Genomic DNA, 56,357 nt, shown 5'->3' with positions numbered 1-56,357 from the left:
GTCGATCGCCTCAACGCCGCGAAGGGCAGCGACGAATTTCGGATCGGCGAAATTTATCTGTCCTCCACGCCCGAAAACCTGACGCAAATTCAGGCCAACGCCCGCAACATCATCGAACAGATCAAGAAGGGCGGCAGCTTCCAGGCTTATGCCCGCCAGTTTTCCGAAGCCTCCACGGCGGCGGTCGGCGGCGATCTGGGCTGGGTCCGTCCGGCACAGTTGCCCGATGCACTGGCGCAGGCCGCCAATGAAATGCAGATCGGCCAGCTTGCCGGTCCCATCGAGGTGCCCGGCGGCGTGTCGATCCTTTACGTGATGGACAAGCGCAAGGTCCTGACCGCCGATCCGCGCGATTCGCTGCTCAGCCTGAAACAGCTTTCCATCTCTTTCCCGGCAGGCACGACGAAAGAGCAGGCAAGCCAGAAGGCCGGCACTTTCGCCGAGGCCGTCAAGGGCATCAAGGGCTGTGGCCAGGCCAATGAACTGGGTGCGAAGATCGGCGCGGACGTCATCGACAATGACAATGTGAAGGTCCGTGATCTGCCGCCGCAATTGCAGGACATTCTCCTCGGCCTGCAGGTCGGCGAATCGACGCCTCCGTTCGGTTCCATCAATGACGGCGTGCGCGTGCTGATATTGTGCGGCCGTGACGATGCCGCCGCTGGCGGCGCGCCCAGCGCCGATCAGATCATGGCGCAGATGGAAGAGGAACGGGTCAACAAGCGCGCCCGCATCTACCTGCGCGATCTGCGACGCGATGCCATTATCGAATATAACTGATCCCGCCGACCTTCCGCCCTTCGCCGTTTCACTCGGCGATCCGGCGGGGATCGGGCCGGAAATCGTCGCCAAAAGCTGGGTCATGCGCGAAGCGCGCGGCCTGCCGCCCTTTTTCGCGGTAGGCGACGCGGCGTCCCTGCGCGCGGTGTGGCTCGGCCCCATCGCAACCATCAGCACGCCGCAGGAAGCGGCCGAAGCCTTCGGTTCCGCCCTGCCGTGCCTTCAGGTCGTCGAAGCGGGCGAGATCGCGCCCGGCAGTCCCAGCATCGACGGCGCGCGCACCGCGCTCCAAGCACTGGAAGTCGCCGTTGGCCTCGCCCGCAGTGGATCGGCGGCGGGCATAGTGACCGCGCCGGTGGGCAAGGAACAGCTTTACGGCGTCGGCTTCGCTCATCCGGGACAGACCGAATTTGTCGCCGAACGATGCGGCGTGGCGCCGCATAATGCCGTCATGATGCTGGCCGGACCGTCGCTGAAGGTGGTGCCCATCACCATCCACATCCCTTTGGCGGAGGTGCCTGCCGCCCTCACCATCGACCTGATCCGCGCCCGCGCGCTGACCACGGCCAAAGGGTTGCACCGCAATTTCGGCATCGCCCGCCCGCGCCTTGTGGTCGCTGGCCTCAACCCCCATGCGGGCGAAGGCGGCGCGCTTGGCCGTGAGGAAATCGACATCATCGGCCCCGCCGTCGAATCGCTGCGGGCGGAAGGGCTGGATATTCGCGGCCCCTTCGCAGCCGATGGCCTGTTTCATTCCCGCGCCCGCGAAAGCTATGACGCGGCGCTTTGCATGTATCATGATCAGGCGCTGATCCCGCTCAAGACGCTGCATTTCGATGATGGGGTCAACATGACGCTGGGCTTGCCGATCGTCCGCACATCGCCCGATCATGGCACCGCCTTTGGCATTGCGGGCACCGACAGCGCCAATCCGGGGGCGATGATGGCCGCTCTCAAAATGGCCGCTGAAGCTGCTCGCGCCCGCCTGACGCATGACGGCTGATCTCTGTCCGCCCCTCCCCCCCCTGCGCGAAGTCATCGCCGCGCACGGGCTTCAGGCGAGCAAGGCGCTCGGCCAGAATTTCCTGCTGGACGAGCAGCTTCTGGACCGCATCGCTGCCATTCCCGGCCCGCTGAAAGGACAGGCCGCGTTCGAAGTCGGCCCCGGTCCCGGCGGTCTCACCCGCGCCATCCTGCGCGCGGGCGCGCATCTGGTCGCGGTGGAACGGGACGCCCGCTGCCTTCCCGCGCTGGCCGAGTTGGAGGCGGCCTTTCCCGGACAGCTTCGCGTGATCTCCGGCGACGCCATGGAGGTCGACGCGCACGCCGAGGCGGGCAAGAACCCCCATATCATCGCCAACCTGCCCTATAATGTCGGCACCGCGCTGCTGGTCGGCTGGTTATCGGCGGGCTGGAGCCCGGCGCCCTGGTGGACATCTCTCACGCTCATGTTCCAGATGGAGGTCGCCGAACGCATCGTCGCAAAGCCGGGCGGCAATCATTATGGCCGCCTTGCCGTGCTGGCCCAGTGGCGCTCGGACGCGCGCATCGCGATGAAGGTGCACCGCAGCGCCTTCACTCCGCCGCCCAAGGTCATGTCGGCGGTGGTTCACATCACGCCCAAGGCTGCGCCGGAAGGGGTATCGCTCAAGCATCTCGAACGGCTGACCGCCGCCGCCTTCGGGCAACGCCGCAAGATGCTGCGCCAGAGCCTAAAAGGGTTACCCGGCGGGCTGGATGCGCTGGCGGCCGTCGGCATCGATCCCCAACGCCGCGCCGAAACGGTCAGTGTCGAGGAATTTGTCGAGATCGCCCGCCATCTGGGCCAGATGCAGGCATAAGCGACGGCGGCTCCTGCAAGCCGCCTCCACCGCCCATCAATGCACCGCAGACGTATCGACCACCTCACCGGTTGGCTTGGGCGCCAGCCAGACGAGGGCGGCGGCGATAAACAGCAATATCATCGCCAGGAAGAACACATAGTTCATGGAGATGACCATCGATTGCTGATCGACCAGATTGGAGATGTATTGCCGCGTCTCTTCCAGGGAAAAGCCGCTTGCGCCCAGTTGCGCCTGCACATCGCCCGCCTGGAGCGTGGACGCCATTTCATTGCGCGCCACCCGCTGCCCGTCGCCCCATATCGTCAGCACGAGAGAGGTGGAAATCGCGATCGCCATGGTCCGCAGGAAATTCTGCATGCCCGCGGCCGATGCCGTTTCCGATGGTTCCACCGAACTCAAAGTCAGCGTCGTCAGCGGGATCATGAAGAAGGGCATGGCGAACCCCTGAAAGATCTGCGGCATGGACAAAGTCCAGAAATCGGCGCCTGTGGTCCAGTGCGCGCGCCAGAACGCCGCCAAACCCAACCACGCCGCCCCACCGGATATCATGATCCGCACGTCCACGCTTCCGATCATGCGGCCCGCAATGGGCGCGGTTATCAGCGCCGTCATCGCGGTAAAGGCCGTGACGATACCCGCCGAGGTCGCGGTATAGCCCATGGAAAGCTGGAGCCATTGCGGCACCACGACGATGCTGGCGAAATAGGCGCCGAAACACAGCGCTAGCGTAAACACACCGGACGAAAAGCCGGCATGGCGGAACACGCGCAGATCGACTATGGGATGTTCCTCCGTCAGTTCCCATATGATGAAGACGAGGAAACCGACTCCCGCCATTATCGCCAGGATGACGATCAGCGGATCGCCAAACCAGTCCCGGTCCCGCCCAATGTCCAGCATGATCTGAAGGCACCCGATCCAGAAGATCAGCAAAGCCAGACCGGCAAAGTCGATCGGCAGCTTTTGTGTTTCGGTTTCCACCGGCTTCAGCAGCGCGGCGGCCGCCATGATGCACAACGCCGCGATCGGCAGGTTGATGAAGAAGATCCAGTGCCAGCTCCAATTGTCGCTGATATAACCGCCAACGATCGGACCCATGGCAGGCCCTAGCAGCGTCGTCATGGCCCATATGCTCATGATCCCGCCACGCTGTTCGGGTGGGAATATCCGCATCAGCAGCGTCTGCGACATCGGCATGATCGGTCCGCCGCACAGGCCCTGCCCGATCCGGCACATGACGATCATGCCCAGCGACATCGACAGACCGCACAGCAGGGAAAACAGGCCGAAACCCATCATGCTTACCATAAAGACGCGCACGACGCCGAAGCGCTGCGCCAGCCATCCGGTCAGCGGCACACAGATCGCTTCCGCCACGGCATAGGATGTGATGATCCACGTCCCCTGATCGGGCGTGATGCCAAGATTGCCGGCAATATGCGGCACCGACACATTGGCGATGGTCAGGTCCAGCACGACCATGAAGTTGCTCAGCGCCAGCACCAGCCCCGCCAACAGGCGTTTGCGCGGTGACAGGAGCGAGAATGTATCTTCAGAGCCGCTCACGGGCCTTCTCCTCAATCGCCCGAAATGTCGACGTCAACTTCCATGGACAGCCCTACCCGCAGGGGATGTTCAGCCAGTTCCTTGGGATCAAGGGCAATGCGGATCGGCAGGCGTTGAACCACCTTGATCCAGTTGCCGGTCGCATTCTGGGCCGGGATCAGCGACATGGACGATCCGGTCCCGCCCGCAAAACCGATGATCCGCCCGTGATAGACGACGCCGCTGCCGTAAATGTCCGCCGTCAGTTCAGCTGGCATGCCCACCTTCACATAGCGTAGCTGACGTTCCTTGAAATTGGCGTCGACATAGACCTGCGTAATCGGAACGATGGTCATGATCGGGCTGCCCTGCGTCACCCGCTGGCCGACCTGCACCTGCCGCTTTGTCACGACGCCATCGACCGGCGCGCGAATGATAGTGCGATCAAGGTCCAGTTGCGCGCTGTCGAGCTTCGCCTTGGCCGCGAGCACGGCGGGATCGGTGTCCTCCGTCGATCCTTTCACCAGCGCGTCATTGGCGGCCAGCTCTCCGGCAGCCGCTACACGAGTCGCCTGCGCCTGCGCCACACCCGCACGAGCCAGGTCGAGCGCCGCTTTCGCCGCCGCATAACCCTTGCGCGCGCTGGTCAGTTCATCGCCCGACACCGCGCCATCCGGCGCCAGCGCCTCACGCCGCTGCAAATCCACCCGCGCCTTCTCGAAATCCGCTTGCGCGGTGGCAAGCTGCGCCTGCGCCTGCGCGATGTCGGCGCCTCTCGCCGTTACCTGCGCCGACAACGCGCCGCTTGTGGCCGACGTCTGCCGGAACCGGCGGCGCGCTTCGGCCAGATCGGCCTGTGCCTGCTCCACCGCGATGCGCGCATTGGTGGGGTCCAGCTTCACCAATATGTCGCCCTTCTTCACGGCCTGCGTGTCGGTGACATTGACCTCTATCGCCTGCGCGGAGATCAGCGGCGTCACCTGTGCGACCTCGGCGTTCACATAGGCATTGTCGGTGCTGACATGATTGCGCCCAACCAGCACATACCACATGCCATAGAGCGCCCCCAGCACCAGCACGGCGATCAGCAGGCGAAGCAGCCATTTCCGGCGCGTCGCCATCCGCTTTTCCTGATCGACGTCGGGGGTCTGATCCGTCTCGGCAGTGAATTCCTGGGTGGCGTCAGCCATTGGGTCGGTCCTTGGGAATAGCGTCGCTTACGGCAAAACCGCCGCCCAGCGCACGAATAAGGGCGATGTCGAGCGAAAAGGCGCTCGCTTCCAGTTCCGCGACGGACTGGCGCGCGGACAATAACTGGTCCTCCACGTTCAGCACGTCAAGATAGGTGGAAAGCCCACCGTCATAGCGTTTGCGCGCGATGGCATAGGCTTCCTCCGATGCGATCATCGCGGCACGGGCATCTCCCAACCGCTGGTCGAGCGCCCGGCGGCTGGTGACTGCATCGGCCACCTGCTGATAGGCGGCCAGCACCGTCTTGTCATAGGCTGCAACGGCCTCGTCATAGGCGCCCCGCGCCCCGCGATACTGCCCCTGCAACGCGCCGCCGTGGAATATCGGCAAGCTGATGGCGGGGCCGACATTGCCGAACAGGGAATCCTTGTCGAACAAGGTGTTGGCAAAGGGTTTTGCATTGCCAGACGGCTGCGTGCCGCTGAATATCGTCTCATATCCCAGCGATTGCACGCCCACCAGCGCGCTCAGCCGGATCGCGGGGAAGAAGTCGGCCCGCGCTACCTTGATCCGCTTGGCGGCGGCCTCCGTGCGGGCGAGCGCAGCGGCAATGTCGGGACGGCGCGCCACCAGATTGGTCGTGACATCGGCGGGAAGGCCCAACGGCTCCAGGCCGTCCACCTGCGGCCGGACAATCTCCAGCCCGCGATCCGGTCCCGCGCCGATCAGCGCCGCAATTTGATGCTGGCGCAATTCTATCGCCATTTTCGCGGCGGCCAGTTGCGCCTTGGCCGTCGATACTGTCGCGTCGGCCTGCCGCGCGCTGCCCCGGGTTTCCAGACCATTGCTCAGGCGGTCGGCCACCAGCTTGCGGCTCGCCAGCCGGATGTCCAGCGCCCGCTGTTGAATATCGGCTTCATCATAGAGCCGGGCGAGATCGGCATAGGCGTCCGCAATGCCCGTCGTCAGCGCCAGCCGGGCCTGCTGCGCGTCGATTTCCGCTGCCCGCGCTTCCGACGTCGCGGCGGCCAGCGCAGCGCGATTCCTGCCCCACAGATCGAGGTCCAGCCCGAAATTCAGCCCGACCTGCCCTGTACTTAGCCAACCCCTGGGCACAAATTCCTTGGGCATGCCCATATTATAACTTTGCTTGGTCGCGCCCGCCTTTGCATCCAGATCGATTGAAGGCAGCAGCGGCGCGCCCGCCTGCTGCGCCATGGCCTGCGCCTGCCGGAAACGCGCGGCGGCGGCCGCCATGTCGGGTGCGTTACGCAACCCTTCTTCGATCAGGGCGGTTAGTTGCGGGTCGCCATAAGCCGTCCACCAACCCTCGCCCGGCCATGCGCGCGCATCGGCTGCCAGACTGCGTGTAGCGGCCACGCTTTGCGCCGAACGAACTTCCGGTTTCTGCCCCAGATCGGGCACCGCCGCACACGCCGTCAGCGCGGCCGCCACAAATGTGGCCAGCGCGCCGCGAACCGGGAAAGGACGACGACTCATGGGCATATCAAACCGTACCATCTAGTATGAAAATGGCCCTTGCCCCCGCTGCATGCCCTTGTCAACGAAAATATCATACTCTATGGTACGGTTATGTCGACCGGTTCGCTGTCATCCGTACTGACCCGCCGAGAGGCCCGCCGCCGGGACCGGCGCGACGCCATTTTGAACGTGGCCGCGCAATATTTTCTGGAAAATGGTTATGCCGGCACCACAATGTCGGGGATAGCGGCCACGCTGGGAGGGTCAAAGGGGACGCTCTGGAATCACTTCCCTTCCAAGGAAGAACTGTTCGCCTCCGTGCTGGAACAGGTAACGACGGCCTATCGCGCTCATCTTTCCAAAATCCTCGATGCATGCGGCGATCTGGAAACGACGTTGCGCCGGGTGTCCCTCAGCCTGCTGGAAAAGGTAACATCGCCCCAGGCCATTGCGCTGCACAGGCTGGTTTCGTCCGAAGCAGGGCGTTTCCCCGAAATGGGCAGGATCTTCTATGAACGCGCACCGCGCCTGAGCCGGGCATTGATCGCCGACTTTCTGTCGGGCGCCATGGAACGAGGACATTTGCGGAAAGCCGATCCGCAGGCCGCTGCGCGCGCCCTTACGGCGCTGGTGATGTGCAGATGCCATCAGGAATTGCTGGTGGGTCAGATTGCGACCGCAACGCCGGAAATGATAGCGGCCGATGCCGATTTCGCGGTCGACATCTTCCTGCGCGCCTATGCACCCGTTAAACCGAAGTCGGACTGATCGCGCACGCCGCTGCATTAACCATTTCTTTGCGCGCCGCTCCTATCCTTCCTTCAGGCTAAGGATGGGATGCCATGCAGATTTTCAGACGCAGTCAGCGCAACGGCACGCGCAATCCGATGGATGAAGGCGCTCCGCGTATCGACCGGCGGCTGCGTATCCTCATCGTTGACGAAAATCCCATGGCGCGCGCGGTCATAGCCCGTCGTCTTTCCCATCTGGGCTATGATGTGGGACTGGCGGAGAATGGACTGACAGCGCTCAGCCTGCTCATCACGCGGCCGGTCGACATCATTCTGCTCGACATGGGTTTGACGATGCTGCCCGCCGTCGCGACGATGGACAAGATTCGCGCGTCGGCGCTGTCCCCCCATGCCTGTTTCGTGACCATGGCAGGTCGCCTCGAACGACCGCTGGCGGTAGAGGCATTGGCAGCCGGAGCGGACGACCATATCGCCAAACCGCTGGATTTTGACCTCCTCGACGCCCGCCTGCGGCATCTATGCGTCCGGGCGGAAGAGGTGGGCGCGCTTAACCGCCACAATGCGGAACTCGATGCCCGCATCGCCCGCCGCGCGGTGGAACTGGGGGAAACGCGCGAAGCCCTGAATGAATTGCAGGCCGACCGCGCTCGCCTCGTCTCCTCGATACAGGCTCTGCATGACGAGATCGCAAGGCTGAACGCGGCGCGCCACTAACAACGCCGCTCTGCCATCTCCAGCCAGAGAGTCAGCCCTTGCTCCTGCCCATGGGGCTTCGCATCCGCGATGATCCGCGCTGCGTCAGCGCGGGCGCGATCCAATATCGCTACCGGGACATCCGGCTTATGGTAGATTCGGTCCGCCGCGCCCAGCAGCCGCGCCGTCCGCAGCGTCAGATCATCGGGATCGGTGGAAGCAAGGCGGATCGCCACCAGCCCGCGTGCGTCCCGGTCAATGTCTCCCGCCAGCCAGGTCGCCACGCTCTTGTCCGCATCGCCCTGCAACGGGTCGATCGGCCCGCCCTCGGCCAGGCCAGCATCAATGGCGTGCCGCCGCGCCGCCGCATCGGGCCATCGCATCCGAATCGCTTCCCGCGCTTCAAATAATGCCGTCGCCAAAGCCCCCAGCCGCGCGGGCAGCAGCGTCTCGATCCGTTGCCGCAAGGCTTTCGCCAGCCCTGCCGAAGCGCCACCCGTCCCGACGGCGATCAGCACCGGGTCGCGATCCACAATGGCAGGCAAGGTGAAGTCGCACAGTTCCGGCCGATCAGTCGCGTTCACCAGCACGCCCCGTCCCTTGAGCCGCGCCACGGCCGCTTCATCCCCATTCGCGACGATGGCAAGGGCAGCCTCCGCCTCTTCCCCCACGACACGCGCCCCGGCCCGCTCCAGCAGCCGTCTCTTGGCGTCCGCCGCCTCGCCGTCGCCGATCAGGATCACGGCCCGTCCGCGTAATCGCAGAAAGACGGGCAGGCTGTGCATCAGTCTCTGACCCAATCGGGGATGCTGTCCCCGGCAATCAACGTCTCGATCGGCGGACGCGCGCGCACCACGGCCCATTTGTCGCCCGACACCAGCACTTCGGGCGTCAGCGCGCGGCTGTTATAGGTGCTCGCCATGGTCGCGCCATAGGCCCCCGCCGTCATGAAGGCGACCAGATCGTCCGCCTGCACCACATCCATGTCGCGATGCATCGCAAAGGTATCGCCCGTCTCGCACACCGGCCCCACCACATTGGCAGCCCCCCTGCTGCCGGCGGGCTGCACGGCGCGAATATCATGCCATGCATCATAGAGGCTGGGCCGCAACAGGTCGTTCATCGCCGCATCGACGATCACGAAAGGCGCTTGCGCGCCCTGCTTCACCCGCACCACGCGCGACAGCAGAGCACCCGCATTGCCGACGATCACGCGTCCCGGCTCGAACATCAGGCGGACGTTCCATCCCTGCGTCACCTCAGTCACCATCGCGCCATAGTCGGCGGGGCTGGGCGGCACGGGCTTGGACGGATCATAGGGCACGCCAAGCCCGCCGCCCAGATCGGCGGTGCGAATGTCATGCCCTGCCTCCCGCAGCTTGCCGATCAGCGCGCCGACCTTGACGAAGGCCGCCTCCAACGGCGCGAGATCGGTCAGTTGGCTGCCGATGTGCACCGCCACGCCCTGCACGTCCAAACCGGGCAGATCACGCGCCGCCGCATAGGAATCCAGCGCCCGGTCATAGGGGATGCCGAACTTGTTCTCCGACTTGCCGGTCGAAATCTTGGCATGGGTGCCTGCATCCACGTCCGGGTTGATGCGATAGGCCACCGGCGCGCGCTTGCCCATGGAAAGGGCCACGTCGGAGAGCATCTCCGCTTCCGGTTCGCTTTCCAGATTGAACTGGAAAATACCATGCTCCAGCGCCAGCCGCATTTCATCGGCCGTCTTGCCCACGCCCGAAAAGACGATGCGGTCGGCGGGTATCCCCGCCGCGATGGCGCGCAGCAATTCTCCGCCCGAAACCACGTCCGCGCCCAGCCCCAATTTCGCGAGCGTCGCCAGCACCGCCGCATTGGGATTGGCCTTCACCGCAAAGGCGATCAACGGATTGTCGAGCGCGCTCAGCGCATCGCGAAACACGCCGACATGGCGCGTCAGCGTCGCGGTCGAATAGACATAGACCGGCGTGCCCACGGCATCGGCAATCGCGGCCATGGGCACCTGCTCCACATGCATGGCGCCGTCCAGATAATCGAAATGGTCCAAGGTGTCTTTGTCCTGTCGGGGCTTATTGCGGGTCGCGTTCGGGCGGCAGGTCGAACTCGTCGTCGCTGCGCTGGCGCGATTGCGTCAGCAGTTCGACATTGCGTTCGGGCCGCGCCTGTGTCGAAGGTGTGGTCAGATCCTGCGCGGTCGGGGCCGTCGCCGCGCCCACCGGCACGGCGGGCAGCCTCTGCCCCTCAATGGGCTTGAGCGGCTGACGTCCGCCGCAGGACGCCAGCACCAGAGCCAGAGCCGCCAGAGCCAGCCCTCTGTGCAACCTGATCGTCATGCTTCCTTCTCCCGCCTGGCTTGCGCGATCCGCGCCCGCACCTGATCCGGCGCGGTGCCGCCGTGGCTTTTCCGGCTGGCGACCGATGCGTCGACCGTCAGCACCGCATAAATGCGCTCATCTATGCGCGGATCAATGGCTTTCAGCGTCTCGATGGGCAGGTCGGCCAATGACGCCCCCGCATCCTCCGCCGCCGCCACAGCGCGCCCGGTAATATGATGCGCCTCACGGAAGGGCACGTCCGCCTCCCGCACCAGCCAGTCGGCCAAGTCCGTCGCCGTCGCAAAACCGCTTTCCGCCAGTGCGCGCATCCGATCCGTGCGGAACGTGACGGTTTCGATCATCCCGGTCATCGCCGCGATGGAAAGGCCCAGCAGGTCATGCGCCTCGAACACCGGCGGCTTGTCGTCCTGCATATCCTTGGAATAGGCGAGCGGCAGACCCTTCATCGTGACGCAGAGCGCATTCATGCAGCCCATGATCCGCCCCGCATGGCCGCGCACCAGTTCGGCTGCGTCGGGATTGCGCTTCTGCGGCATGATGGAGCTGCCCGTCGAATAGGCGTCAGGCAGCTTCACGAAACCAAAGGGCTGGCTCGCCCAGATGATGAACTCCTCGGCCAGGCGCGAAAGATGCAACGCTACTTGCGTCGCCGCCATCAGATAGTCGAGCGCAAAGTCCCGATCCGAAACGCTGTCGAGGCTGTTGTCGGTCGGCTTAGCGAAACCCAGCGCCGCCGCCGTCGCATGGCGGTCGATGGGAAAGCCCGTCCCGGCAAGCGCCGCCGCACCCAGCGGACATTCGTTCATTCGCGCGCGCGCATCGGCAAAACGGCTGCGGTCGCGGCGGATCATTTCATGATAGGCCATCAGATGATGCCCCAGCGTCACTGGCTGCGCGGATTGCAGATGCGTGAAACCCGGCATCACCGCACCGGCATACTCCTCGGCCCGCGCCAGCAAGACAAGCTGAAGCGCCGCCAGCCCCGCGCCCACCTCATCCATCGCATCGCGCACCCACAGGCGGAAATCGGTCGCCACCTGATCATTGCGCGACCGCGCCGTGTGCAGCCGTCCCGCCACCGGGCCGATCAATTCGGCCAACCGCGACTCCGTGACCATGTGAATGTCTTCCAGGTCGAGGTCGACCGGCACGCCGTTCGCTTCATATTCCGCCGCGATGCGGTTCAGTCCCTCAGTGATCGCTTGCGCGTCATCGCCATCGACGATGCCCTGCTTCGCCAGCATCGCGACATGCGCTTTGGACCCGGCGATGTCCTGCTTCCACAATCGCTTGTCGAATGGGATGGAGGCATTTATCTCCCGCATGATCGAAGCCGGACCCGCCGCGAAGCGTCCGCCCCACATGCTGTTGGAGCCTTCTCCCGTGCGAACTTCCTTACCCTGCGTAATGACACTGCTCCTGCTGGCCAGCCTTGCCGCGTGCGATAGGCAATCACCGCCCGCGGGGCAAGCGGCAGCGAACGGCGAAGCGCCCGCGCCGATCACCAGCGGCGAAGCAACCGGCTCCTCGGCAAGCGGCAAGGGCGAATTCAGCTATACACTGGATCGCTCCAAGGCCGGAACCCCCGCGCCGGACCTGACTTTCCAGACGCTGGACGGCAATGACACGACCTTGCCGGATTTCGCCGGAAAACCGTTGCTGGTCAATCTCTGGGCAACATGGTGCGCGCCCTGCGTCGCGGAAATGCCGACGCTGGATGCGGTCGCCGCCGCCTATGGGCCCAAGGGGCTGAGCGTCGTTGCCGTTTCGCAAGACAGCCAGGGCGGAAAAATCGTGCAGCCCTTCTTCGCGAAACAAGGCTTCAAGCACCTGAAAAGCTGGATAGACCCTGAAAACCAGCTTGGCTTCCACTATGCCACCGGCATGTTGCCCACCACCATCCTCTACGACGCGCAGGGCAAGGAGGTCGCCCGCGTCATCGGCGCAATGGACTGGAACGGCAAGGAAGCCCACGCCCTGATCGCCGAGGCCATGCAATCCTGACCTGATCCGCCGCGAGGCATATGCGGCGTCAAGCCCACCTCTGCAACTTTCGCATGGCGAGCCTCGCAGCGACTCGCGGACGAAGCTTCACCGCCGTGAATGGATGCCTCGCACGTCCCGATCCGTCCCCAGTGCGATGGTCAGGTCGGCCCGGTCCGGCATTTCGGTCAGGATATGCCGGGTCAGCCGCTCATAATGCTGGATGAAGCGCGCGATCCCGGCATCGTCCATCACGCCCGCGATGCCAGACCCTGCCCGCGCGCGCAATTCCTCTTCCTGCTGCGCCCGCCACCGCCGCACGACCCCGAACCCCGGCGCGGCGAGCAGCACCAGCCGGTCGAGCCGGGCGAACAATGGTTGATACGTCCCCGCCAGCGCGTCATTGGCGAAGCGCCGCCAGACGCCGCCCGCATCCTCCACCCGCTCCAGCGCGTTAACAGGCTCCGCGAGCGCCGCATCCGTCTCCGGCCGCGCACCCACGCACCAGCCCTCCAGCACAAGCAACCGCGTCCCCGCCGCCGCCCGTTCCCAATCGGCCTCGTCCGCCCTGTCGTCCGTCGCCTTGTCGAAGCGCGGCAAAGCCACCGCCTCGCCCCGCTCCAGCGCAGCGATCACCTCCAGCCCCAGCGCGACGTCATGCGTCCCCGGCACCCCCCGCGTCCGCAGTAGCGGATGAACCGTCTGCGCCAGTTCCTCCCGTTCCGCCCGGCGCAGATAGAGGTCGTCGATGGACAAGATCGCGCTCGCCACGCCCGCTTTCTCCATCCGTGCCTTGAGCGCCCCGGCCAACGTGGATTTGCCGCTTCCCTGCGCGCCGCAGATGCCCAACACGAACAGACGATCCGGCGCCTGGGCCATATCGCGCGCCAGCATACCCGCCACGGCATCCAGCGCGCGATCGCCGCCTTGCGTCATCGCTCCGCTATGAGCAGCTTGTCGATCTTGCGCCCGTCCATATCGACGATTTCGAAGCGCCAGCCCTGATCGTCGACATAATCGCCCACCTCGGGCAGCCGCTTGAGCAGCCACAACGCATGGCCCGCGACCGTCGCATAGTCGCGGTCCTCCGGCAGGTCGATGCCGATCCGCTCCGCCAGCTGGTCCACCGGCATCTGCCCCGATACCAGCAGGCTGCCGTCCTCGCGCTCGACCAGATCCGGCTCCTCGTCCGTGTCCCGGTCCGACGCGAAATGCCCGGCAATGGCGGACAGCAGATCGGCGGGCGTCACGATTCCCTCGAAATGCCCATATTCGTCATGCACCATCACCATCGGGACATCGGACCGGCGCAGCACTTCCAGCGCGTCCATCGCATCGACCTGATCCGGCACGACCTCCGCCTTACGAATGAGCGTGCCCAGATCCAGCGCCTCGCCCCGGAACAGCGCCGCCATGATGTCGCGCGCCTGCACGATGCCGACCAGATCCTCGACCGACCCGCGCCCCACCGGCAGGCGCGTATGCGGCGTTTCCAGCAAGCGCGCGCGAATCGTCGCTTCGTCCGCGCCGATGTCGATCCAGTCGACATCCATGCGCTGCGTCATCACCTCGCGCACTGGACGGTCGGCAAGCCGCACCACGCCGGAGATGATCGCCCGCTCGCTTTCCTCGATCACGCCCGACCGGCTGGCTTCCGCGACGATCAGATGCAGTTCCTCCGCCGTCACATGATCCTCGGACTCGCGGGTCATGCCCAGCAGACGGAAGATCAGCGCGCTCGACCCGTCCAGCACCCACACCACCGGCGCGGTCAGCTTCGCCAGCCACATCATCGGCGTGGCGACCAGCGCGGCGATGACTTCAGGGCGGCGCAGCGCGAACTGCTTGGGCACCAGTTCCCCCACGATCAGCGAAGCATAGGTGGTCAGGCCGATCACCAACGCAAAGCCCAGCTTCTCCGCCACATTGGAAGACAGTCCCAGCGCCTGCAACCGCTCGCCCACCGGCCCGCCCAGGCTCGCCCCCGAATAGGCGCCCGCGATGATACCGATCAGGGTGATGCCGATCTGCACGGTGGACAGGAACTTGCCCGGATCGGCCGCCAGCGCCAGCGCCGATCGCGCGCCGCGACGCCCGGCCTTCTCCATCGCCTGCAAGCGCGGCTTGCGCGCCGACACGATGGCCAGTTCCGACATGGCGAACACGCCATTAAGCGCCACCAGCGCCAGGATGATGAAAAGATCGACCCAGGGAAAGGGCGACAGTGAATGAGGGGAAAGCGTGGCCATGGCGGTCGATATCCACCCTATAACGCCTATTCTTTCAATTTCACAACAGTCCCATCATCGTCGGTTCAGTTCGATAGTGGAACAAAGTTCACCGCTCGACCATTTCAAGCGGCATCGTCACCAGAGACGCATAAGACAAGGGACCAGGACCGATGAAACTTTCCTATCGTATCATGAGCGCGGCGGGCCTTGCCGCCATGCTGGCGACCACGGCATGCACGACCGACCCGCAAACCGGAAACCGCCAGATTTCAAAGGCCGCGATCGGCGGCATCGGCGGCGCGCTCGGCGGCTATCTGCTGGGCGATCTGGTCGGTGGACGCCATGATCGCACGGAAAAGATCCTGGGCGCCGGCATCGGCGCCATCGCGGGCGCGGGCATTGGCAGCTATATGGACGCGCAGGAACGCAAGCTGCGGGAAGAAACCGCCGGCACCGGCGTGGACGTGATCCGCGATGGCGACAATCTGCTGTTGCGGATGCCGTCAGGCATCACCTTCGGCTTCGACAGCGCCGCCGTGCAGCCGCAGTTCCAGCCGACGCTGAACGATGTGTCATCGGTGCTGGCGCAATATCCCAAAACCTATATCGACGTGTACGGCCACACCGACAGTGACGGCAGCGACAGCTATAATCAGGGCCTGTCCGAACGGCGCGCCCAGTCGGTCGCCGATTATCTGACATCCCACGGCGTCCAATCCGCCCGCATCGCAACGCGCGGCTTCGGCGAGACGCAGCCCATTGCGTCGAACACGACCGAGGAAGGCAAGGCCGCCAACCGCCGCGTGGAAATCAAGATCGCGCCCGTCACCGAAGCCGACGTGCGGTCCTGATCCTGTCAAAGGCCCCTCCATGGAGCGAGGGGCCTTTTTCCCCACATGCTTATGGAATGGGGATCCATGGCCTCAAAGACATTCGATCATAATCATGTTGCCCGGGATTTCATGGCAGCCGTCAATATGAGCGCCAAAGAGCTGGAAGAATGGCTCGACACGCCGGAAAGCAAGGCGGTCGGGTGGAAAGGCGCAGACGGCAAAGCGCGGGAAAGCATTGGTCACGCCAGCGGCCGTCGCATCGTGGCCTTGCTGGACACACCCTTTGAGGAACTGACCAACGACGACTTCGCGCATATGCGAAAGGTTATAAATTACGTGAAGCGCCACACGGCGCAGCAGCCGACGAACATCTTCACGTCACGCTGGCGCTATTCCCTCATGAACTGGGGGCATGATCCGCTAAAAAGTCTTTGACGCTTCAAAAACTCGACTTCAGCCCATCGATCACGAACTGCGCCGCCAGCGCCGCCAGCAGCACGCCCAGCAGGCGGGTAATCACCGCCTCGATCTTCTGCCCCAGCAGCGCCATGATCGGCCCCGCCGCCAGCAGCGATCCCAGCATCAACGCCAGCGTCAGCCCGACCGCGCCCAGAACCACCAGCCGCTCCGTCATGCCCTCGGCGCGCGACATCATCAGCATCACCGTCGCGATGGAACCCGGCCCCGCGATCATCGGCATCGCCATGGGAAAGACGGAAACATCCTCCACCTGCGGCGTTTCGGCGACCTTCTGTGCCCGGCTTTCCCGCCGTTCGGTCCGCTTTTCGAACACCATGTCCATGGCGATCATGAACAGCATGATCCCGCCCGCAATGCGGAAGCTGTCCAGTTCGATGCCAAGGATATGGAGCAACTGCTTGCCCCACAGGGCGAAGATCAACAGGATCGCCGCGGCGATGCCCACCGCGCGAATCGCCATACTCCGCCGCTGCGCCGCGCTCGCGCCGGTGGTGAGGCTCGCATAGATCGGCGCGCAACCCGGCGGGTCGATCACCACGAACAGCGTCACGAAGGCGGAAAGGAAAAGCTCGCTCATGATGCAGGCGCTCCCACTCTGTCATCGATCACCGTCTCATAATCGGCCCCGGTCCACATTCGCACGGTGACATGGCGGCTGCCATCGCCCGCCACATCGGCGGACCAGAGCAGGCTTTCGTCCTTCGGCGCGGGAGGCGCTTCGCCCTTGCGCCCCGGTGGCGGAGCGGCAGTAACGGCCGGCCCCTCACCTGGCCCGCGCCGCTTGCAGGTCGCGACCTTGCCGGTCAGATATTCCGGCGCTTCGCGCGGACTGGCCAGCGTGTCGCCATGATCCATGATCCACTTCCACGCGCCCTTCTTGTCGCGCTGCCAGATGGTCGTGAAATAGCCGACCGATCCGTCCGGGCGCTTCCAGTTACCTGTGCTCGCCGCCAGCCGCCCGTCGCACGACACATAGACGATAGACGGCGACCATTGCACCGAAGCGGGCGGATCGGCCTGTTTCTTCAGCCACTCCTTCGCCAGCACGCGCTGCGGCACGAACAACACCGCCTCCTCCGCTGAGGTTTCGCGAAAGGCAGTCCATTGCCCTTTCGCCTGCGCCAGCCGGTTGAAGGCGATCTCCGCTGCGATCACGGAACTCGGATCGGGCTGGAATCGCATTGGCGGGCTCGCGCCGACCAGCGCGAACGCACTGACCAGCAGGAGCGCCGCGGGTGCTTTCACAGCCCCTCCGGCTTGGGCAACCCCGCCCGCGCATGAGCCGCGACCAGCGTGTTTCGCAGCAGCACCGCGATCGTCATCGGCCCTACCCCGCCAGGCACCGGCGTTATGGCGCGCACATGGGCCAGTGCTTCGGCAGTGGCGACGTCGCCCACGATCCGGCTCTTGCCGTCTTCGGTATCGACGATCCGGTTGATGCCCACGTCGATCACGGTCGCGCCGGGCTTGATCCATTCGCCCTTCACCATCTCCGCGCGCCCGACAGCCGCGACCACGATGTCGGCGCGATGCACCACGCTCGCGATGTCGCGGGTGCGGCTGTGTGCGACGGTGACGGTGCAGTTTTCCGCGAGCAGCAACTGCGCCATCGGCTTGCCCACGATATTGGAGCGCCCGACCACCACGGCCTCCAGTCCGCTGAGGTCGCCCAGCTCGTCCTTCAGCAACATGATGCAACCCAGCGGCGTACACGGCACCAGCGCCTCCTGCCCGGTCGCGAGCCGCCCCGCATTGACGACATGGAAGCCGTCCACATCCTTGTCCGGGCTGATCGCGGCGATCACGGCGGCCTCGTCGATATGCTTCGGCAGCGGCAACTGGCACAATATGCCGTCGACCCGTTCGTCCGCGTTCAGTTCCTCGATCAGGTCGAGCAGTTCTTCCTCGCCAATGGTCGCGGGCAGCTTGAACTCGAAGCTCTCCATGCCCGTCGCGACCGTCATCTTGCCCTTGTTGCGGACGTAGACGGAACTGGCCGGATCCTCGCCCACCAGCACCACAGCCAGCCCGGGCTTGCGACCGGTCTGCTCCGCAAAGGCAGCCACGCCGTCCGCCACCTGCGCCCGCAGCGTGGCAGCAAAGGCCTTACCGTCGATGATCTTGCCGATGGTCATGCTTGTCCCTGTTCCTCGATCATGGCGGAAAGACGCTGGAGCGCCGCCCCTTCGCCGCCACCCTTCATCCGCAGCCGCTTTAGCCGGTTGGTGTCACCCGATTCCACTAAAATCGCGCTTTTGGGCCAATCCAGTCGCTTGCCCAGCAAAGCGATCAACGCGGCATTGGCCTTGCCCTTTTCCGGCACGGCCCGCACGCGGGCGCTGAGCCAAAGCGCGCCCTTTTCATCCGCCCAGACGCCGCCAATCTCTTCCCGCGCCGCGCCCGGCGTCAACCTGACGCGCAGCAGCAGGTCATCACCGTCGCGACTCCAGGCGGTCACACCAGCCCGAACAGGGGCGGCAATATCGCCTGCCGGATGATGAGAATCGCCAACAGCACGACCATCGGCGACAGATCGAGCGCGCCCAGATCCGGCATCACCTTTCGGATTGGATTATAGATCGGCGCGGTGATCCGGTCGAGCGCGACCATGATGGTGCGGACCACGTCGCTATAGGTGTTGATGACGTTGAAGGCGATCAACCAGCTCATTATGGCCTGGATGATGATGACCCACCACAACACGTCGAGCAGGATGACGATGATCTGATAGAGCGCGTAGGCCATGAAGTCTCCAATATGCTGGATGTTTCCTCTAGCCGAGGCAGGCGCCCCGTCACAAGCCGCCAGCACGGCCTATTCCACCAACGGTCGGCAATTTTCGCCGGAAAACCTGCCTTAGCGCCGGACCAGCGTGCCCGCGCCCCGATCCGTGAATATTTCGAGCAGCATCGCGTGCGGCACCCGCCCGTCCAGAATGACGGCGGCGTCCACGCCCCCTTCGACCGCCTTCACGCAGGTTTCCAGCTTCGGGATCATCCCGCCTGTAATCGTGCCGTCCTGCTGCAATCCCTTGATCGCCTGCGGATCGAGGTCGGTGAGAAGATGCCCCTCTTTATCCAGCACCCCAGCCACATCGGTCAGCAGGAAAAAGCGCGATGCGCCCAGCTCGGCCGCGATCGCGCCCGCCATGGTGTCGGCGTTGACATTATAGGTGTGGCCGTCCGCACCGATGCCCACAGGCGCCACCACCGGAATGATGCCGTCCCCCGACAGCGTGTCGAGGATACGCCGGTCCACCCGCACGGGATCGCCGACGAAGCCCAGGTCCACATGCCGCTCGATCCCGCTATTGGGATCGGGCGCACGGCTGCCACCCACCTTCTCGCACAGCACCAGCCCGCCATCCTTGCCGGAAATGCCGACCGCACGGCCCCCCGCGCCGGAAATCCAGCCGACGATTTCCTTGTTGATCGACCCCGCCAGCACCATTTCGGCAATCTGCGCCGTTTCCGCATCGGTCACGCGCAGACCGTTGACGAAATGCGATTCGACGCCCAGCTTCTTGAGCATCGCGCCGATCTGCGGCCCGCCGCCATGAACGACCACGACATTGATGCCGACGGCCTTCATCAGCACCACATCTTCCGCGAAATCGCGCGCCGCTTCAGGATCGCCCATGGCATGACCGCCATATTTCACGACAAAGGTCTTGCCCGCATAACGCTGCATATAGGGCAGCGCTTCGACGAGGGTTTCGGCCTTCGCGAGGATCGCGGGTTCGGGAGCATGCTTATTGGTCATGCGCGCGCGCATAAGGCCAATGACCCGCCGCCGCAAGTTTGCGCGGTCTTTCCTCCATTTCATCAGGCGCCCGGATTTTCATCTGGCGATCATACAATGTGCCAAATCCAGGGCCGATATGGCTGTTGAGCTTCATGTCCAAACGATACTGATCCGCCTAGGATCTCAGTCGATCGTTGGCAGCAGGCAGCTCTGCCACCAAATCGCGCGCCAGGCCGTTGAGCATTGCCCTGACATCCTCATGCTCATCAGGCGACCACCGGTCGAGAATTTGGGCCAGCCTGTCACGATAGCTCGTTATGATCCGCTCAAACGTCCGGCGGCCAGATTCAGACACAATAAAATCGCCTTCTCCATGACGCAGCAACAAGCCTGCATTCTCCAGGCGACTGGCGATCGGCCGCAACTCCGGTTCCGTGATGTGCCCGGACAACCGGCCCTCTTCCCGACTGAGTTGCACCAGCAGCCACATTTCGTCCGGCTTGAGCGAGACACCGGACCGTTCGGCAATACCACGATAGGTTTCCCAGCGATGTTCGCGCTGGCCCAGACGAGTCACGATCAGTTGGAGCTCCTCCAGCGACGTCGCATCATGCGGCATCGCGAAGCTCTCGCCGATTGTTTCCGACCGCTCGCCGTCCTGCAACGGCACCTCCTTGAGAAACCAGGTCAGCAGAAAGGCAAACGCCCCGATGACCGCCGCTGACAGGAAGACCGGATGCAGGGCGGCCGTGAACACTTCCAGATAGATGTTGCGGACGCCAAGCGGGAGCGCAGCGATTCCTGCCGCGTCGCTCGCGGTTGGAAGCGCCATCCCTACCGGCATTCGGCTGGCTAGGCCGCTGGCAAGATTCGCGGCGAAGATTGCGCCGAACAGCGACACCCCGATGGAACCGCCTATCGAACGGAACAAGGTTGTGCCCGAGGTAGCCACGCCAAGATTGCGGTAGTCGACAGCATTCTGAACGGCAAGCACCAGCACCTGCATGACCATGCCCAGGCCAAGTCCCAGCACCAACATGTACGCCGGCGCCGCCCAGATACTGCTCGCTATGCCGAGAGTAGAAAGCAAGGCAAGGCCGATCGTCATCACTGCGGTGCCAATGATGGGAAACAACCGGTAGCGCCCGATCCGGCTGATGATCTGTCCGCTGACGATCGAGGTGACGAGTACACCGCCCATCATCGGCGTCAATTGCAACCCGGCGGTGGATGGGCTCACACCCTGCACCACCTGCAGATAGATCGGCATATATGTCACCGAACCGAACATCGCGAGGCCAACGATGAACCCGACCGCGCAGGCGACGAGGAAGGTCGGATTGCGGAAAAGCGGCAACGGCAGGATCGGTTCGGCGGTGCGGGACTCAACCATGATGAAACCAGCGAGCGTGATCAGTGTCAGCGCGGCCAGACCCAGGATCGTAGGTGAACTCCAGGGATTGATATTGCCGCCAAAGCTGGTGAAAAGGACAAGTGACGTCAACATGACCGCCATCAGCGCGGCGCCGGCGACATCGATCGCGGGCCGCTGCCGCTTGGCTGGCGAGGTGAATGCGATGGCTATCACGCCCAAAGCGGCAAGACCCAGCGGCAGGTTGATATAGAAAATCCAGCGCCAGTTCAGATGCTCGACGAAGAACCCGCCAATCAATGGCCCAAGCACGGTCGACAGCCCAAAGACGCCGCCAAAGAAGCCCTGATAACGACCCCGATCCCGGGGCGGAATAATGTCGCCGATTGCCGCCATGCTCGTCACCATCAGCCCGCCGCCGCCCAGACCTTGCAGCGCCCGGAACGCAATCAGTGCGCCCATTGAACGGCTTAAGCCACACAGCGCCGATCCGAGAAGAAACAGCAGGATCGCACCCTGCAGCACGATTTTGCGTCCGAAGAGATCGCCAAGCTTGCCGTAGAGCGGCGTGACGATGGTCGTCGCCAGCATGTAGGCGGTGACGATCCACGAAAGGTGCGCCAACCCGCCAAACTCACCCACAATCGTTGGCAGCGCCGTGGAAACGATCGTCTGGTCGAGCGATGCCAGCAGCATCACCAACATAAGCGCCCAAAAAATCAGTTGGACCGATTGCGGTGGGGGAGTCGCGGACGCCGGCATGATTGATGTGCTTTGTGGCATGGGGGGCGTTTCCTTCTCCGTCTTGCTTCGCTCATCCTATGTCTGGCGCCTGATCCACAAGCACTAATTCATGGACTGTCGAACATTGGGGGGCCTGCCGTTGCGGTAGCGAAAGCGGGCATTACCCAGTTGGAGACGGATGCACTGGCACCGCGCAAAAGTTCGGTGTCGGTCACGATCTTGCTTCGATCACCATATTTGCCGCGAGTTACCAGAAACGCGATGTGGGGCTTGCCTCCGGAGAACATGGTGATCGCCGCGAAGTAAATTTCCGTATCACCCGATTTCAGCACCGAGTAAAAGGCCAGATCCTCCCACGAGGTTGGATCGACATTCATCCGGTCACTCTCGTGCGAAACCTCGTCCTGGAGGAATATTCCAAATGGCCCGCTCTCCTTCCAGACTTCATCTGACAGGCGATCAAGTTCCCCCAAGTCGAAGATGTTGCTAGGCCGCGTTGATGGGGGCGCCGTCCCTGCGGCCTCGGTTGGACCGGCGCCCACCGACGCGCCTCAGAGCATCGCAGCGATAATGACAGCCGCCGGACTTCGTACCATCCAATTTGCTGAAATCGGCATGTTCGACTTCTCATATGTCGTGTCCCCGCTTGTGATATCGCGGGTTGCCTCGGTTTAGCGCTGGAGCGCTGCCAATCGAATGCAATGTGGTCACCAAGTCGTGGTACTTTTACATGGACGCTGAAGGATTGCTTCCCGGTCGATGTCTTGCGCTCCCGTCCTCAACGAGGCGGATGTGGCGCTGGTGGTTGGGCCTGGCTAAAAGACCGTAACGGCCAGACAAACCAGGGCCGCAGAAGAAGAAAGATCATCATGATGCTGAAAGACATGCTCGCGCCTACCTACGTCCAGATGCTGGGAGCGCTTGCGGCTTGGCTCCGCAAAGTCGACGAGAAGGGGCAGGAAGTGGCGCAGACGCTGCTCACGGCTCGCCTTGCGCCCGACATGTTCCCACTTTCAACCCAGATCTGCTTCGCTTGCGTGCAAGCACAGGAGGGCGTGTTTCGGCTGCGGCAAGAAGCTTTCCCGCCATCAATCGAAGTATTGCTGGATGAGGGACGCAACGCAGCCGAGCACCCCGGCTCCATCGCCGACGCGCTTGCAAGGATCGCCGCAACCATCAGCATCGTGGAGGTGGCGGCAGCAGATGCGCCCGAGATCGATCCAGCGACGCCCATTGCTCATACGCTGCCGCAGGGCATGGTGTTCGATCTCACTGCCGAGCAATATGTCCGCGACTGGGCGCTACCGCAATTCTATTTCCACGTCATGACCGCTTACGCGATCCTGCGCGCCCGAGGCGTTGACCTAGGGAAGGCCGACTATGTCGCGCACATGTTCGCATATCTGCGCCCAGGCACCTTGCCCGAGCAATAGAGAGCGAGCGAGCTGATCGTGGTTTCTAAGTTGCCGATCGCTTCGCCGCATGATCACCACGTTGAAGTAAAATCGCTCATGTTCGCTCCATTCTCGCGAGGTCGAGCGTGGAACCAGACTGCTATCAAACAATTGCGTGAATCCAGCGATGACAGCAATGACGCAGCACGGGACATTGCCGAAACTTTGTAATGGCAGGAAGCAGCCGTTGACCGAAATCGGTCGGTCAACCCAAATTGCTACTCCTCCCCGATGTCCAACGGGCACATCTCGATCCGGACAGAGCCAATTCCACACGTTCGTGATCTGGCCATCAAATCGCGTTTCCGAACCAGAGCCAATGTACCGAGATATGCATATGCGATTCGGAGGAGAAGCGTGTTTTTGCACTCCCTGCTCCACTCGCGACGTTGGGCATCAGCAATGGCACCCCACGCATAATCGTGCATGATATACCATTTGTGCATAATTTCCTTGCATTTCCCGAAAAAAGGGTAAAACGTCCCTCTCGAAATGACATCAGGAGAGGCAGATGAAGCTATCATATCTTTGCATGACCGGATATGATGGGCCGGCGCCCGGGATAGAGATTTGGCCCGCATCTCCGGAGTTCTGCAGGCCGGATGTGGCGCAGAGATCCTATGCACGATATCTCGACATGGTCGAACTTGCTGAACGTCTCGGCTTCGATTGGATCAGCGTCTCTGAGCATCATTACGCGCCTTACCAGATGACGCCGAATCCGATGATCATGGCATCTGCGATCATTCAGCGCACCAAGCATGCGCGTGTCGCCCTGCTTGGCCCGCTCGTGCCGCTGAACAATCCGATCCGGCTCGCTGAAGAAGTCGCCATGCTCGACGCCTTGAGTGGTGGGCGCATGGAAGTCCTGTTCCTGCGGGGCACACCGAACGAGCATAAAACCTACGATACGCCGGCCGAACTGACCAAGAAGATGACGCAGGAAGGCATTGATCTCATTTTGAAGGCCTGGACTTCCGAAAAGCCATTTTCCTGGAAGGGCGATCAGTATAAATTCGATACCGTGTCGATCTGGCCGCGTATTACGCAGCAGCCGCATCCTCCAGTATTCGGATCGGGGAATAGTGAGGATTCGGTAGTATTTGCTGCAAAGCGCCGGATCGGTATCGGTTTTTCCTTCGCGCCGCCAGAAGTCGTGAAGAAGTGGATCGACCTCTATCGCGCCGAATGCGCCAAGGAAGGTTGGGAGCCTACGCCCAATCACGTAATCTATCGCGGAATCATTTATTGCGCGCCCAGCGATCAGCAGGCCTATGCCGATCTGGAGAGCTTCTTCGGCCAGCAGGCCGAGGAGCAGGGCAAATTGCAGTCGGCCACGCTGGGCGGTCCTCCGGTCCTCGATCTCGTTGCCAAGCCCTATTTCGTGGGATCGCCCGACACGCTCATCGAAAAGTTCCAGACCTTGCGCGACATTGGCGTCGGCGTCTGCGATTTGCCGTTCGTGGTCGGCTCACCCGAACAACAGCGCGCATCCCTCGAGTTGTTCGGCAAGGAAGTGCTGCCGAAGGTTCAGGCATGGGACACCGGGAGCTTTGCAAAGAGGCTTACGGAAGCTGCCGAGTGAGGACAGCTCCGGTGGCCCTGATACACAACCTCAACAGCAATCGCCTCGCATCTCCTCCGGCGCTCAGATCAGCCGGCCGAGCGACGTCGCGGTCGGAGGAGCGGCAAGTGCAGCCATGATAGGCGCGAACGCCTCCTTGCCGAGGACCTTGCCGGCAGCCTCCTGTGCCTCAGGCGAGGTCCAGCGCTCCAGGAAAGTCAGGTGCTCGGGATGATCGAGGTCCTGATACAATTCGGTTCCTTCAGTGCCATCGCAGGCCGATATCTTCGCCGCAAGTTCTCGCAAGGCTTGCTCGAGAATGTCAATCTGCCCTGGTGCGGCGATCATTACATAGGAACGCATCATGGCCATATTCTTCTCCTGAGAACGGCTCACCGGAAACCTCCCCTTTCAAGCTGAGGAAGGCGTATCCAATGCCTAATGAGCCACGGCATTTGCAGCCGCAACGACATATTGTTGACGATACGTTACATGCGATAACTCCTGGAGGCGAAATGAACCAGTCAGGATCAGAGACGAGTAAGGGCGCCCGCTGCTTAAGCGGGATCGACATATGCTGTGTGGCGGCTCAATTTCTTATCGTTGAAACCTTATGAATGACATCGCCATACAAGCATTTCACGCAAGCTTGTCAGAGAACGAGGTTGCGGATTTGCGTAACCGCCTGGCGCAGACACGCTGGCCGGACTGGCTACCGGGTTCGGACTGGAGTTATGGCGTCGACGGGGCATATCTCAAAAAACTGTGCGACTATTGGCAGCATGATTTCGACTTCGACGGCCATGTCACCCGCCTTAATGCCTGGCCACAATATGTGTCTGAAATAGAGGGCGAGCGCCTCCATTTCTATCATGTGCCATCCAGGGTGCCGACAGCGCGGCCACTGATACTCGTTCACGGCTGGCCGGGTTCAGTGGTCGAATTTCTCGATCTGATCGGGCCGCTGTCGGACCCGGAGGCGCATGGCGGCGATCCGGCCGACGCCTTCCACGTCGTGGTGCCTTCGCTGCCGGGATATGGTTTCTCGGGGCCTACGCGCAATCATGGTGTGAACATCGCCAAGGCAGCCTCCATGATGAACGCCATCATGCGCGCGCTCGGGTATGAACGCTATTTCGCGCAAGGTGGGGACTGGGGATCTCTGACAACCAGTCGCATGGCGCAGGATTTCCCGCAAAATGTCGCGGCTTTGCATATAAACATGGCGCCAGGCGGCAATGCCAATCCCATGCTCCCGGTCGAGGGGTTGAGTATAGCGGATCAGGACGAATTGGATCAATTGCGTCATCACCTGATGATCGATGGCGCCTATGCACAGATCCAGACAACCCGCCCACAAACGCTCGCCGTCGCCATGAACGATTCCCCTGCCGGGCTGGCTGGTTGGATCATCGACAAATTCTGGTCGTGGACCGATCATGGCGGGAATCTAGAGGATGCGTTCGACATCGACCATCTTCTCGACAATTTAAGCGTCTATTGGTTTACCGGCACCGCAGGGTCCAGTTTCCGGCTCTATCACGAGAATAATTATCGCACCCAATATACCCATTCCCGCGTCGAGATCCCCACCGGGGTTGCACGATTTGCAGGCGAACCATTCCGCTGGCCGCGGGCGCTGGTCGAATGGAACTACCCCAATATCCACCTATGGGAGGACTTGCCCGCAGGGGGCCATTTCGCAGCTTTTCAGCGTAAGGAAGATTTTCTGCGCGTGGTGCGCGCTTTCTTTCGCAATCAATCGACCCGGGGCGCCAAAACCAGACTGACCGAGGAACTGCCCAAACCAACGCGCGACCGCTGTGGATCAATCCGCTGAAAGGTATGAGACAATGGCCAATATAGTTTTTCTTCATGGCGGCGGCATGGGCGGATGGGTGTGGAATGAGATCGCCACCACACTGCGCGGCGAAGGTCACCATATATTGACGCCAACCTTCACCGGTTTCGGCGAACGTTCACACCTGATCAGCCGTGACGTGACCCATGAGGTGCACGTGACGGATATAGTGAACATGCTGACCTTTGAAGACGTCCGCGATGTCGTGCTTGTCCCCTTCAGCTATGGCGGGTCCGTAGCTCCGGGCGTGATCGCTCGCGCCGGCGATCGCATCCGCCGCGTCGTATATTTTGACGGGATCGTACCCGAAGCGGGCAAGAGCGTTGGCGAGGCCATGGGCTATATGTCGAACGAAGAGGCCATGGGGCTCAACGCCTTGCTTGCATCAGGCAAAGGCGCCATCGGAACCGGCGTTGCGGAGATGCAGCGGACGGCCGCTCAAGACAAGCCGATGAAAATGACAACCGAGCGGCAAGAATGGATGTTGGCCCACCTGAGCGACATGCCCTTGCGCTGTATGGTCAGCCCAGTGACCAGCGGTGGTGACGCTATTGACAAGCCTGTCGATTATCTGGGTATTGTCGGCGATGTTATGGAACCGCAGCATGAAAAAGCCCGCAAGCTTGGCTGGAATGTCGAAACGATGGGGCCGGAAATCGACCACGCCTTCATCGTCGGCGCACCCGAACGTGCGGTGGAATTTCTGCGACCGAGGCTCTGATTGAATGTACGAAAATTCGGTAGCGCACAGTTCTGCGGGTGATGCGGCGGTGGATCGAAGCGTCACGCATCGCGCCTATGTCGAGATGCGCGCGGCGTTGATATCGTGCCAGTTGCCGCCGGGTTCACGACTCAACATCTCGCAACTGCAACGCGATCTGGGTGTCAGCCAAGCCGCGGTGCGGGAAGGATTGTCGCGGCTGGCCGCCGAGGAACTGGTTACGATAGAACGCAATAGCGGCTTCCGCGCCGCCCCCGTTTCGGCGGAGGGCTATCGCGAGTTAGCGAATGCATGCCTGACGATCGAGCTGACATTGCTCGATTCTTCGGTGAAAAATGGCGATTATGCGTGGGAAGGTGCCCTGCTGTCCTCTTATCACATCGCTTCCCGCATACTGAGCGAGGCATGCGACGTACCGGCCAGCATGAATTCCTATGTCCAGCATCGCGAGCAGTTCCACCGCACTCTATTCTCCTGCTGCGACAACAAATGGCTGCTCTGGTCGTGGTCGCTGCTTTACGCCCAACAACTCCGCTACCGGCAGACATTTCTCCAGCTCGCGATGTTCGAACGTGGCCTGCATGAAGACTACCGGAAATTCATCGATGCCATCATTGAACGCGATGTCGTCAAAGCCGCCACGCTCTGGAGCGAAACCCATCACAAAGTGGTGGATTTCATTGAATCGAACCTTGAAGCGCCCCTTCCCGGCAAGGATGGCGCAGCCCCGCGGCGGCGACGGCGACGAACAACGTAGCTGTCGGAAAGAAACGTCGTTGGAGCCTGAACGCTCGCGCAAGCCGCTGGAATTTCGCTGGACGATGCAACATATCGTGCATAATGTGATGGCAATACTGGAATGATGCTCCTCCGGCGGTGATCTGGAAGTCGCAATGTCAGCGTGCTGGCCACGAACGCGAATGAATAGCGATAACCTGCCGGGACAAGCAGGCAACGCAGAGCATGAGGACCAGAACGAGGGTGTCAACATGGCATTCGACGCCAGGTTGCTCGCCGCCGGAGAGGAGAAGGAATGAACACGCTTGTGGATAAAGCCGACGCGACAGCCGCGGTAGAGGGGTTCACCTCATCATGGTTGGCGCATGACATTGATCGCAAGGCCACTTTTCTGACCGGCGACTTCGTCTTGTGGAACAATTGCGACCATATCGAAGTCCCCCATGCAGCAGCGATCAAATCTTTCCATTGGTTGACGACAGTAACGCGTAACAACCAATATTATGATGTGCGCCGAAATCTGACATCTTTTGGCGTGGTTCAGCAGCATCTGGCATCATTCGATACGGATCAGGGCAATTTCCGCGGCATTCCGATGCTGCTCGTCTTTCACACGCGCGGTCGTCGGGTTTCGCGATGCGAGACATATCTCGACAGCACCGGCTTGCCGAAGCTGGAATGGCCGAAAGGGGTCCGCTTCTTCTAAACTCGTTCCATAATATTAGTTTGAAGGATCTTCTTCATGAACGACGCATCAGGCAGGTCCGAAGCGATTGCAGCCGTAGAAAAGTGGAATCATTATTGGGGAGAGCGCGACCTCGACGGCATGAAGTCGGTCGCGGCGGACGACTTCATCCAATGGCATGCCACAGTGCGGAAGGAACTGAACAAGGACGAAGAATTCGACATGCTCGTCGAAGCACTCAAGGTCATGCGGATACGCTTCAAGGATATCGAGCTTACGCCCATGAACGATAACAGGGTGTTACAGCGGTGCAAGGCGGACATCACAGTTAACGGAGTCACCCGCAACGACGTACCCTTTGCCATGGTCTTCCACACAAGAGGCCAGCAGATCACGCGATGTGACGAATATATGGATGGCCTGTCGCTTCCACCGATTGATTTCACTCCTTCCTGAACGCCAATCTTTCAGTTTTATCCGGCGGACGATAGTTCAACTCCGGCTGTCAATCGCTCGGCGCGCCTCGATTTCAGAACGGATTTCTGCATGGCGCTGCGGCGTCAGCCGCATCATCCGCGCGGTCAACCCCGCCAGCAGATAGAGACACATGGGGACGAAGCCATAGAGGATCGTCACGCCGGAAAGCGCGGCCGTACTATTGTCCGCACTGCCGGGCCTGAAGCCGATCAAATCCAGCGCGAAATAGACGATGCCGATCGACAGCGCCTGCCCGAACTTGTGCGTTACGGTGAGCAGGGCAAAGAGGAGACCTGTTCGGTCCTGACCGCTTACCAACTGATCTTCGTCGGAGACATCCGCCATGATCGAGCGGGGCAACATGTCCGCAGCGCAGGCGGCCGCTCCACCGAGGATTGCCATGCCGCCAAAATACCACAGATTGCCGGGCGGCATCGCAGTCATGAGCACCATATATGCAGCAAATCCTACCGATCCCACCATAAGCGCACGGTGCTTGCCAATGCGGTTGGCGAGCATCGACCAACCTGGGGCCGCGACAATGCTGACCAGATAGAACCCTACGAATTGCAGTCCGACATATTCGAAAGGCACCTTCTTCAGCATGGTGAAGAAGAAGAGGAAAACCGAAGCACTGATGCCCAGCCCCAGGCCAAGAAGAAGTTGCGTCGTGAGTATGAGGCGAGCAGACCCCAAAGTGAACAGGCCAGTATAATCGCGCAGCTTCGCAGCATGGGCCAGCGGCGGAGCCTTCTCCTCGCGCACATAAAACAGCGTGACGCCTATGGTGACGGGAACGGCGCCCAACACGAACCAGCCCATCGTACGAACGGTAAAGCTGCTGTCATCAGAGATCCGTTCCGCAAAGAGGATGGGCATCAGCATGACGAGGATAAGCCCGAGGGTGTTGAAGATCTGCCACCATGCGAACACGCGCGACCGCTCCCGATAATCCGGCGTGATGGCCGCCCCCATCCCCATCTGCGCGAGAATGACGATCGAATATCCTGCATAGGCCAGGACGAGACCCAACGACAGATAGAGCGGCCCCACGCCCTCGTCCGCCATGAACAGCACCCAAGCGCCCAGCATCACCAGCGGGCCACCCAGAAGCAGCCATGGCCGGAATCGCCCGAAGCGGGTCCGCGTCCTGTCCATCAGATTACCGGCAAATGGATCGAAAAGCAGGTCTGCCAGACGTACAACGGTAAAGATCAGGCCGACTATCGACAGGTTCAACCCGAGCCGATGGGCGTAATATTCGGGAAGGTAGATGATCAGCGGCAAGGTGAGTGCGGCCATTGGAAGCGCCGGAGCCGCCAAGGCGGCAAGAGTGCCGTTAGAAAGATGTCTGGCCATTCACGCATCCACTATTCTGTTTGTTCGGGAAATCTATCCGGTATCGTACGCCCTCCTCCTGTCATTCGACGGGGTCAGCTACTCATGGATCAATCATGGTTGATCTGCCCCTCGCGACTGGATGGTCAAAGGATATGGGTGATCGGCTTTTTCAATGACCATCATGAATGCCCTTGATCCGCCTTCCCCGATATTCCAGAATAGTACATGGATTATGCTATCATATAATGATTTTGGAAGCGATGACGGGGGCGTCCGCCGTCCGTTGCCAGCCTGAGCACGAAAACCCGGAGGAGGTCTCATGAAGAGAATGGAGGGCAAGGTCGCCATCATCAGCGGCAGCAATGGCGGCATCGGAGCGGCGGCCGCGCAACGGCTTGCAGGCGAAGGCGGCAAGATCGTCCTCGCCGATATCGATGTCGATGGCGCCGAGCGCACGGCCGAGCAGGTGCGCGCCACAGGTGGCATATGCTTTGCGCTCCATCTTGACCTTAACGAAGAGAGCAGCATCGAACACGCCATCGAACACACCGCTAATGTATACGGACGTATCGACGTGCTGCTCAACAACGCCGCCGATACACGCGGCGAAATCATGTCGCAGGACGCTGCCATGGAGTTTATGGACGCGAACATTTGGGACAGCGTCTTCCGGGTCAACGCGCGCGGCACAATGTTGATGATCAAGCATGTGCTGCCGCATATGGTGAAGCAGGGTGCTGGGTCCATCATCAACACGAGTTCAGGCGCCTCACTGCGTGCCGATTTGTTCCGCCCGGCCTATGCGGCCTCCAAGGCCGCGATCAACATGCTGACCGAGTATGTCGCGGCGCAATATGGGAAAAAGGGTGTCCGCTGCAACGCCGTGTCGCCTGGACTCGTGGTGACGGAAACTACGCGCCAGAACCAAGGCCACAATATGGATCTTTATCTTGCCCACCACCTTACCGAACGCCTGGGCGATCCGGACGATATCGCGGCTATGATTGCATTGCTGGCATCGGACGACGGCCGGTTTATTACCGGACAGATTATCCCAGTCGATGGCGGCATTTCCGCGCATTTCCCCCATGTCGCGGATACGCGCGGCGGGATCGACGCCTACAAGAACTGAGGAGTAGCGAGATGGGTAGACTGACGGACAGAACCGCCATCGTCACAGGCGCCGGGGTCGGCATCGGCGCCGCCACCGCGCGGCGGCTCGCCTCGGAAGGCGCGCAGGTCGTGCTGGCGGACATCGATCTTGCCGGTGCGGACAAAGTCGCGGCGGATATCCGGGAACAAGGCGGAGACGCCATCGCGCTACCGTTCGATCTGGCCGACGAGGTCAGCATAAAGAAGCTGATCGACGATACGCTGGCGCATTATGGCAAGGTAGAGGTGCTGTTCAACAACGCCGCCGACACCCGCCCCGCTGTGCTGGAGAATGACGGCCCCGCTATGGACCTTCCCATAGAGATTTGGGACCGCACTTTCCTGTGCAACGCGCGGGGAACGTTTCTGGCGATCAAATATGCTCTGCCGGCGCTGATAGCATCAGGCCGCGGAGCGATCATCAATACAAGTTCGGGCGCAGCGCTTCTCGGCGATGTCGCCCGCACCGCCTACGCTTCGGCCAAGGCAGCGGTCAACACGCTGACGCTCTATGTCGCTACCCAATATGGCAAACAGGGGATCACCTGCAACGTCGTCTCGCCAGGCATGGTTCCGACCGAAAACAGCCGGGCCAACCAGCCGGAGATGATCAAGGCCGTGGTGCGCCATCACCTGACGCCGGAACTTGGATATTCCGAGGATATAGCCGCCATGGTCGCGCTTCTGGCATCGGACGAAGGGCGTTTCGTAACGGGCCAGATCCTGCGGATCGACGGCGGCGTGACCAAGGCCTTTGCCCATGTTGCAGACAATCGCGAACAGTTCGAGGCGCATTGTAGCGCGAATTGGGGGACCATATAAGGGCAGGCGACGGCGACGCGCCGCCTGCTTTCCCGTCAGCAGATCATGGCCCCGTCGATCAGGAATTCGGCACCCGAAACATAGCTGGCATCGTCCGACGCCATGAACACGACGACGCGGGCGAACTCATCAGCCCCACCTACCCGGCCAAGCGGGATTATCGATTTGGCGTTTTCCCGCACGGAGGGCACCAAAGATGGCGTTTCGACCGCACCCGGTGTCAGCGTCACGACGCGGATATTGTCGGGCGCCAGTTCCTTGGCTCCCAGCCGGGTCATGCCGCGCACGCCCCATTTGGACACGCCATAGGCAAAGTAGCCAGGGAGGCTGGTGAAGGCGAGACCCGACGCGATGTTGATGATCGCGCCACCACCATTGGTCTTCATCGGGCCGCGCACGGCCTTCATGCCGAGGAAGGAGCCGACGATATTGACGTCCAGCATCCTGCGGAGAAACGCGGCGTCGGTGTTGTCGAAGGTGTCAGCCTTTGTGATGCCGGCATTGTTCACCAAAATGTCGATCTTGCCGAACGTGTCGAGGGTGCTTGCGACCACTCCCGCCCACCCCTCTTCGTCCGCGACGTCATGCTCTATCGCGATGGCGCTTTCTCCAATTTGCCCGGCGATCTCGCGCGACGCATCGCCGACGATGTCGGTGATCACGACCTTCGCGCCTTCGGCTGCAAACATTCGCGCTTCTTCGGCGCCCATGCCGCTGCCAGCGCCCGTAATGATCGCTACCTTGCCCTCAAGTCTCATTCCACTCTCCCCTATGTCCAGACGCTCGACCGCCGACTTGCCATCAGTTCAGCGTGGCGTGCGAACCGCCGTCGATCCGATAGTTAGTGCCGGTGATGTATGATGAATGGACACTCGCAACAAAACAGATGAGCGCGGCAATCTCATCGACCCGCCCTGTCCGGTTGACCAGGCTGCGCCATTGCCGGGCGAACCGCCGCTCTAGGCCATCGAGGTCCTTCTCCTCCCAGCCGTTCGCCTCTCCAATAGCCGGCAGATAACCCTTCAGGGTTTCGGTCAGTACATTGCCGGGGCTGATCGTATTTACCGTAATGCCGGTGTTCGCCAATGCCTTCGCGAGTCCCACCGACATGTTGACGAGAGCCGCTTTAGACGGGCCATAGGTCGGGAAATCCGGTGGTGGTTCGGTATAGGCGCCACTCGCAATATTGATGATGCGCCCCCAACCCTCCGCCTTCATCCCACCGACGCAGGCGCGCACCGTCCGGACCGCTGCAATGACATTCGATTGGTAGGTTTCGGCCCATTGATCAGGTGTCGCGTCCGTCCAGGTATGCGCGAACGGCTCATAATGGCCCAGATTGTTAACAAGAATATCGATGCCGCCATAGGCCGATAGCGCCATCCGCATCACCATTTCGGCTGATCGATCGTTACTGAGATCGCCCAAGGCAATCGCCACATCGCCGCCATTTCCTTCGATTTCGAAGCGAATGGCCTCCGCCCGCTCGGCGTTACGACCATGGATGACGACCTTTACCCCTTCGCTTGCAAGCATCCTGACTGTCGCCGCGCCGATGCCGGACGTACTGCCAGTCACCAACGCCCTTTTTCCTGCGATTCCGAGATCCATGTTCGCCCTTTGGTAGGAGTGCACCGCATAAGAACAGCCGCCACATTTCCAGCAGACGCGGAATCCGATCTGTACCGGTGCAGTCGAAAAGCAGCGCACTCGCTTGACGACGCGGCTTTTTTCGATAGCCAGTCTATTCCGCTGCGATCCTCGCGGCTGCAATATCGTTCGCGGCAGCTTCCGAAACTGCGGCCAGATGCTTGCAGAGGCCCTCTTGCTCACCGAACTGCACGATTTTCTTCGCGCCGCTTTCCATCACCATCTGCTGTTGCACAAGTGCGAGATTGTCTTCCATCAACGTATCGCGATTCAGCGCCAGTGAATATTGCACAGCGAACTGGTTCCGCAGGCTCTGGGGCCGTTCAAAGTGATAGACCGCCTCCCAGTAGCACTTGTTCGGAGCAATCGGCCAGAAACGATGCAGCCACCAGCCGCCAAGTGAGAGGTGAAAGATAAAGTGAGGGTAAAGCACGAATTGATCGTTACCCCAGAAGTTAGAGCGCGTGGGGTTTATATCCTCATGACCGGCAAATGTTTCCTCCGGCTTATCCTGAGCGCCGGTGTCGGCGATCACCATTTGCTGCGCGTTCATGAAGGAAAATGCCTGTACGAGCTTGGCTGGTGATAATTCGAAGTCGGGATTGCGCGGTACGGAATTCATCCGATGCGCGCCGAGATATTCGACGTGGAGCGGATGAACAAAGGGGTTGTCCGTCGACGACAGCATCTTGCTGACGGTACGGGCGTGGAGTGCCCGGACGTGATAAGCCTCGCATTGCGCCTCAATCGCGAGCTTCCAATTGGCGTCAATCATCGAGCCGACACGAGCCGTGTAAGGATAGCTGGCAAAGGGGACGTTCTTGAGCCGTTCGGTCAGCGGCCCCAGATAGTCGGCCAGCGACTGCGTACCTTCCAGGTCAAGGTTGATAAAGATCAGACCTTCCCAAGTCTCGCAGCGGATGGGGGTGAGGCCGCTCTCTTTCTTGTCGACATAGCTGAAGCAGGCTTCGTCAGGGATATTGATGAGATCCCCTGCCCAGTCGAACATCCAGGCGTGATAGGGACAGGAAAACTTGCCCCCGCGGCCTTTCTCGTCCCAGACGAGCTTCATCCCGCGATGCGAACATATATTGTGAAAGGCGCGGATCTCACCATCCTTGCCACGCACGATGATCACCGAAACCGACCGCACCTTGACCTCGCGGACAATCCAATCGCCGGGATTGACCAGTTCGGCCGTCTCCGCGACGTTCAACCAAACGCGGCCGAAAATTTCCTTTTCCGCCTCGAACCGCTCCTGCTTGTAGTACACGCCGAGATCGACCTTGCCGGTTTCCATGATGAAGGGGTCAGGCCGCAGTTCACCAGTACCCAGGTCAAAAGGCGTCAAGACTGGCTGCTGCATACCCATATCAGGTCTCCTCCACGCAGTCGCCAATTGAGTGGCGCGCGATTCCTATGATGAGCGGTCGGCGCCGCTCATCTTGTTCGAGAGCGATATAGCAGAGACGCGAGGGACATCCAAAGTTCACCGCTTTACACACCGTCAACATTCGGCCCGGCGCCAGCCCCCTTCAGACCATGCCTTCTCCCGGTCGGCCCGCCTTTTTGGTGAGTTGCGCCGTGTCGAAATATTCCTCCCCCCGATAAACCTTGCCTTCGCGAACCTCGGCGACGAAACAATAGGGTGAGGAGATGTTCTCTCCGGCCAGAACGCCGGTCATCGTCGCCTGCAAGATGAAGCCTCGCTCGGTTATCGTGATCTTGAGGTCTTCGTTCTTCTGATTCTCGAACATCGCATGCGCCGCCTTCAACGTCTCGACGAATTCCGCGCGCGAGCGATATTGCGGATCGAAGTTATACCACATGGTGAAATCATCATGCAGAACAGTCTGGAACTTGTCCGTATTATGCTCTTCCGAAACACTTGCCCAAAACTGGGCCAGGCGCATCGCTTCATCGCGATCAATCGTCACCGACATCCTCCATCCGAAAACTTGTTATCGACTATGGCTATCCATAAGCATCGACTAGTCGACACCTGTCTGTGGGCAGGCCGATATTACGCAACGATCGCTCGCGATGCCAACTTGGCCAACTGCTGCCCTCTGCACGAATGAGAAGTCGGCTGATTCCGCCTTATGCCCTCAACGCGCGCAGGATGAATTCAACTGAGTGGGCACGCCAATAATTTGCATCGGTTTCTGCGGATCGACCCACAAACCGCTCGAACATTCCGCGTGAAGACACGCACCCCGAAACGATGATCGTCGTCATGAATTCCAGCATGTCCGACCCGATGAAATCACTGAAAATGCCATCTGCCTGGCCTCTTTTCAGCACGCGATCGATGCGCTGGTAGAGGTCGAGTTGCATGCGCCGCGTCTCGCCTCCCGGCAATCTGATGTGAGCGCCCCCATGCAGGCTCTGGTCGACCGTGAGCAATCCGATGGCCGGATCGTCAAGAAAGTGGTCATAGACCCCTTCTATATAGGCGCGAATTGCCACCTGCGGTTCCATGGCGTCGAAGTCGATGACAAGCAGCCGCCTGTACGCCTCCCGCGAAATCTCCTTGGAGAGTTCGGCATAGAGTTCCTCCTTCCCGTTGAAGTAGGAATAAACGAGCTGCTTGCTGACCTGGGCCCGACGCGCGATATGCTCCATTTTGGTGCCATCGAAGCCATTCGTGATGAATTCCTGTCGCGCAGCGGCAAGAATTTGCCCGATCGTGCGGGAAGAATCGCGCGCAACGCGTGCCTTGCCTGTCAGGTCAGGGTCGGTCATACACATGGACGCCCGGACAGCGGGCAGCAAAAAAGGGTCCCGATCATGGCGCCAATATAATGCGCCACGGGAGAAATCACATCCCTGCCGCAAGCCAAGAGCAGTTTTCCCAATGGGGAGGGTCAAGATCTGACATGAAGGGCCTGTCGGGTTTCGCAGCAGAAAGAGCGGAGCGAAGCGCTTCGCCTTATGTCGCCATGGGCACATCGCTCGTCGCAAAAGCAACCGCCCCGAGCGGGGCTCTGCATATGAGAGGAAGATGAAATGCGCGCTGCAGTTTTCCGCACCGACAGGCGACGACTCGGAATCGAACTGGTAGCCGATCCGACGCCTGCGGCCGGGCAAGTAGTTGTAAAAGTGCATCGTTGCGGCATCTGCGGCAGCGACTTGCACATGGCGGAAGGGCACAGCTACGCTTTCGACGATGGCGCGGTTCCCGGTCATGAGGTTGCGGGCGAAGTGGTGGCGACGGGCACCGGTGTCGAGAACCTTGCCATTGGCGATCATGTCGCGGTCTTGCCTTTCCTGACCTGTGGCGAATGCGTGGCCTGCAAGACGGGCGACGCTGTCGGTTGCACGGCATTCGGCATGTTCGGCGCATTTGGAGTGACGGGCGGCTATGCCGAATATTTACTGACTAACGCGCTCTGGTGCGTGAACCTGCCACGTTCGCTGAGTTTCGACGATGGAGCGTTGGTGGAGCCGCTGGCAGTGTCATTGCGTGCCGTGCGCGCTTCGGGAATCCAGAGCGGCGATCGCGTGCTCGTCATGGGCGCAGGGGCGATCGGGCTGGCCGCCGCTTATTGGGCGCGACTTTCCGGCGCTGAACGAGTCGTGATGTCCGCCACCTCTGACCGCCGAGAGGAGATCGCGCGGGCAATTGGCGTCGACGCATTCATCCTGCCCGAGGAAGGGCGCACCTTTGCGGAACAAAGCGCGGAAGCGCTCGGGAGGCCCGCCGACATTGTATTCGAATGTGCTGGCGTCGCCGGTTCGCTCGATCAGGCGGTCTCCGCGGTTCGTCGCCGGGGCATGATCGCCGCACCCGGCTTCTGCTGGATGCCAGACACCTTCTCGGCCATGCCAGCCATGATGAAAGAGGCGACGATCCGCTATACCAACATGTACGACACACGCGAGTTCGAGATCGCCATCGGCGCGCTCGACAACGGGCATGTGGAACCGCGAGCCATGATTACCGACACCGTCCCGCTCGACAATGCGCCTGCCATGTTCGAGGAACTGCGCGGCCGCAACAATCACTGCAAGGTGATGATCAAGCCTTGGTGACCTGATGTTCCGGGCTGTCGATGCGCCGCAACCCGATATACCGATCGCTCGCGCACCTCTCTTTGGATGCAGTGGACGCGGCGTCAATATCGAAGCCTCGCCAATACAGACCGGATTGTGCATAGTCTCAGTATCACATGGCGCCGGCACCCAGACCAGCGACCGGGGCTGCTCGGAAAGAACGATTTCAGCGCCAGCCATAGAGAATGGCGCGAAATTGGGGAGAGATGATTTATGATTGAGGCAGTTTCCCTTCCAGCAGGGTTCGAAGCGCTTGCGCCCTATGCCGGAACGTGGGGCAAGCTTGAGGATCAGGCGGAACGCTACCTCTTCCGCCAGCAGAGCAGCATGAAGGACCTGAAGGCTTTCTACGACGCCACTGCGCCGCGCCTGAAAGAGATTTTCGACCATCTGGACAAGTTCCCGATGGACCGCCTGCCAGCTTCAGAGGCTCTCCTCTACCGTACCGCCTTGGGCCTGACCGAGGCAGCGATGGCGATCGAGGTGTTCGATCAACCGGGCGTGCCCTATGCCCCCTTCCCGCATCACATGGCCATCGAATGGAACGAGTATAAATAGGTTTGCAGCGTCCGGGGGCATCCCTCAAAGTTCGCCGCCAGCCATCTTATTCCAGACCTGATCGAGCATCATCATGACGACATTGCAGCTTCCAGAGCAATTTGCCTTCCTACAGCCTTTCGTGGCTACCTGGGGCAATCTGCACACGCAGGATGAACGGTACAGGAAACGGCAGGAACTGGCCTATTCCGATTTGAAAGCGTTCCACGCCGCGCTCGCTCCTCGTCTGGAGGAGATATTTTCCTATCTCGATGGGTTCGATCCGATTGCGCTGCCGGAGCAGGAGGCATTGCTGCTGCGCGTGATATTGGGCCTGACTGAGACCGCGCAGGCGGTGGAAATCTTCGAACAGCCGCATGTGCCCTATGCTCCATTCCCGCACAGCGTCAAAATGGAATGGGTAGGCTACCGGCCACATTGAAGCGGCAAACCGCTTGGCGGAAGAGGATAACATATGGTCGACATCAGCCAATATATGACCAAGGCCCACGACATGGGCCTCGTCGATGGCACAGTGCCGGTGGAATATTATACCTCGCCGGAATATTTCCAGCGCGAGCAGGCGATGATCTTTCGACGCGCATGGCTCATGGTCGGACGGGTCGAGGAGGTTGGAAATCCCGGCGATTTCGTGGTGCGTAAAATACCGACCCTCAGCGCGAATGTCATCATCGCACACGGAAAGGACGGGCAGGTCCGCGCCTTCCACAACAGTTGCTCGCATCGGGGAGTGGCGCTTGTCTGCGAGGAGCGGGGCAATGCGCTGACGTTCCGCTGTCCCTATCACGCATGGCTGTATCGCATCGACGGCTCCCTAAACGCGGTGCCATCTGCACAGGACTTCCCACATGTGGACAAGGCCAAGAACGGACTTGCGCCGATCCATCTCGACACATGGAACGGGTTTATCTTCCTGAATTTCGCCGACACGCCGGAAGTTTCGCTCCGCGAATTCCTCGCAGGCCTGGACGTGATGCTGGATGGAGCGCCGTTCGACCAGTTCCCCTTCTACGTGCAAGTGACCGATGAGATCGACTGCAATTGGAAGAACCTCGTCAATGCCTTCAACGAGGGTTACCATGTCGCCATATTGCATCAAAAGACGCTGCGTCCGGCTGTGGTTCCTCAAGAGAACCCACATCTCAACTATCTCGACATCAAACAGTTCGGGCCGCACAGCGCGGGAACGGTGCAGCGCAATTTCGACTATAACCCGGACGCGCCGGTCCTGAGCTGGGTCTATTCCCAGATGCTGCCGACATCCGCCCCCGACCAACAGGCCATCGCCGAGGGCCGGGCGGGCTTCTACGAGCATCCGGGGATCAATCGGCTCAATATCCCGAACTTCGGAACCGAGACCATCACGATCTTTCCAAATATTTCGCTTCAGCCGTTGGCAAACGGATATCTATTCTATCAGTTCTGGCCGCTGAGCCACAACCGCATGCGGATGGAAGTACGAATCTATAGCCGTCATGCGCCGAAGAACCTGCGCGAGGAATTCGCGATGGCCCACACGCTGGCGGCGACGCGCGATGTCGTTGTCGAGGATATGGCGATGTCACGCCTCCAGCAGATCGGGCTGGAAACCGGCGGCAAAAAGGTACAGAATTTCGGCGAGAACGAACCATTGCTCCGCATGTTCACGCGTGACTACGAAGCCTATCTGGCGGGCGGCGGGATGCTTCCCGGACAAGATAGCGCGGAAGCTGCGGAATAAAGCAGGCTCGAGGGTATATTCGGCGTCTTGCGATGGCTCCCAGGGTGCATAAAGGCAATAAGATGAAAGTCAGGTTCCCCAAGTTCGACTTCTCGAACATTCGCGCGCGTTGGGCTCCCAATGGGGAGTTTGCACAGCGTGCCAACGCGGCCTCGCTGATTCCCGCCTATATCGAACCCTATCTCTTGAAGGTGATGATAAAGGCGAAGCCCCTTATCGAGCCCTCCAAGACGCGCCTGGTAGAAGAGCTGGATATCTTCATCAAGCAGGAGATGCAGCATTGCAAGCAACACATCGCCTTCAACAGGCGTATGCACGAACTGGGCTATGCCTGGCTGAAGCCGATTGAGAGAGACTATGAGGCGACATATAAGCGATTTCTTGAAACGAAATCACTGCGCTTCAATCTCGCCTATTGCGAAGGCTTCGAGTCGCTGAGCGCGACGGCCTGCCAGCTCTATTTCGAGGATTATAATGAACTGCTGGAGGGCGCCGATGCGGAGCCCACGGACATGTGGCGATGGCATTTGGCCGAAGAGTTCGAGCATCGTACCGTATGCTCGGATGTCTATCATGAACTCAGCGGCCTAAATCCGATCTTCGCCTATTTCTATCGAATATATGGTTACTTCTATGCGTTGGTCCATCTCGGTCGATTTCAGATGATGGTTTCAAAGAAACTGCTGGAGCATGATCGCGCGAAGATGACGCCAGCCGAATTGAAAGAATCACTCGTGCGCGACAAATATGCCCGGAAAGTGATGGGCCGCCACTTCGTGAGTTTCTTCTTCCAGATTTGCTCACCCTTCTACGACCCCGCCAAGCGACGGGAACCTCAAGGCTATCGTGCCTATCTGGAGCAGTTCGAAAAGAAATATGACGCCGATAGGGAAGTCGTCGCAGCCTGAATTTCGTCCCTGCCATCCTGACCTGCATCTTTTGCAAACGGGCGTCCAATTTTCAGAGGGATACACAGAAACGTGAAAAGGCTCGACGGTAAAGTCATCCTCATCAACGGCGCGGGATCAGGAATCGGTAAAGCCTGTGCCGAGGCATATGCCCGGGAAGGCGCCAAAGTCATTGTCGCAAGCCAGAGCAAATCATCGGAGAAGGTTGCGGCCGATATCGTTGCCGCGGGTGGCAATGCACATCCCTTTGCAGCCGATATTTCGGATGAAACCGCCGTAAAGGGCCTGGTCGATTATGCGATCCAGACCTATAGTCGAATCGACGTCTTGCACAACAATGCTGCGATGACTGGCGACATCATGATGCAGGATCGTGATGTGGTAAACATGGACGTCGATCTATGGGACCGCACCATGGCCGTGAATCTTCGCGGCCCCATGCTTTGCGCCAAGCATGTGATCCCCCATATGCTGAGACAGGGTGGTGGCAACGTCATCACGACTGGTTCCACCAAAGCGCTGCAAGGCGATATCGGCCAGACCGCTTATGGCGCATCCAAAGCCGGTGTGCACAACCTCACCTACAATATTGCGGCGCAATATGGAAAATTCGGCATTCGCGCCAATGTGTTGATGGTAGGTTTGGTGCTCTCAGGCGCATTGGAGGACAATATGCCCGAACCGATCCGCCAGCTCATGCTGCGTCACAAGCTGACGCCATTCATCGGCGCGCCGGAAGACTGCGCGAAGGCTGCCATATTTCTGGCGTCGGATGAGTCCCGCTATACGACCGGTCAGAATTTGCATGTCGATGGAGGCTATTCCAATCACGCCCCTTCACTGGCGGAGTTCCGCGATCTGTTTGCCCATATGGCAGCACAGGATGGAGATGGTAAGAACTGATCGCCTTCCTCATCGATACGCGCTTGCCACGCAAATATCATGCGTCGGTCATGCCGCCTTTCGCACATGGACGCTACCGGCACAGCGCCATGGATCAGCAGGAACTGTTCGACCGCCACCCCGCTGAGCGTTGAGCATGATCTATATAGATGATGCCCCGGGAAATTGGTGCGGGATACAGAAATAATGACCGCCCGGCCAAAGCCAGAGCGATCCCGGACTGCGAACTAAAGCTTCACCGTCACACGCCTTATTCAATGTATTTCTGGATAGCTAATTTGCTCCCCTTCCGGTTCCAGCCGGACTGCTTGATAGCAACGCAGTCTACAGGTTGACGAGCGACCTTCACGGCAGCGTCGACATCGCCCTGTTGGGCGGCCATCTGCGGCCCCGAATGACAATCCGCCACGTCGTGCATTATTCGACACGCCATATATGATATGCCCAACCCATTCGATGCAAGGCGTTGCCGCAGTGATGAAGCCAGATCGCATCGAGCCTTTTAGCCCATATATATCTTTACGCATTAGGAGCGACACGCCCTCCTCTGCGCCGTGCAATGCCTGCCGCCATAATCCTAGAAAAGGGAAGATCAAAGCCTTGATTTCCGCTCCACCTTGACTTCTCAATCAAACTTTGAATTTTCGTGCATGATTTTTACGTTGCATTACGCCGCGCGGTTGTGCAGGATTGATAACAATCAAGAAGATCAGACCGGCTGCCCTTCCACTCACATTGCAGGCGCGGCGACAAGTCACGAGAAATGATTCGATCATGGGGAGGACGATGATGAGGGAAATTCCCAAAAAGGCTCTGCTTGCCGGTATCAGTGCAATATTCGCAGCGTCTCCGGGTGCTTATGCACAAAGCAATACCTCCACTCAATCTGTAAGCGATAACGAAATATCGGATATCGTCGTCACCGCGCGCCGGCGGGCTGAAAGCCTTCAGTCCGTTCCTGTAGCGATCACTGCGATTACGGCCGATGTCCTGCGTGAAAAGGCGATTACCACGCCATATGATCTCGGCAATTCGACGCCCGGCATTGTCGCCGCCACCGGCAGTTCGCAACGTAACGACGTGCTTTACTTCATCCGTGGCCAGGGCGCGACCTTCGGGAGCTCGCCATCGGTGGTCACTTATTTCGCCGATGTGCCGCAGCAAACCAACTCCGCCTCCGGGGGGTCCAACATCACTTTCTACGATCTGGAGTCAGTCCAGGTTCTGAAGGGCCCGCAGGGTACTCTGTTCGGCCGCTCAACGACTGGCGGCGCGGTGTTGCTGACCCCCAAGGCGCCTTCGGGCGAGTTTGATGGGTTCTTCGAGGCAGCCTTGGGCAACTACAGTTCCCGGGAGTTTACCGGCGCGGTGAACGTGCCGATCTTTGAGGACCGGCTCGCGATCCGCGTGGCCGGCAACTACAGCTATCATGACGGCTTCTCGAAAAGTCTTACAACCGGACAGGATCTGGATGACCGCGACCGTTCGTCCTACCGGATCAGCGTGCTGGCGCGACCGACCGACTGGCTGACGAGCACCACCATCTTCTCGGATGTGAACATCAAGGAGAATGGAACGGCGAGCGTTCTTGGCACCTACGAACCCAATGGCGTGGCACGCCGCGTTGTGGATCCGCGCCTGCCCGGCGGATCGGTCATAACCGGATCGCTGCTCGACACGCGGGTGGGAGCCGGCATCCTGGGCGTTACGCCTGGAGTAACCGAGGCGACCGCCAGCGGTTATGGTTATATATCGGTGGCTGGCCTTTGCACCAATCCCGGCATCACGGCGCTCTATGCAGCCAGCGGCAAGTCGGTCGCGAACTGCATTAACGAGCGAATTGCCCTCATCAACGGTGTCCGCGCCAGCCTTGACGGAGAAGCAGCGCGCATCGCGGCGGGCGGAAGCGTCCGGCGGCTTGCGACCACAAGGCCGAACTTTCTTCGTTCACAGGTCCAACAGCTGATCAACACTACCGAGCTGAATTTCGGCGAGCTTGGATTCCTGGGCGACACCAGCTTCAAGAACATCTTTTCCACGACACGCAATCTTCACTCCGAAGTTGTCCGGGAGATTCAGGGCGGCGTCGGCTCAGGCGTGGTCTATAACGACCTCGATGTCAGCAACCCGAACTGCACGCCCACGCTTTGCACCGGACAGGTCAATGTCAGGGATTATGGCGCCGGCAAGAATGACTGGTTCGACGTATGGTCGGAAGAAGCACAGGTGTCCGGCCAGATCGGCGGCAGCCATGACTGGATGATCGGCTACTTCACGGAACATTCCAACGTGAACGCCTATCTCAACTATCCGGCCATCTTCCAGACGCTGAACGGCGCCTTCACGGTTCCGGCGGGACTTCCGGGCATATCGACTGGCTACAATCGCGACTATAAATCTTCGCAAACCGGTTATTTCGGGCAGGCGACCATCGATTTTGCCGCCTTCGGCTTCGAAGGCCTGCGTTTGACCGGCGGCTATCGGTACAGCGTTGTCAAACAATCGCTTCTGGCGGTGAACGCGCTTCTCCCCTCCACGGGCGTGATCGTCGCACCGGACAACCCGGCCATCACGACGGACGATCCGATCCCCGCTTCCCTCAAGCAAACGGCGGACAGCTATACCTTTTCGCTCGACTATAAATTCTCGCCGGATGTCATGGTTTATGGCACCACGCGCAAGGGCTTCAAGCAGGGAGGCATCAACATCCAGTCGATCCTGCCGGCCCAGAACGGGGTGGCGGCGGCTTTGCCGACGTTCAAGCCTGAAACAGTCACTGACTATGAATTGGGCATCAAGGCAGATTATAATCTGGGCGGCATCCGCATGCGGACCAATCTGGCGCTGTTCCAGGCCGATTTCTCCGGCCTGCATCGCGCCACTTCCTTCTTCAACGGCCAGACCGCATCGAACCAGATCGAGAATGCCGCAAAATTGCGATCGCGCGGCCTTGAACTCGAACAAGTCATCCGTTTCACCCCCGCCTTCACGGTCAATGTCAATTACGCCTATCTCGATGCCAAGTTCAGGAGTTTTCCGGGCGTGATCGTCCGTCCGTCAGACGGAGCGATCATAGAACGATCTCGCACCCCCATAACGGGTGCGCCAAAGCACAAGTTGGACGTCGCGGCGCGATATCAATATGATGCAGGTGACACGGGTGACTTCATATTGGCTGGCAATGTGTCGTATCAGTCTCGTACGAGCGTCTCGGACGATGCTCTTTTCTCGCTCACGCCAGAGGAGCAATCTCCCTACGCCATCGTCAATCTGCGTCTCGACTGGAACAATATCATGGACAATGCAGTCGACCTCAGCATTTTCGTGAAGAACTTGTTCAACGAGACATACAGGACTGGCGCGGGCAACCTCGTCAGCTCCCAACTCGGTACGACACCTTATGTCTATGGCGATCCGCGCGTGTACGGTGTGCAGCTTCGGGCACGGTTCGGTCGCTCGGCGGAACGCTGAAGTCTTTCGTCAGCGATGGCGAGGGAAGGACGCCGTTGCCGCGCCCTTCCCTCGCAACTCAAGCCACGCATGATTATTCAAGACGAACAATCGCGATAGCTCGTCCAGCGCCACGCAAGACGGACGGTGCGTCAATCTTCGGCGCTGTTACCCTATCGCCCCCACTGGTAAGGTGCCGGAAAGCACGCAGGGATAGCGCCGTTGAATTCGGGAGTGGAGTGACATGGACAGCCAAGCGGCCGCAACGCTTATTGAGCGCGTCGAACGGGAAGCAAAGCGCATCACTTATCCGGCGGATTTCCCCGCGCTGCCCGATCTGCCAACCGCCCGCTACTGCGATCCGGCCTTCTTTGCTCTGGAAATGCAGTATGTTTTCAACAAGACATGGCTCTATGCCGGTCATGAAAGCGAATTGCTTGAGCCCGGCGCTTATAAGCTGTTCACCGAGATGGATCGCTCTGTCATTCTCAGCCGAGGCAAGGACCGGACCATCCGCGCATTCAAGAACACCTGTCGCCATCGCGGCGCGGCGTTGGTGACTGAACCGGCGGGCATCGCAAAGCGCTTCATCTGCCCCTATCATGCCTGGGGTTATGCCAGCGACGGCGAACTCAGGTCCGTACCGGAAGCACATAACTTCACCTGTTTGAACAAGGCGGAAAAGCCGCTGCTCCAGGTGCGCTGCGAGCTATGGCGCGGTTTCATCTTCATCAATTTCGACGAAGCGGCGGAGCCTTTGGCCGACTTCATCGCCCCGCTCGCCGCACAAGCGGAGAGCTTCCCGTTCGAGCGCATGGTGGTCAAGCGCACATTGCGGACGGAGATCGCGTGCAACTGGAAGACAGCTTATGACAATTTTCTGGAAATCTATCATGTCGCGACTGTCCATCAGAAAACCATAGCGCCGTTCCTCGATTCAAAGAGCTTCGTCGTCACACCGCTGGAAAACGGGCACGCCCGTTTCACAACCCGTAAACGCATAGAAAATCTCTACGGCGCCAGCGACATCAAGGGATTGGATGAGAGGTTCAGAAGCCTGACCGTCGCCCTGCCCCGCTTTCCTAACGGCTTCACGGCACTGGACCCATCAGGCTTCAACTGGATGAACTTCTGGCCGATAGGACATGACCGGATGGCTGTCGTTTCCACTATATTCGGCGAGACATTGAAAGATTCCGATGCCGACCGCGCATATTGGGATGAATTCAGCGCCTATCAAGTAAAGATCCTTGACGAAGATCTTGGCCTGTTCACCACAATTCAGCGCTCCATGCGTGAAGGTGATCTTTCCACTCTGACCCTGAGCTATCAAGAGCAGTATTTGCAGTGGTATAATGAGCATATCGACCAGAAAATCGGACGCGATAACATACCCTCTCACTTGCGTGTAGTGCCGGTAATGACGGCAGCATTCGGCGATGAAGATCACCCGGCGGAGTGAGCGATGCTGGAGTGGGGCATTTCTGCCCCAGCTCATCCGTAAATGACAGAAATCTTGCCGCAATCACCCATATAGTCTCATTATCGCTAGTCCGCCGATAGCAACGATCGATCCGCAACGACGAGCAGAATCAACCCTTGATGCGGGCGCGCAGGCTAAGCGGGCTACGGACAAGATTCGAAAAGGCGTAGGTCGGCGGCCCGAGAATCTCGATGTCGAGATCGCGTATAAGGGCCTCCTCCCAAAGGATACGCAATTGCATCTCGGCAAGCCGCGCGCCGAGACAGCGATGAGGCCCCATTCCGAAGGCGGTATGCTGCCGGGCATTGGGGCGATCGACCTGGAGTCTGTCGGCGTCTTTAAAGACGCTCTCATCGCGATTGCCGGAAATGTACCACATCACGACCTTGTCACCTGCGGCAATCGTCTGATCACCCAATTCAACATCGCATGTCGCCGTGCGACGCTGATAGATGACCGGGGTCTGGTAACGGATTATTTCCGCTGCAGCATTTCCGGCCAACCCTGGATTGGCCTTCAATTTCCGCCATTCATCAGGAAACTCGCTGAAGCCCCATGCTCCGCCTGACATCGAGTTGCGGGTTGTGTCATTTCCTCCCACGAGAAACAAACCGAACAACGCGCAGATTTCGTCGAAGGAGGCGGAGCGCACACCCTCATCATGTGCGAGAAGCGAAATGATATCGTAGCTCTGTTCCTCTTTCTGGCGCTGCTGCCAAAGCTCCATCATCGTCATGTAGAAGTCCTGGAGGCCAGCCTGGCGCTCCGCCTCGGTCCGGATGGGGCTTTCGGGATCGTCAAGATCGGCGGTCAGCACATCGGACCAGTGCACCAACTTGTGCCGCTGTTCGACGGGATAGGCGAACAACGTAGCCAACATCATCGATGTCAACTCGATCGAAACCCGCTGAACCCAATCAAACTCTTCGTTGCGCGGCAACGCATCCAGCACCCTGCCGGCGCGCTCACGGATCAGACTCTCCATTTGCGCGAGGCTCCTGGGCGCAACCACCGCCGTTACATTCTTTCGCTTTTCCGTATGTACTGGTGGGTCCATTTGCATGAATGAAGCTGCGACGCGATCTTCTATCGTGACCCCCCCATGAAGATAAGAAGAAGAAAATGACAGTGGATCGGTATCGACGCGAACAATATCGGCAAAACGCGTGATCGACCAATAGGGCCCACTACGGCTCCGTGGGCAGTAATATACCGGATGCTCCGCGCGAAGCTGAGCGAATAGCGGGCGCCAGCTATCGTCGCGATAAATCTGCGGATGACTGACATCCAGCGCATCTGCGGCTTCCATGATCTGTTGCAAGATACCCTCCTCGTCGTTTTTTTATAATTTTGTCTATTGGCCTTCCGGGATTTCCACAATCAACCCGTCGTGAATTGCAATCAGATTAACCTGGCATGCGAGCCGCGAGTTCGGGCGGGCATCGACAGGCGCTCCAAAGATCATGGTTTCCTCCGTCGAGCCGGGTTCGACGCGGCCAACTCGCTCAACCCATGCCGGATCTACATAGACATGGCATGTGCCGCAGGCGCATTGGCCGCCGCAGTCTCCTGGGATACCGATTATATCGTTGGCCAGCGCGACATGCATCAGCGTGTCGCCCTCACTCGCCATTACAATGCGCTCGCCGGCTTCGGCGTTTCGAAAGATGATCTGCATTCCTCTCCCGCTCTATTCGTATCGAACTTTAACGACCAGCCGCCTATTTCATTGTCGACAGCTGGGGGATAACTATCTTACCACAGAATACCGCTGACAAAAGCGGGAAAGGATGAGGATAGCCGATGAATCAGGACATTGAGAAGAATCGCGACGTCGCGCTCCGGCTGGTGAAAGCTGTTGGATCTGGCGACATGGCAACCGTAAAAAAACTGATCCACCCAGATCTCGACTGGTGGCTGAACGGCATGGGCCATCTCGATCATGATGCATTCCTTGCCTCGTTGCACATGTTGCACAGTGCAAAAACGGGCGGGTTCACCGTCATCACCTCGACTGCCGATGCGGATCGCGTCGCCGTCGAGATGGTGGGACATTTCGAATATGAAGATGGGCGCATCTATGACAATAATTATTGCGAATTGATGACGCTGAAAGACGGGCTGGTCTATAAAGTTCATGCCTTTTTCGACACTGGAGCGGCAGAAAAGGCGTTCGGAGCGACGCCTAGTTAGAAGTCCTCCGCACAATTCGCGTCCGCCTTTATTAAAGAGAGAAGATCAAACAAGGAGAGCCTAGGTGAATATGGCAATATCATCCGACGTTCCCGTTTTCGCCGAGCTGGACCCGCTCGATCCTGATCAGGTCGCTGATCCTCATTTCTTGCTGGCGCAGGCACGCCGTAACCATCCCGTTTTCTTCATGCCTAAATATGGCTGGTATGTCGTGACCCGACTGGATGACATTACGCGTATCGCGAATGATCCAGAAACCTTCTCGAACCGGATGTTCGTTACCGTTCCCGAAGTCCCTGCGGGATTCCGCACGCGTCTGCCGCTGGGGTTTCCGATGAAGGTTCAGCTCGCAGCCGCCGATCCGCCGGCCCACGGGCGATTGAAGCGCTACATGCAAGCCGCCCTTTCGCCCCGCATCATAGCTGCACACGCCGATCAGATTCGCCAGATTGCGCGTCAACTCGTCGATGAGATGCTACGCAGTCCAGATCGCCAGGCAAATCTCGTGACCAGCTACGCCGATCGCATTCCGATGATGGCGATTGCCGCGTTGCTCGACGCTCCTGTAGAAGATTATGATCGCTATCGGCTATGGGTCGATGCCTCGCTCGAACTCATCACCACCAACCCCTCGCCAGAACGGCTAGAGTGCCTTGCCGAGACGCTTCAGGATTTCGACAGCTTCATCCGCAAGCTGATCCATGACCGGCGCGAACGGCCCGGCGAGGATGCGATCTCGAAGATGCTGGCCGCAGCCGATGAAGGGGATGCGCTGGGCGAGGAAGAGATTCTCGGCCTTGTCAGCTCGATGCTTCTCGGCGGGACGGATACAACCAGCACGGCCATAGGCAATATGGTGTGGAATCTTCTCCACCATCGTGATCAGTGGGAGGCCGTTCGAGCCGACCGTAGCCTGCTCGCCAAAGCTTTCGAAGAAAGCGTACGCTTCAGGGATCCCGGACGCGGGCCGATCAGGGTTGCGACACAGGATGTAGAAATCCGGGGAATACCAATCCCTAAGGGGTCATTAATTCAGCTCTGCACGATGGCGGCAGATCATGACGAAACCGTGTTTGATCACGCCGACAGATTTGATATTTTTCGTAACGACCTGAAAATTGCACCGGCCTGGGGGCGAGGTATTCATATGTGCGTCGGTCGCCTGCTTGCCCATCTTGAAGGGGAGATCGCCCTCGACATACTGCTGGATCATGTTCCAGACCTCGAACTCGTCGGCGACGGCGGCCGTTTGTACACGCCGCAGTTAATGATGCCCACGCTACGCTGCCTGAATGTCAGCTGGTGACCGACATCCTTAGCGGGCCAATCTAGGGTCTGTACTCAATAAGGTTGCGCGAGACCGTTTCGGCGGGTTCAATGCTTTCTGTGAGAAGCAGGAGGCATTGATGGCGCGGCAGTTGAGGTGGTTGAGCGATACGGAGTGGGCTAAGATCGAGCCTTTGCTGACGCAGGGGCGCAAGGGTGCGCGGCGTGTCGATGACCGGCGGGTGATCTCGGACATCATTCACATGCTCAAGATCGGTGCGCGGTGGCGCGGGACACGGACCTTGCACAATGATCTACAACCGCTTCCACCGCTGGAGCGGGCAAGGCGTCTGGTTCACCGTCTTCGAGGCGTTGACCGGATATAGCGGGATGTGGGGCTCGGCCGCGATCGATTCCACCAGCATCAAGGTTCATCGTTCGGCGGCCGGCGCAAAAGGGGAGATTCGCTCAAGGCATCGGAACCTCGCGCGGCGGACGCACCAGTAAAATCCACGGACTGACCGATGCTGCCGGACGGCCACGTGTCCTGCTGATCTCGCCCGGCAGCTTCTCCGACATGACCATCGCGCCCGCCCTGATCGAAGCTGCACATGGCCGCTTCGACCGGCTCATTGCCGACCGTGGCTATGACAGCAATACCATCCGCACCTCTATCCAGGCCCAGGGTGCCGAGGTCGTCATCCCCGCTACCCGCAGCCGCAAAGAACCGATCCCCTATGATCGTGACGCCTATCGAACCCGCAACCTCGTCGAACGCCTCTGGTGCCGCCTGAAGGACTGGCGATGCATCGCCGCCCGCTACGACAAGCTCGCAGCCAACTATATGGCAGGCGTCTTCCTCGCTGCCATACTTACTTTCTGGTGACGCCAGCATCATCAGGATGAAGGCGCCCAGGAAAGATTGGCTACCGTAGACGGGTGTCAACGGCGGAGCAAAAGTCGGCCATGGGGCGGCGTAAAACCAGGCCATCGTGTTACACGCCGGGGGGAGTGGCGTGAGGGCGTAGCCCGAGGGCCACTCCCCCCGGCATTGGCTTGCTTTTCAGGGTCTGATTTTGGCCTTGCGGGCCCGGCTGTGAGCGAGGCGATAGCTTTCGCCGTTCATCTCGAGGATGCTGACGTGATGGGTCAGGCGATCGAGGAGCGCGCCTGTGAGACGCTCGGATCCGAAGGTTTCGGTCCATTCGTCGAAGGGCAGGTTGCTGGTGATCAAGGTGGAGCCGCGTTCGTAACGCTGGGAGATCAGCTCGAACAGCAGTTCGGCGCCGGTCTTGGAGAGCGGTACGAAGCCCAGTTCGTCGATGATGAGCAGTTTGTATCCGACCATCTGCTTCTGGAAGCGCAGGAGACGCCGCTCGTCGCGCGCCTCCATCATTTCGCTGACCAGCGCCGCCGCAGTGGTGAAGCCCACCGACAGCCCTTTCTGGCATGCTGCCAGTCCGAGCCCCAACGCTACGTGCGTCTTTCCGGTGCCCGATGGCCCCAGAGCGATGGCGTTCTCACGCCGCTCGATCCACTCGCAGCGCGCCATCTCGAGCACCTGCATCTTGTTGAGCCTGGGGATGACGGTGAAGTCGAAGCTGTCGAGGCTTTTGACGGCGGGGAAGCGCGCGGCCTTGATGCGCCGCTCGACCATACGACGCTCCCTGTCGATCATCTCCATCTCGACAAGGCGGGCGAGGAAGCGGATATGATCGACGCCTTCAGCGGCACATTGCCGGGCGAGCTTGTGGTGCTCTCGCAGGCACGTAGGCAGCTTGAGTGCCTTGAGATTGTGAGCGAGAAGAAGCTCCGGGGTCTGATCGCTCATGCGGCCTCCTGCTGGTCGGAGAGCAGGCTCAGATAGGCTCTGGCAAAGGTCTTCTCGACCGTTGTGCGTGGCAGGAAGGGATAGACGTCCAGGTCCAGCCTGGGCGGTACGCGTTCGACCCGGCACAGGGCGAGGTGCTTGACGGCATCGAAGCCGATGGCGCCAAGATCAATGGCCTGTTCCACCGCCGCCTGGAGATCGGCGAGGGTGAACGTTTCCAACAGGCGCAGCACCTGTACATATTCACGCCTGCCATGCTTGTGCATGCGGCCTTCCATCAACCGCTGCAGTGTCGTGAACGCTTCGGGCAAATCCCAGCCCTGCAAAGGCGCGGCCTGGTCGAATGCGTTGATCTTCTGCTCGATCAGCGGGAGATAGTGGAGCGGGGCGAAGATAACCTCCTCGCGGGCATAGCAACGAGAATGACGGGCGATAACTTCGCTGCGGCATCCGATCACCACTTCATCGACATAGGCCCTGATCCAGACCTCCTGATGGCCCCAGACTACCGGAACCGAATAATCGTTGGTCCTGTAGCGCACCAGAGATTGCGAGGAGACCCGCCCGCTCGTCTGATCGCAGGCCTCGAAGGGTGTAGCGGGCAGAGGCTGCATGGCCGCCAGATCGCGCTGCAAGCGCTCATCGATCGTCTCGCTCTCCCCGCGCACCTTCTCCTGCTGGCGCTTGCGACATTGCTCCTCCAGCCATAGGTTGAAGGCCTCCCAGGTCGGGAACTTCGGGATCGGCACCATGAAATTGCGGCGGCAGTAACCTACCAGCCCTTCCACATTGCCTTTCTCGTTCCCCTTGCCCGGACGGGCATAGCGGTCGCGGATCACATAATGCGACAGGAAAGCGCTGAACAGCGTGGCACGCTTGCGCGTGCCGTCTGGCAGGATTTTCGCCACAAGGCAGCGATCGTTGTCGTAAACGATGGAACGCGGCACCGCGCCGAAGAACGCGAAGGCATGAACGTGTCCGTCAACCCAAGCCTCCGCCACCGCCGCCGGATAGGCCCGCACATAGCAGGCATCACTGTGCGGCAGATCGAGTGCGAAGAAGTAGGCCTTCTGCTGCACCCCGCCGATCTCCACCAGCGCTTCCCCGAAATCGGCCTGCGCATCCCCCGCCGGGTGGGCCAGCGGCACGAACATCTCCCGGCTGCGTTGCTCACGCTCGCGGATGTAATCCTTGATGATCGTATAGCCGCCGGTGAAACCATGCTCGGCGCGCAAGCGGTCGAATACCCGCTTCGCCGTATGGCGCTGTTTGCGCGGGACGCAGCGGTCCCCTTCAAGCCATCCATCAATGATCGCCACAAACCCGTCCAGCTTCGGGCGCTGCGGGACAGATTGACGCCGGTAACCCGGTGGCGATGAAAACGACAGCATCTTGCGCACCGTGTCGCGCGACACATTGAAACGCTTCGCCGCCGCCCGCTGGCTCATGCCATCCGCGCAAGCCAAACGGACCTGAAGATAAAGTTCCACGCTGTAGATCCCCACACCTCCCTGACTTGGCAGAAAGGCTTCAAGGTGGACGACTTTTACGCCGCCCGCAGCAGGACTATCCCGCCGCTAGCGTGGTCGAATATTGCTCCGCCGTTCTCAGACGGGTACTGCTGCCTTTGTATCCGATCATGGGATTGATCGGCGGGATAGCTGGTGGGATGCGGGGGGGGTGTAGGCGAAGCGGGATGTCGCGCTCGCGCAATTCTTGTTTCAGGCGGGGCCAGGCACGGCTTTGCGGGGTTTTGTCGAGGCGATGGTGCTGGTGCTGGGTGGCGCACGGGAGATCGACGTGCGCGGCGATCTGGCTGGCATTCTGTCGATGGCCTTGGCCTTTGAACGCAAAAAGCCCGCCTTGCGGGCGGGTTTGGGGGTGATGGTTTTTATGTGGTTGCGGGAGTAGGATTTGAACCTACGACCTTCAGGTTATGAGCCTGACGAGCTACCGGGCTGCTCCATCCCGCGTCAACCATGGTGTTGGATCAGGTAGCGGTGTCCTTTTCCTGTGCGAGGCCGATGGACCGCTGAGGCCAACGAACATGTGAATGGGTTTTAAGTTCGAAGCGCGTGCTGCAATGCCTGGCGACGCCCTACTCTTCCGGGGCTTGAGCCACAGTACCATCGGCGCAGTCAGGTTTCACGTCCGAGTTCGGGATGGGATCGGGTGGGTCACTGACGCTATGGTCACCAAGCAATGAAGCAGGCGCTTCGGGTTATAATCGATACCGTGCACAGGGGCATTTTTTGTAAAAATGCGTTTACGAACAAATTTATATATCTGGCTGGTCATCACCACGGATCGATGAAGCGCTGTTGCCAGTGCTGTCATTGATGGTGGGACTCTCAGGCGCGAACAGAGCAATTAGGACCGGTTAGCTCCATATGTTACCACACTTCTACATCCGGCCTATCAACGTCGTGGTCTACGACGGCTCGATGAAATCTTATCTTGAGGGAGGCTTCCCGCTTAGATGCTTTCAGCGGTTATCCCGTCCATACATAGCTACCCTGCTGCGCTCCTGGCGGAACGACAGGTACACCAGAGGTATGTTCAACCCGGTCCTCTCGTACTAGGGTCAACTCCTCTCAAATTTCGACGCCCACGGCAGATAGGGACCAAACTGTCTCGCGACGTTCTGAACCCAGCTCACGTACCACTTTAATTGGCGAACAGCCAAACCCTTGGGACCTGCTCCAGCCCCAGGATGTGATGAGCCGACATCGAGGTGCCAAACGATTCCGTCGATATGAGCTCTTGGGAATCATCAGCCTGTTATCCCCGGCGTACCTTTTATCCGTTGAGCGATGGCCCTTCCACGAGGGACCACCGGATCACTATGACCGACTTTCGTCTCTGCTCGACTTGTCAGTCTCGCAGTCAGGCGGGCTTATGCCATTGCACTCTAACAGACGGTTTCCAACCGTCCTGAGCCCACCATCGCGCGCCTCCGTTACTCTTTAGGAGGCGACCGCCCCAGTCAAACTACCCGCCACAGAGGGTCCCTGCACCGGATAACGGTGCGAGGTTAGACATCAGAAAACAACAGGGTGGTATTTCACCTATGGCTCCACATCAACTGGCGTCAATGCTTCAAAGCCTCCCACCTATGCTACACAGTTCTTTCCTAATGCCACTCTGAAGCTGCAGTAAAGGTGCACGGGGTCTTTCCGTCTAACCGCGGGTACTCCGCATCTTCACGGAGAATTCAATTTCGCTGAGCATATCCTGGAGACAGTGGGGAAGTCGTTACGCCATTCGTGCAGGTCGGAACTTACCCGACAAGGAATTTCGCTACCTTAGGACCGTTATAGTTACGGCCGCCGTTTACCTGGGCTTCAATTCAGTGCTTGCACACCTCCTCTTAACCTTCAGGCACCGGGCAGGCGTCAGGCCCTATACGTCGTCTTGAAGCCGACTTAGCAGAGCCCTGTGTTTTTGCTAAACAGTCGCTACCCCCTGGCCTGTGCCCCCCACAAAAAGTTGCCTTAATGTGGGGCCTCCT

The 56,357-nt window shown here is 60.2% G+C and carries 56 protein-coding genes, 1 tRNA gene, 2 rRNA genes and 1 pseudogene (2 of these 60 cut by a window edge); 29 read left to right on the top strand and 31 right to left on the bottom strand.

The window, feature by feature from the left end; translation table 11 throughout:
- The 3 genes in view from LDB26_RS02515 to rsmA are tightly spaced (each overlapping or abutting the next) and all read left to right on the top strand, a layout consistent with a single transcriptional unit that may run on beyond the window.
- Positions 1-780, top strand: partial view of a peptidylprolyl isomerase gene (locus tag LDB26_RS02515; RefSeq protein WP_062063789.1) — the 3' portion only. The gene continues 606 nt to the left of window position 1, outside the view; the window shows 780 of its 1,386 coding nt (coding positions 607-1,386); its start codon lies off the left edge, out of view; its stop codon occupies positions 778-780.
- Positions 758-1,783, top strand: a complete 1,026-nt coding sequence (pdxA, locus tag LDB26_RS02510) for a 4-hydroxythreonine-4-phosphate dehydrogenase PdxA (RefSeq protein WP_257540170.1) — start codon at positions 758-760, stop codon at positions 1,781-1,783. Before LDB26_RS02515 ends, pdxA begins: the two co-directional genes overlap by 23 nt.
- Entirely contained in the window at positions 1,773-2,621 is an 849-nt protein-coding gene (rsmA, locus tag LDB26_RS02505) for a 16S rRNA (adenine(1518)-N(6)/adenine(1519)-N(6))-dimethyltransferase RsmA (protein WP_257540167.1), read from the top strand. The genes pdxA and rsmA overlap by 11 nt, the downstream gene beginning before the upstream one ends.
- A gap of 36 nt (positions 2,622-2,657) precedes the next feature.
- Here the strand turns inward: rsmA and LDB26_RS02500 are convergent, their stop codons facing one another.
- From LDB26_RS02500 to LDB26_RS02490, 3 genes are read right to left on the bottom strand one after another with little or no spacing between them, the layout of a single operon-like run.
- Positions 2,658-4,190: a DHA2 family efflux MFS transporter permease subunit gene (locus LDB26_RS02500; RefSeq protein WP_062063783.1), complete on the bottom strand. Its 1,533-nt coding sequence runs from the start codon at positions 4,188-4,190 to the stop codon at positions 2,658-2,660.
- Positions 4,191-4,201: 11 nt separating this feature from the next.
- Positions 4,202-5,359, bottom strand: a complete 1,158-nt coding sequence (locus tag LDB26_RS02495) for an EmrA/EmrK family multidrug efflux transporter periplasmic adaptor subunit (RefSeq protein WP_062063781.1) — start codon at positions 5,357-5,359, stop codon at positions 4,202-4,204.
- Positions 5,352-6,866, bottom strand: a complete 1,515-nt coding sequence (locus tag LDB26_RS02490) for an efflux transporter outer membrane subunit (protein WP_257540165.1) — start codon at positions 6,864-6,866, stop codon at positions 5,352-5,354. Before LDB26_RS02490 ends, LDB26_RS02495 begins: the two co-directional genes overlap by 8 nt.
- 87 nt (positions 6,867-6,953) lie before the next feature.
- Between LDB26_RS02490 and LDB26_RS02485 the strand changes: the two genes are divergently transcribed.
- Positions 6,954-7,610: a TetR/AcrR family transcriptional regulator gene (locus LDB26_RS02485; RefSeq protein ID WP_257540163.1), complete on the top strand. Its 657-nt coding sequence runs from the start codon at positions 6,954-6,956 to the stop codon at positions 7,608-7,610.
- Positions 7,611-7,684: 74 nt separating this feature from the next.
- A complete protein-coding gene (locus LDB26_RS02480) occupies positions 7,685-8,308 on the top strand; it encodes a response regulator (protein WP_373886157.1) in 624 nt (207 codons plus the stop codon).
- Here LDB26_RS02480 and LDB26_RS02475 read toward each other — a convergent pair.
- Genes LDB26_RS02475 through argH form a run of 4 tightly spaced genes read right to left on the bottom strand, consistent with a single transcriptional unit; the run spans position 8,305 to position 11,990 of the window.
- Complete coding sequence (locus LDB26_RS02475) at positions 8,305-9,072, bottom strand: bifunctional precorrin-2 dehydrogenase/sirohydrochlorin ferrochelatase (RefSeq protein WP_257541949.1); 768 nt, start codon at positions 9,070-9,072, stop codon at positions 8,305-8,307. The two genes, LDB26_RS02480 and LDB26_RS02475, sit on opposite strands and share 4 nt — an antisense overlap.
- Positions 9,072-10,337 carry a diaminopimelate decarboxylase gene (lysA, locus tag LDB26_RS02470; RefSeq protein ID WP_062063774.1) on the bottom strand — a complete coding sequence of 422 codons (1,266 nt, stop codon included), beginning with the start codon at positions 10,335-10,337 and terminating at the stop codon, positions 9,072-9,074. Before lysA ends, LDB26_RS02475 begins: the two co-directional genes overlap by 1 nt.
- 22 nt (positions 10,338-10,359) lie before the next feature.
- Positions 10,360-10,623, bottom strand: a complete 264-nt coding sequence (locus tag LDB26_RS02465) for a hypothetical protein (protein ID WP_062063772.1) — start codon at positions 10,621-10,623, stop codon at positions 10,360-10,362.
- Positions 10,620-11,990, bottom strand: a complete 1,371-nt coding sequence (gene argH / locus LDB26_RS02460; protein WP_257540161.1) for an argininosuccinate lyase — start codon at positions 11,988-11,990, stop codon at positions 10,620-10,622. The genes LDB26_RS02465 and argH overlap by 4 nt, the downstream gene beginning before the upstream one ends.
- Before the next feature lie 43 nt (positions 11,991-12,033).
- On the opposite strand from argH, the gene LDB26_RS02455 reads away from it, so the two are divergent.
- The gene (locus LDB26_RS02455) at positions 12,034-12,630 is read left to right on the top strand and encodes a TlpA disulfide reductase family protein (RefSeq protein WP_257540159.1); all 597 of its coding nucleotides are present in this window, start codon (positions 12,034-12,036) and stop codon (positions 12,628-12,630) included.
- A gap of 87 nt (positions 12,631-12,717) precedes the next feature.
- On the opposite strand, the gene LDB26_RS02450 is transcribed toward LDB26_RS02455, so the two are convergent.
- Positions 12,718-13,545, bottom strand: coding sequence for a kinase (locus tag LDB26_RS02450; protein WP_257540157.1), 828 nt, complete (start codon positions 13,543-13,545; stop codon positions 12,718-12,720).
- A complete protein-coding gene (locus tag LDB26_RS02445; protein WP_062063765.1) occupies positions 13,542-14,858 on the bottom strand; it encodes a hemolysin family protein in 1,317 nt (438 codons plus the stop codon). Before LDB26_RS02445 ends, LDB26_RS02450 begins: the two co-directional genes overlap by 4 nt.
- 152 nt (positions 14,859-15,010) lie before the next feature.
- Between LDB26_RS02445 and LDB26_RS02440 the strand changes: the two genes are divergently transcribed.
- Entirely contained in the window at positions 15,011-15,691 is a 681-nt protein-coding gene (locus LDB26_RS02440; protein ID WP_257540155.1) for an OmpA family protein, read from the top strand.
- A 66-nt stretch (positions 15,692-15,757) separates the two neighbouring features.
- Positions 15,758-16,108, top strand: a complete 351-nt coding sequence (locus LDB26_RS02435; protein WP_062068542.1) for a DUF3140 domain-containing protein — start codon at positions 15,758-15,760, stop codon at positions 16,106-16,108.
- Positions 16,109-16,112: 4 nt separating this feature from the next.
- On the opposite strand, the gene LDB26_RS02430 is transcribed toward LDB26_RS02435, so the two are convergent.
- The 8 genes from LDB26_RS02430 to LDB26_RS02395 all read right to left on the bottom strand — a co-directional run bounded on the left by LDB26_RS02430 (position 16,113) and on the right by LDB26_RS02395 (position 22,486).
- Positions 16,113-16,730 (bottom strand): MarC family protein, encoded by a 618-nt coding sequence (locus LDB26_RS02430; RefSeq protein WP_062063761.1) that lies wholly within the window; start codon positions 16,728-16,730, stop codon positions 16,113-16,115.
- Positions 16,727-17,398, bottom strand: coding sequence for a hypothetical protein (locus tag LDB26_RS02425; protein ID WP_062063759.1), 672 nt, complete (start codon positions 17,396-17,398; stop codon positions 16,727-16,729). The genes LDB26_RS02430 and LDB26_RS02425 overlap by 4 nt, the downstream gene beginning before the upstream one ends.
- Entirely contained in the window at positions 17,395-18,288 is an 894-nt protein-coding gene (gene folD, locus LDB26_RS02420) for a bifunctional methylenetetrahydrofolate dehydrogenase/methenyltetrahydrofolate cyclohydrolase FolD (RefSeq protein WP_257540152.1), read from the bottom strand. The genes LDB26_RS02425 and folD overlap by 4 nt, the downstream gene beginning before the upstream one ends.
- The gene (locus LDB26_RS02415; protein WP_257540150.1) at positions 18,285-18,611 is read right to left on the bottom strand and encodes a DUF167 domain-containing protein; all 327 of its coding nucleotides are present in this window, start codon (positions 18,609-18,611) and stop codon (positions 18,285-18,287) included. The genes folD and LDB26_RS02415 overlap by 4 nt, the downstream gene beginning before the upstream one ends.
- A complete protein-coding gene (locus LDB26_RS02410) occupies positions 18,608-18,898 on the bottom strand; it encodes a YggT family protein (RefSeq protein ID WP_062063749.1) in 291 nt (96 codons plus the stop codon). Before LDB26_RS02410 ends, LDB26_RS02415 begins: the two co-directional genes overlap by 4 nt.
- Positions 18,899-19,009: 111 nt before the next feature.
- Entirely contained in the window at positions 19,010-19,927 is a 918-nt protein-coding gene (gene argB / locus LDB26_RS02405) for an acetylglutamate kinase (protein ID WP_062063747.1), read from the bottom strand.
- 145 nt (positions 19,928-20,072) lie between these two features.
- The gene (locus LDB26_RS02400; RefSeq protein WP_257540148.1) at positions 20,073-22,052 is read right to left on the bottom strand and encodes an MDR family MFS transporter; all 1,980 of its coding nucleotides are present in this window, start codon (positions 22,050-22,052) and stop codon (positions 20,073-20,075) included.
- 68 nt (positions 22,053-22,120) lie between these two features.
- Positions 22,121-22,486, bottom strand: coding sequence for a hypothetical protein (locus LDB26_RS02395; protein WP_257540146.1), 366 nt, complete (start codon positions 22,484-22,486; stop codon positions 22,121-22,123).
- A 396-nt stretch (positions 22,487-22,882) separates the two neighbouring features.
- On the opposite strand from LDB26_RS02395, the gene LDB26_RS02390 reads away from it, so the two are divergent.
- Together LDB26_RS02390 and LDB26_RS02385 are read left to right on the top strand one after the other, a co-directional pair.
- Complete coding sequence (locus LDB26_RS02390) at positions 22,883-23,446, top strand: DUF1993 family protein (RefSeq protein WP_257540144.1); 564 nt, start codon at positions 22,883-22,885, stop codon at positions 23,444-23,446.
- A gap of 532 nt (positions 23,447-23,978) precedes the next feature.
- The gene (locus LDB26_RS02385) at positions 23,979-25,052 is read left to right on the top strand and encodes an LLM class flavin-dependent oxidoreductase (RefSeq protein ID WP_306812047.1); all 1,074 of its coding nucleotides are present in this window, start codon (positions 23,979-23,981) and stop codon (positions 25,050-25,052) included.
- Between the two features lie 63 nt (positions 25,053-25,115).
- Here LDB26_RS02385 and LDB26_RS02380 read toward each other — a convergent pair whose 3' ends face one another.
- The gene (locus LDB26_RS02380; protein ID WP_257540142.1) at positions 25,116-25,403 is read right to left on the bottom strand and encodes a putative quinol monooxygenase; all 288 of its coding nucleotides are present in this window, start codon (positions 25,401-25,403) and stop codon (positions 25,116-25,118) included.
- Positions 25,404-25,644: 241 nt separating this feature from the next.
- On the opposite strand from LDB26_RS02380, the gene LDB26_RS02375 reads away from it, so the two are divergent.
- The 5 genes from LDB26_RS02375 (at position 25,645) to LDB26_RS02355 (ending at position 29,492) form a co-directional block, all read left to right on the top strand.
- On the top strand, positions 25,645-26,871 hold the full coding sequence (locus LDB26_RS02375; protein ID WP_257540140.1) for an epoxide hydrolase family protein: 1,227 nt from the start codon (positions 25,645-25,647) through the stop codon (positions 26,869-26,871).
- A 13-nt stretch (positions 26,872-26,884) separates the two neighbouring features.
- Positions 26,885-27,613 (top strand): alpha/beta fold hydrolase, encoded by a 729-nt coding sequence (locus LDB26_RS02370; protein WP_062063736.1) that lies wholly within the window; start codon positions 26,885-26,887, stop codon positions 27,611-27,613.
- A gap of 4 nt (positions 27,614-27,617) precedes the next feature.
- Complete coding sequence (locus LDB26_RS02365; protein ID WP_062063734.1) at positions 27,618-28,370, top strand: GntR family transcriptional regulator; 753 nt, start codon at positions 27,618-27,620, stop codon at positions 28,368-28,370.
- Between the two features lie 276 nt (positions 28,371-28,646).
- On the top strand, positions 28,647-29,057 hold the full coding sequence (locus LDB26_RS02360; protein WP_062063732.1) for a hypothetical protein: 411 nt from the start codon (positions 28,647-28,649) through the stop codon (positions 29,055-29,057).
- Positions 29,058-29,093: 36 nt separating this feature from the next.
- A complete protein-coding gene (locus LDB26_RS02355) occupies positions 29,094-29,492 on the top strand; it encodes a DUF4440 domain-containing protein (RefSeq protein WP_062063731.1) in 399 nt (132 codons plus the stop codon).
- Between the two features lie 36 nt (positions 29,493-29,528).
- Here LDB26_RS02355 and LDB26_RS02350 read toward each other — a convergent pair whose 3' ends face one another.
- Positions 29,529-30,872 carry an MFS transporter gene (locus LDB26_RS02350; RefSeq protein ID WP_082635131.1) on the bottom strand — a complete coding sequence of 448 codons (1,344 nt, stop codon included), beginning with the start codon at positions 30,870-30,872 and terminating at the stop codon, positions 29,529-29,531.
- Positions 30,873-31,173: 301 nt separating this feature from the next.
- Here LDB26_RS02350 and LDB26_RS02345 point away from each other — a divergent pair, with 301 nt between their 5' ends.
- Positions 31,174-31,986, top strand: coding sequence for an SDR family NAD(P)-dependent oxidoreductase (locus LDB26_RS02345; RefSeq protein ID WP_257540138.1), 813 nt, complete (start codon positions 31,174-31,176; stop codon positions 31,984-31,986).
- Positions 31,987-31,997: 11 nt separating this feature from the next.
- Complete coding sequence (locus LDB26_RS02340; protein WP_257540136.1) at positions 31,998-32,828, top strand: SDR family NAD(P)-dependent oxidoreductase; 831 nt, start codon at positions 31,998-32,000, stop codon at positions 32,826-32,828.
- Positions 32,829-32,863: 35 nt separating this feature from the next.
- Here the strand turns inward: LDB26_RS02340 and LDB26_RS02335 are convergent, their stop codons facing one another.
- From LDB26_RS02335 to LDB26_RS02315, 5 genes are all read right to left on the bottom strand, one after another.
- Positions 32,864-33,586 carry an SDR family NAD(P)-dependent oxidoreductase gene (locus tag LDB26_RS02335; RefSeq protein ID WP_257540133.1) on the bottom strand — a complete coding sequence of 241 codons (723 nt, stop codon included), beginning with the start codon at positions 33,584-33,586 and terminating at the stop codon, positions 32,864-32,866.
- Between the two features lie 43 nt (positions 33,587-33,629).
- Positions 33,630-34,406 (bottom strand): SDR family NAD(P)-dependent oxidoreductase, encoded by a 777-nt coding sequence (locus tag LDB26_RS02330; RefSeq protein WP_257540131.1) that lies wholly within the window; start codon positions 34,404-34,406, stop codon positions 33,630-33,632.
- A 166-nt stretch (positions 34,407-34,572) separates the two neighbouring features.
- Positions 34,573-35,850: an aromatic ring-hydroxylating dioxygenase subunit alpha gene (locus LDB26_RS02325; RefSeq protein ID WP_257540129.1), complete on the bottom strand. Its 1,278-nt coding sequence runs from the start codon at positions 35,848-35,850 to the stop codon at positions 34,573-34,575.
- 163 nt (positions 35,851-36,013) lie between these two features.
- A complete protein-coding gene (locus LDB26_RS02320; RefSeq protein ID WP_197413693.1) occupies positions 36,014-36,415 on the bottom strand; it encodes a nuclear transport factor 2 family protein in 402 nt (133 codons plus the stop codon).
- A gap of 163 nt (positions 36,416-36,578) precedes the next feature.
- Positions 36,579-37,223, bottom strand: coding sequence for a TetR/AcrR family transcriptional regulator (locus LDB26_RS02315; protein ID WP_062063718.1), 645 nt, complete (start codon positions 37,221-37,223; stop codon positions 36,579-36,581).
- A gap of 264 nt (positions 37,224-37,487) precedes the next feature.
- Here LDB26_RS02315 and LDB26_RS02310 point away from each other — a divergent pair, with 264 nt between their 5' ends.
- From LDB26_RS02310 to LDB26_RS02275, 8 genes are all read left to right on the top strand, one after another.
- Positions 37,488-38,513, top strand: coding sequence for a zinc-binding dehydrogenase (locus LDB26_RS02310; protein ID WP_062063716.1), 1,026 nt, complete (start codon positions 37,488-37,490; stop codon positions 38,511-38,513).
- A gap of 234 nt (positions 38,514-38,747) precedes the next feature.
- Positions 38,748-39,092 (top strand): hypothetical protein, encoded by a 345-nt coding sequence (locus LDB26_RS02305; protein ID WP_062063714.1) that lies wholly within the window; start codon positions 38,748-38,750, stop codon positions 39,090-39,092.
- A 73-nt stretch (positions 39,093-39,165) separates the two neighbouring features.
- Positions 39,166-39,513, top strand: coding sequence for a hypothetical protein (locus LDB26_RS02300; protein WP_257540127.1), 348 nt, complete (start codon positions 39,166-39,168; stop codon positions 39,511-39,513).
- Between the two features lie 33 nt (positions 39,514-39,546).
- Positions 39,547-40,812, top strand: coding sequence for an aromatic ring-hydroxylating dioxygenase subunit alpha (locus tag LDB26_RS02295; RefSeq protein WP_257540125.1), 1,266 nt, complete (start codon positions 39,547-39,549; stop codon positions 40,810-40,812).
- A gap of 62 nt (positions 40,813-40,874) precedes the next feature.
- Complete coding sequence (locus LDB26_RS02290; RefSeq protein ID WP_197413691.1) at positions 40,875-41,720, top strand: metal-dependent hydrolase; 846 nt, start codon at positions 40,875-40,877, stop codon at positions 41,718-41,720.
- 72 nt (positions 41,721-41,792) lie between these two features.
- Positions 41,793-42,623, top strand: a complete 831-nt coding sequence (locus LDB26_RS02285; RefSeq protein WP_062063708.1) for an SDR family NAD(P)-dependent oxidoreductase — start codon at positions 41,793-41,795, stop codon at positions 42,621-42,623.
- A gap of 786 nt (positions 42,624-43,409) precedes the next feature.
- Positions 43,410-46,094 carry a TonB-dependent receptor gene (locus LDB26_RS02280; protein ID WP_257540123.1) on the top strand — a complete coding sequence of 895 codons (2,685 nt, stop codon included), beginning with the start codon at positions 43,410-43,412 and terminating at the stop codon, positions 46,092-46,094.
- Positions 46,095-46,317: 223 nt separating this feature from the next.
- Positions 46,318-47,535 carry an aromatic ring-hydroxylating dioxygenase subunit alpha gene (locus tag LDB26_RS02275; protein ID WP_257540121.1) on the top strand — a complete coding sequence of 406 codons (1,218 nt, stop codon included), beginning with the start codon at positions 46,318-46,320 and terminating at the stop codon, positions 47,533-47,535.
- Between the two features lie 130 nt (positions 47,536-47,665).
- On the opposite strand, the gene LDB26_RS02270 is transcribed toward LDB26_RS02275, so the two are convergent.
- Both LDB26_RS02270 and LDB26_RS02265 read right to left on the bottom strand, forming a co-directional pair.
- Positions 47,666-48,877 carry a cytochrome P450 gene (locus tag LDB26_RS02270; RefSeq protein ID WP_257540119.1) on the bottom strand — a complete coding sequence of 404 codons (1,212 nt, stop codon included), beginning with the start codon at positions 48,875-48,877 and terminating at the stop codon, positions 47,666-47,668.
- A 33-nt stretch (positions 48,878-48,910) separates the two neighbouring features.
- On the bottom strand, positions 48,911-49,234 hold the full coding sequence (locus LDB26_RS02265; protein ID WP_062063703.1) for a 2Fe-2S iron-sulfur cluster-binding protein: 324 nt from the start codon (positions 49,232-49,234) through the stop codon (positions 48,911-48,913).
- A gap of 125 nt (positions 49,235-49,359) precedes the next feature.
- Between LDB26_RS02265 and LDB26_RS02260 the strand changes: the two genes are divergently transcribed.
- The 3 genes and pseudogenes from LDB26_RS02260 to LDB26_RS02250 all read left to right on the top strand — a co-directional run bounded on the left by LDB26_RS02260 (position 49,360) and on the right by LDB26_RS02250 (position 51,901).
- Positions 49,360-49,749, top strand: coding sequence for a nuclear transport factor 2 family protein (locus tag LDB26_RS02260; protein WP_062063701.1), 390 nt, complete (start codon positions 49,360-49,362; stop codon positions 49,747-49,749).
- Between the two features lie 70 nt (positions 49,750-49,819).
- Positions 49,820-51,055 carry a cytochrome P450 gene (locus LDB26_RS02255; protein ID WP_062063700.1) on the top strand — a complete coding sequence of 412 codons (1,236 nt, stop codon included), beginning with the start codon at positions 49,820-49,822 and terminating at the stop codon, positions 51,053-51,055.
- Between the two features lie 100 nt (positions 51,056-51,155).
- Positions 51,156-51,901 (top strand): annotated as a pseudogene (locus tag LDB26_RS02250) (IS5 family transposase).
- A 177-nt stretch (positions 51,902-52,078) separates the two neighbouring features.
- Here the strand turns inward: LDB26_RS02250 and istB are convergent.
- Positions 52,079-52,846 (bottom strand): IS21-like element helper ATPase IstB, encoded by a 768-nt coding sequence (gene istB / locus LDB26_RS02245; RefSeq protein ID WP_213500153.1) that lies wholly within the window; start codon positions 52,844-52,846, stop codon positions 52,079-52,081.
- Positions 52,843-54,336 (bottom strand): IS21 family transposase, encoded by a 1,494-nt coding sequence (gene istA / locus LDB26_RS02240; RefSeq protein ID WP_257541944.1) that lies wholly within the window; start codon positions 54,334-54,336, stop codon positions 52,843-52,845. The genes istB and istA overlap by 4 nt, the downstream gene beginning before the upstream one ends.
- A 253-nt stretch (positions 54,337-54,589) precedes the next feature.
- Here istA and LDB26_RS02235 point away from each other — a divergent pair, with 253 nt between their 5' ends.
- On the top strand, positions 54,590-54,757 hold the full coding sequence (locus LDB26_RS02235; protein WP_257540117.1) for a hypothetical protein: 168 nt from the start codon (positions 54,590-54,592) through the stop codon (positions 54,755-54,757).
- On the opposite strand, the gene LDB26_RS02230 is transcribed toward LDB26_RS02235, so the two are convergent.
- The 3 genes from LDB26_RS02230 to LDB26_RS02220 all read right to left on the bottom strand — a co-directional run.
- A tRNA-Met gene (locus tag LDB26_RS02230) sits at positions 54,743-54,819 on the bottom strand. The genes LDB26_RS02235 and LDB26_RS02230 overlap by 15 nt on opposite strands.
- 112 nt (positions 54,820-54,931) lie before the next feature.
- Positions 54,932-55,046, bottom strand: a 5S ribosomal RNA gene (gene rrf, locus LDB26_RS02225).
- Positions 55,047-55,196: 150 nt separating this feature from the next.
- Positions 55,197-56,357 (bottom strand): 23S ribosomal RNA (locus tag LDB26_RS02220); it runs 1,636 nt beyond the window's last position.

Source organism: Sphingobium sp. CFD-1, from assembly GCF_024611115.1.
Classification (GTDB): domain Bacteria; phylum Pseudomonadota; class Alphaproteobacteria; order Sphingomonadales; family Sphingomonadaceae; genus Sphingobium; species Sphingobium baderi_A.
Note: the sequence above shows the minus strand (reverse complement) of the source record. Positions and strands in the feature narration are given on the sequence as shown.

What these genes read in the sequence shown, in the direction of transcription:
- pdxA (WP_257540170.1), top strand. Translation starts at nt 758, where the DNA reads ATGCCATTATCGAATATAACTGATCCCGCCGACCTTCCGCCCTTCGCC.
- rsmA (WP_257540167.1), top strand. Translation starts at nt 1,773, where the DNA reads ATGACGGCTGATCTCTGTCCGCCCCTCCCCCCCCTGCGCGAAGTCATC.
- LDB26_RS02495 (WP_062063781.1), bottom strand. Translation starts at nt 5,359, where the DNA reads ATGGCTGACGCCACCCAGGAATTCACTGCCGAGACGGATCAGACCCCC.
- LDB26_RS02490 (WP_257540165.1), bottom strand. Translation starts at nt 6,866, where the DNA reads ATGCCCATGAGTCGTCGTCCTTTCCCGGTTCGCGGCGCGCTGGCCACA.
- LDB26_RS02485 (WP_257540163.1), top strand. Translation starts at nt 6,954, where the DNA reads ATGTCGACCGGTTCGCTGTCATCCGTACTGACCCGCCGAGAGGCCCGC.
- LDB26_RS02480 (WP_373886157.1), top strand. Translation starts at nt 7,685, where the DNA reads ATGCAGATTTTCAGACGCAGTCAGCGCAACGGCACGCGCAATCCGATG.
- LDB26_RS02475 (WP_257541949.1), bottom strand. Translation starts at nt 9,072, where the DNA reads ATGCACAGCCTGCCCGTCTTTCTGCGATTACGCGGACGGGCCGTGATC.
- LDB26_RS02465 (WP_062063772.1), bottom strand. Translation starts at nt 10,623, where the DNA reads ATGACGATCAGGTTGCACAGAGGGCTGGCTCTGGCGGCTCTGGCTCTG.
- argH (WP_257540161.1), bottom strand. Translation starts at nt 11,990, where the DNA reads ATGTGGGGCGGACGCTTCGCGGCGGGTCCGGCTTCGATCATGCGGGAG.
- LDB26_RS02455 (WP_257540159.1), top strand. Translation starts at nt 12,034, where the DNA reads ATGACACTGCTCCTGCTGGCCAGCCTTGCCGCGTGCGATAGGCAATCA.
- LDB26_RS02450 (WP_257540157.1), bottom strand. Translation starts at nt 13,545, where the DNA reads ATGACGCAAGGCGGCGATCGCGCGCTGGATGCCGTGGCGGGTATGCTG.
- LDB26_RS02445 (WP_062063765.1), bottom strand. Translation starts at nt 14,858, where the DNA reads ATGGCCACGCTTTCCCCTCATTCACTGTCGCCCTTTCCCTGGGTCGAT.
- LDB26_RS02440 (WP_257540155.1), top strand. Translation starts at nt 15,011, where the DNA reads ATGAAACTTTCCTATCGTATCATGAGCGCGGCGGGCCTTGCCGCCATG.
- LDB26_RS02435 (WP_062068542.1), top strand. Translation starts at nt 15,758, where the DNA reads ATGGCCTCAAAGACATTCGATCATAATCATGTTGCCCGGGATTTCATG.
- LDB26_RS02430 (WP_062063761.1), bottom strand. Translation starts at nt 16,730, where the DNA reads ATGAGCGAGCTTTTCCTTTCCGCCTTCGTGACGCTGTTCGTGGTGATC.
- folD (WP_257540152.1), bottom strand. Translation starts at nt 18,288, where the DNA reads ATGACCATCGGCAAGATCATCGACGGTAAGGCCTTTGCTGCCACGCTG.
- LDB26_RS02410 (WP_062063749.1), bottom strand. Translation starts at nt 18,898, where the DNA reads ATGGCCTACGCGCTCTATCAGATCATCGTCATCCTGCTCGACGTGTTG.
- argB (WP_062063747.1), bottom strand. Translation starts at nt 19,927, where the DNA reads ATGCGCGCGCGCATGACCAATAAGCATGCTCCCGAACCCGCGATCCTC.
- LDB26_RS02400 (WP_257540148.1), bottom strand. Translation starts at nt 22,052, where the DNA reads ATGCCACAAAGCACATCAATCATGCCGGCGTCCGCGACTCCCCCACCG.
- LDB26_RS02390 (WP_257540144.1), top strand. Translation starts at nt 22,883, where the DNA reads ATGATGCTGAAAGACATGCTCGCGCCTACCTACGTCCAGATGCTGGGA.
- LDB26_RS02385 (WP_306812047.1), top strand. Translation starts at nt 23,979, where the DNA reads ATGAAGCTATCATATCTTTGCATGACCGGATATGATGGGCCGGCGCCC.
- LDB26_RS02380 (WP_257540142.1), bottom strand. Translation starts at nt 25,403, where the DNA reads ATGGCCATGATGCGTTCCTATGTAATGATCGCCGCACCAGGGCAGATT.
- LDB26_RS02375 (WP_257540140.1), top strand. Translation starts at nt 25,645, where the DNA reads ATGAATGACATCGCCATACAAGCATTTCACGCAAGCTTGTCAGAGAAC.
- LDB26_RS02370 (WP_062063736.1), top strand. Translation starts at nt 26,885, where the DNA reads ATGGCCAATATAGTTTTTCTTCATGGCGGCGGCATGGGCGGATGGGTG.
- LDB26_RS02365 (WP_062063734.1), top strand. Translation starts at nt 27,618, where the DNA reads ATGTACGAAAATTCGGTAGCGCACAGTTCTGCGGGTGATGCGGCGGTG.
- LDB26_RS02360 (WP_062063732.1), top strand. Translation starts at nt 28,647, where the DNA reads ATGAACACGCTTGTGGATAAAGCCGACGCGACAGCCGCGGTAGAGGGG.
- LDB26_RS02355 (WP_062063731.1), top strand. Translation starts at nt 29,094, where the DNA reads ATGAACGACGCATCAGGCAGGTCCGAAGCGATTGCAGCCGTAGAAAAG.
- LDB26_RS02350 (WP_082635131.1), bottom strand. Translation starts at nt 30,872, where the DNA reads ATGGCCAGACATCTTTCTAACGGCACTCTTGCCGCCTTGGCGGCTCCG.
- LDB26_RS02345 (WP_257540138.1), top strand. Translation starts at nt 31,174, where the DNA reads ATGAAGAGAATGGAGGGCAAGGTCGCCATCATCAGCGGCAGCAATGGC.
- LDB26_RS02340 (WP_257540136.1), top strand. Translation starts at nt 31,998, where the DNA reads ATGGGTAGACTGACGGACAGAACCGCCATCGTCACAGGCGCCGGGGTC.
- LDB26_RS02335 (WP_257540133.1), bottom strand. Translation starts at nt 33,586, where the DNA reads ATGAGACTTGAGGGCAAGGTAGCGATCATTACGGGCGCTGGCAGCGGC.
- LDB26_RS02325 (WP_257540129.1), bottom strand. Translation starts at nt 35,850, where the DNA reads ATGGGTATGCAGCAGCCAGTCTTGACGCCTTTTGACCTGGGTACTGGT.
- LDB26_RS02315 (WP_062063718.1), bottom strand. Translation starts at nt 37,223, where the DNA reads ATGACCGACCCTGACCTGACAGGCAAGGCACGCGTTGCGCGCGATTCT.
- LDB26_RS02310 (WP_062063716.1), top strand. Translation starts at nt 37,488, where the DNA reads ATGCGCGCTGCAGTTTTCCGCACCGACAGGCGACGACTCGGAATCGAA.
- LDB26_RS02305 (WP_062063714.1), top strand. Translation starts at nt 38,748, where the DNA reads ATGATTGAGGCAGTTTCCCTTCCAGCAGGGTTCGAAGCGCTTGCGCCC.
- LDB26_RS02300 (WP_257540127.1), top strand. Translation starts at nt 39,166, where the DNA reads ATGACGACATTGCAGCTTCCAGAGCAATTTGCCTTCCTACAGCCTTTC.
- LDB26_RS02295 (WP_257540125.1), top strand. Translation starts at nt 39,547, where the DNA reads ATGGTCGACATCAGCCAATATATGACCAAGGCCCACGACATGGGCCTC.
- LDB26_RS02290 (WP_197413691.1), top strand. Translation starts at nt 40,875, where the DNA reads ATGAAAGTCAGGTTCCCCAAGTTCGACTTCTCGAACATTCGCGCGCGT.
- LDB26_RS02280 (WP_257540123.1), top strand. Translation starts at nt 43,410, where the DNA reads ATGATGAGGGAAATTCCCAAAAAGGCTCTGCTTGCCGGTATCAGTGCA.
- LDB26_RS02275 (WP_257540121.1), top strand. Translation starts at nt 46,318, where the DNA reads ATGGACAGCCAAGCGGCCGCAACGCTTATTGAGCGCGTCGAACGGGAA.
- LDB26_RS02265 (WP_062063703.1), bottom strand. Translation starts at nt 49,234, where the DNA reads ATGCAGATCATCTTTCGAAACGCCGAAGCCGGCGAGCGCATTGTAATG.
- LDB26_RS02260 (WP_062063701.1), top strand. Translation starts at nt 49,360, where the DNA reads ATGAATCAGGACATTGAGAAGAATCGCGACGTCGCGCTCCGGCTGGTG.
- LDB26_RS02255 (WP_062063700.1), top strand. Translation starts at nt 49,820, where the DNA reads ATGGCAATATCATCCGACGTTCCCGTTTTCGCCGAGCTGGACCCGCTC.
- istB (WP_213500153.1), bottom strand. Translation starts at nt 52,846, where the DNA reads ATGAGCGATCAGACCCCGGAGCTTCTTCTCGCTCACAATCTCAAGGCA.